This window comes from Bacillus sp. B2-WWTP-C-10-Post-4, assembly GCF_009183805.1.
GTDB classification, from domain to species: Bacteria; Bacillota; Bacilli; order Bacillales; family Bacillaceae_G; genus Bacillus_A; species Bacillus_A cereus.
The window spans coordinates 1-57671 of the sequence record NZ_WEII01000015.1; the positions used below are offsets into that span (position 1 = coordinate 1).

The window sequence follows — 57671 nt, forward strand, 5'->3', positions numbered from 1 at the left end:
TATCTATATTTTACCAAACAATTATGTAGATAACCAGTTTTTTCTAATAATATAGTGAATTGATAATTTTAATGGTAGTTATTAATACTTACAGGAAAATTCAGTATGCAATGGAAACTGAGAAATCAAGAATTATAAAAAACTTATAGTATCTTTTGTAAAAGTATATTTATAATTTGTATATTAACATGTTATAATTTAATTTCTAAAACTACCAAAAAAGGACTGCCAGTAATGGTGGTCTTTTTTAAATTGGTAAGATTGTACTAGGTTGAGCAAAAAAATGGAACCGAAAAAGTTATTTCTAATGAGGATAGCCTTCTTATGATGAAGTTTCATTCAGTGAATCTGCAAGCAAACATAAAAGAAGGAAAAAATTACGATTTTACTTTACGTGGATATAGAGTACCTATACTTTCATGGTTTCCAAATTTAGATGGTGCCGAACCACAAAATTAGCACTATTCTTTAATAAAAAATCCTACTCATTTTTTAATGAGTAGGATTTTTTATTAAAGAGCTATTTCGTATTAATTTGTGCCATCATTTAATATGCTATTTTTAAATGATTTCCAAATTTGATGACTAATTATCTAAATTTCTAAACTCTATACAGCACTATCAATTAAACAATTATTAAATATATCTTCTCTCTAAAACATCGTATTATCATTAGCTGCTTCACTTGGAATCTCTTGAATTACATCCCAGTGTTCGACAATCTTTCCATCCTTGATACGAAATATATCCACTATAGCAACTCCCTTATCTTGAGAATTAGTACGAGAGTGTACATGAAGAGCAACTGTATCCCCTTCAGCTACTACACGTTTAATCTCTGCAGAGGAATTAGGATTTTTAACAAAATCCTCCTTAAAGAAATCCATGAAGGCTTTTCGTCCATCAGCAACAAAAGGATTATGTTGCTTATAATCTTCGCTAACATATTTAGGGATAATATCGATATTATGTTTGTTAAAAACTTCATTATAGAAATCAACTACCATCTTTTTATTCTTTTCATTTTCTTTTACTTCTTTTGATACAGAAGCGACATTTTCACTCTTTATTGAGTTCCCTTTGTTATTACCGTTGGAAGCTTGATATACCAAAGTCGAAACTACTCCTAAAATAAATACAGAAATAATTGTTATGATTAAACTTTTCTCTAATTTCATATATACCTACCTCTTCTACTTAAATAAGTTTTCTTCTATAAAAAGTTTGAAGAAGGAGAAACCTTCCCCAAAATGTAATATCAGGGGTAATGTTAGGAATTTCATTTATCCTAACCTCCCCCTATACAAGGCATATTAGAAACGATTAATTCTAACTTAATACCTCATTAACAGTTGCACTGTCCACAATTTGAATAAACTTCTTAACCTTATCGTTCTCATCAAACTTATAAAGGTGACAAAAATCTGCTACAAATGACTTCCCTGTAGCTTTATATGTTCCACTATATTTTCCATAAACGATAACAGTATTGTTATTAAAAGCATAAATTTCATCTTTAGCGCTATAGTCATCCCATTCTGTGCCAAGACGTTCATGTACGTTTTTCACTACTGCATATGGAAACCCAGCAGCTTCTGTCCAAGATACATTTTCACTTAAATACGTTTTGAACGCATCCAATTTCCCTTCGCCAGTTAACACATACGTTTCATGTAATAGTTTTTGATATTTATTCATATCATTAACCCCAAGGCATTTCTTTTGTTACAACTTTTGCACTTAATTCTAATACACCTTTATTTGCATAGCCTGGATATGCTGCTTCAAGTTTTGCCACAAAATCTTTTGAAGTTCCACTTTCCTCAGAAGCTTGAACCGCCGTTCTTAGATAATCCATTGTCGCAGTAAGTGCTTGATTATTTAGGGATTTTTCGATTGATCCATGGCTAGGCACAATTATGTCAGCATGTAATGCTTGTAATACTTTCAAGTTCTCAATCCATGCCTCCATATCCGCTTTTGAGCTAGTATCCGCTAAGAATACATGTATTTCGTTAAATACATCGATACCACCAATTAATACTTTTAGTTCTTTATTAAATAGGCTAGTTCTGTAATGATCTAAGCCTACTAGTTCAAATGTTAACCCCTGAAAATCAATCGCTTTTTCTTTAAATACTTGAGGTAATACCACGTTACTTGGTGCATTTTCTCCAAGGACGTCTTTCCAAACTTTTAATTTCCCTAAGACAGAATGAACGATATGTTCAACAGTAGACTCTGTTGCATACGCTATAGCTTCTGGGTAAAAGGCTTTAATGCTCTCTAATCCAAAGTAGTAGTCTGGATCCCCATGAATAATAAAGATTTTATCTAGAGATAAGTTGTTTTTTTTCAAATACTCTACAATTTCTTTCGAATCAGACTGCGTAAATTTTGAGTTTATTAAAAATGCATGTCCTGCTTTCTCAACTAATGTTGCTGTGACCATAAAGCTTTTTTCGTCCGAACTAAACACCGTTAATTTCACATCTTTTTGATTTGTATCGATTGTTTTAAACATAGTATGTTATTCTCCTTTTGTTAAAGTTATTAACTAATCATCATATTTTTATCTTGTTCCGATAAAGTGAAACTTTAATCAGTGGGGGTTTTGTTCATCCCCCACTGATTATTAGTTGAACCAATCGGACTTTTACGGACAGTTGATCCCCCACCTAACTTCTTTGCTTCCACTGAATTTTGAGGTGGGGGTCTTACTGCCCGTTAAAGCGGGATAAAATCTCCCACTCCCATTTATCTGAAAGTGTAATAGTACTAGCGAATATTCCGGAGATGAATGTCAGATGGCCTAAGATAACATGTTTGCTACTATATCCTAAATTTTCTTAATATAAATTTTTAAAACGCGCTTCAATTTTATCCGGTGTCATTACGCCACCACCAATAGGAATAATTTGATTCTCCTTTTGTAAAAGTAATGAAGGATAGCTATTAACATCAAGCTGTCGAACTTTATTGAAATCATTTTGGACATCTATTATTGTTTCTTGAGCGTTTAAACGTTCCAATACTTGTTCAGGGTCCAAACCATGCTCGATTGCAATTTTGCGATATGTTTCAGGATCACTCAGACTTTGGCCCTCATAATAAAACGCTTTTTGCATAGCCGAAGTGAATTCTAATAAACGGTCTGGCGCTAATGAGCGTAAAGCTGAAAAGCCAATTGCAGCATCTTTCGAATTCATTTTAAAAGTCCCTTCCTCCACCAATTTTTGATAGGAAGGACCAAATTCAGCACCTGTAAGTTGATTAATTCTTTTATTTCCTTCTTCTATATATGAGAAGTTTTTCATTGGTAAATTATCTAAAAATAGCCCTCCACATAAAACCGTTAATGGTACTTCAGTGTGGTTTTTGTAAAATCCTTTAATACTTTCTGAAAAACCATAGCACCATCCACAATATGCATCTCATACGTAAATAAGATTATCTTGTTTCGTCTCCATTTAAATCTCCTACCTTTTTTTTATTATCCAGCTCAACTAAATTTTTGGTTTATATAGGTACATCTTTTTATACCTTGTTCTTTTTTAGATACCTTACTATATTTCCCCAAAACTAATATTTCCAAAGAAAGATCCACCAAGGTTTTTAACAAAAGATAACATTGCACCTTATTGCTCCGTAACAGAAAATACTAAAGCTTGGAATATGCATTGATTTGAATGTGTTAGTAACTTTCTACACCGGGTGGCAACGTATGGACCACCATCCTTAATTAAATATATAAATCATATTTTTAGCAGATATTAGTTGTAACTAAATTAATTACACATTTATGTAACTATTTTAGTTACAACTAATATAGAAGTCAATTCTTTTTTTCGAAAACATTAAATTTCTACATTAATCTACAACCAATCCCACTCTTTAAAAAAATATATCAACGATTATTCGATTATATCGATCGTAACTCCGAATATATCAACGTTTCGACACAACATATCGATTTACCGACAAATTTCGAGCGCGTTATCTCCTAAACTAACAACCAATCCCACATCACGTTCACCTACAAAGAAAAAAAGCACCAGGTCCCCCCGATGCTTTCCCCCACTCTAAAACAAATGACAAGCCACCTGATGCCCCTTCGCAATCTCAACCATCTTCGGTACTTCCTGTGCGCATTTTTCAGTGGCGAATTTGCAGCGCGTTCTGAATTTGCAGCCGGATGGTGAGTTGAGTGGGCTTGGTACTTCTCCTTGCAAAATGATCCGTTCTTTGCCTATGTTTGTTGGATCTGGTTCTGGCATGGATGAGAGTAGTGCTTGTGTGTATGGATGTGCCGGTTTTGTGTATAGGTCTTCACTGTCGGCAATTTCTACTATGTTTCCTAAGTACATGACTCCGATGCGGTCTGATATGTGTCTTACCATAGATAGGTCATGTGCGATGAATAAATATGTGACTCCTGTTTCTTCTTGGATGTCTTGCAGCATGTTTACGACTTGTGCTTGGACTGAGACATCGAGTGCTGAGATTGGTTCGTCACATAGGATAAAGTCTGGTTTTACAGATAATGCACGCGCGATGCTAATGCGCTGGCGCTGGCCTCCGCTAAATTCGTGCGGGTAGCGATATAAGTGTTCTTCTTTTAATCCTACCTTTTTCAGAAGGTCTAAAATGATTTCTTTTTGTTCTTCTTTTTCGTAAGAACCGTGAATGTTCATCGGTTCGCTAATAATTTGGAATACATTCATTGCCGGGTTTAATGATGCGTATGGATCTTGGAAAATGATTTGCATTCGTTTTCGATATTCTTTTAGTTCACTTTCCTGTAAACTTGCGATGTCTTTTCCGTCGAATAAAACGTTACCTGAAGTGACATCGTGTAAACGAATGATGCTTCTTCCTGTCGTTGATTTTCCGCAGCCCGATTCTCCTACTAGTCCGAATGTTTCACCCTTTTTAATTGTAAAGCTTAGGTCATCGACTGCTTTTAATTGCTCTGTTTTTCTGCCGAATAGTCCTTTTTTAATAGGAAAATACTTTTTTAAGTTCCGAACTTCAATTAAGTTTTCTTCATGCATGAAAATCACCTACCGCCCTATCGTTTAGCCAGCACATGGAACGTCTTTCGTTTCCGATTTCAAAATATGGTGGACGTTCTTTTTCACAAATGTCCATCGCATGCGGGCAACGCTCTGCGAATGGGCAACCTTGTGGCGGGTTTAATAAGTTTGGTGTTACACCTTGAATAGGAGCGAGTCTTTCTTTTACGCCGTTCGATATTTTTGGCAGAGAGTTTAATAGTCCTTTCGTATATGGATGATTCGGCGATTGGAAAATATCAAGTACAGGTCCTTCTTCCATAATAAGCCCGCCGTACATAACGATAACGCGCGTACAGTTTTGCGCGACGATTCCTAAGTCATGCGTAATAAGAAGTAACGCCATATTCGTTTCGTTTTTTAAGTTTTTCATTAAATCTAGTATTTGCGCCTGTATCGTTACATCAAGTGCAGTCGTCGGTTCGTCAGCAATAAGAAGGTCCGGATTACAAGACATCGCCATTGCGATCATAACCCGCTGCTTCATACCTCCGCTTAGTTCATGCGGATATTGTTGCACCCTTTCTTCTGGTGAAGAAAGACCGACTTGTTTTAACAAGTTGACCGCGATTTGCTCTGCTTCTTTCTTTTTCACTTTTTGATGACGTATAATTACTTCCATCATTTGTTTCCCAATTTTCACGACCGGATTTAGCGCTGACATTGGGTCTTGAGAGATAAGTGAAATTTGATTTCCTCTAATAGAACGCAATTCTTTTTCAGATTTAGAAAGTATGTTTTCATTATGAAAAAGGATTTCCCCTTCTTTCACTTTTCCTGGTGACGTAACGAGAGACATAACGGACTTCGCCATTACACTCTTTCCGCTTCCAGATTCCCCAACGATACCAACTACTTCTCCTTTATTTAAGCGAAATGTAACGCCGCGAACCGCTTCAACTTCGCCACTTTCTATGAAAAAAGAAGTCTTTAAATTTTTCACTTCTAGTAGTTTTTCAGACACGCTTCTCACTCCTTTCACGTAACACTTTAGTTTTCATTTCCAGCTCCTTTTGGCGCGAAAGCTTTCTTCAATGCTTCACCAATTACGTTAAAACTAAGTACCGTTAAAAGGATAAGGAATCCTGGGAAGAGTGTTAAATACCAAGCTTCACCAATATATCCTTGCGCATTGTTTAGCATGCTGCCCCAAGAAGAATCTGGTTCTCTAATACCTAAACCTAAAAAACTAAATGATGATTCCATTAAAATCGATGTCGCAATTGTTAATGTCGCAGCGATAATAATGGTTGATAAAATGTTAGGAATGATATGTCTTACAATAATCATAAGTGATTTTTGTCCTGATACTTTTGCGTATAAAACGTACTCACGCTCTTTTACAGATAACGTTTCTGCCCTTACAATACGGGCGGTGTCCATCCATGTTAGTAATCCGATAATAAGAACTAACGTCGTAATTCCTGGTTTTAAATACGCATTTAATAGTAGCATTAAAAAGAATGATGGAATTGACATAAGTACTTCAACAACCCTCATTAAGAAGTTGTCTAACTTTCCACCAAAATATCCGCTAATTGTTCCAACTGCGGTACCGATTGTAATAGAAACAACCATCGCAAGAAAACCGACCGCAAGTGAAACTCGTCCACCATATAACGCTCTCGTTAAGTAATCTCTTCCGTAATCATCCGTTCCGAAAGGATGACTCATACTTGGTTCTTGTAAGCGATCTGGAATCGACATTTTGCTAGGATCGTACGGCGATACGAATGCGAAAATTGATGCGACCGTTAAAATCGCAAGTATAATAACTCCCATTGCAACAAACTTATTTTTCGTAAAGCTATGTTTTATCGTTTGAAATCTCCTATTATTCATTCCAAATCACCCCCTCATTCGAATGCGCGGATCTACTACGCCATATAAAATATCAGCAATTAAGTTACCGAGAATTAACATGAATGATGATAGTAATGTAATTGCCATGATAATCGGATAATCAAATCTAAAAATAGCATTTACCCCAAGTGAACCAAGACCCGGCCATGAAAATACTGTTTCCGTAATAAATGCTCCGCCTACTAAACTTGGAATCGATAATCCGAAAATTGTAATGATCGGTATTAATACATTTCGAAGTACGTGATTAAATAACACCGTTTTCTTTGAAGCGCCGTACGCATATTGAATTTGTACATATTCTTCTTCTAATTGCTGAATCGTACTTGAACGAATATATCTCATATAAACAGATACGTTTTGGAACGCTAGCACCATGCAAGGTAAAATGCCGTGTTGCACAATATCCCAAACAGAATCTTTACCTACGGTGCGCATACCCATACTCGGAAGTAGGTCCAATTTTAAAGAGAATAAGTAGACTAATAGTAGTGCAAACCAGAAAACCGGCATAGAAATACCAACGTATGAAATAAAGTTTACAATGCGGTCAAAGAATGAATTCTTTTTCACACCTGTAAATAGTCCAAGTGGTATTGCGATTACGAATGAGACGAGTAAAGATGATCCCATTAAGCCGATTGTTGCGGGTAATCTTTCTGCGATAAGATCTAAAACAGGACGATGATTTTGAAGTGAATAACCAAAGTTCCCTGTTAAAATGTTTTTTAACCATAAAAAATACTGCACGTAAATTGGTTGATCTAGTCCTAAACTTTTACGAATACGCTCCACATCAATTGGACTCATATTTGGCGTTACAAAGTTTCGAACAGGATCCCCCGGCGCTAGCTTTATTAATAGAAAAGAAATAATAGAAATAACAAATAAAAGCGGAATTGCATTTAAAAGCCTCTTCGCAATTACTTTATACACAAACTTCCCCCCTCAAGCTAAAGAAGCTGATTTCCACCAGCTTCTTTATTGTTTCTTATTTCACTTCATAAATCTTAGATAGATCTTCAAACATTGTGACAGGAATTGCTTTCGCTTCTTTTAATCCATCAAACTTTTTATCTACTGCAATAACTGCTTTCGGATACGCAATTGGTAGATAAGGTACATCTTCTCTAGCTGTTTCTTGAATTTTATGGTATAGCTCTGCACGTTTTGTTTTATCTGTTTCAACTGCAGCTTCTTCCCATAACTTATCGAAATCAGCGTTTTTATATCGTGCATAGTTGTATTCAGCATTACTTAAGAATAGGCTTTTATATGAATCTGGCTCAGGTCCCATTATGTAACCACCAAATGTAATGTCATATTCTTTATTCTCTTTATCTAAGCCTTTTTCACTTGCCGCACTAGCATCTAATGCATTTAGTTCAACTTCTAAGCCAACTTCTTTTAATTTTTGTTGTGTATAAAGCGCTAAGCTTTCCATAATTTTATTATTCGTGACATACATCACACGTACTTTTTCTTTATCTTTCACACCAGCTTTTGCTAATAAATCTTTCGCTTCTTTTTTATCATACTTATAGCCTTTAATATCTTTCGCATAATACATAGCGTCTGGCGTTAAGATTGAATTTGCTGGTTCTGCAAATTCACCCGAAACGAATGCTGAGTTAATCATTTCTTTTTTATCTAACGCATGCGCAATTGCTTGGCGCACTTCTTTTTTCTTCATCAAATCTGTATTCATGTTATAAGATAAGTAGAATAATCTACCTTCAGGGAATGTCACCATTGAGAAGTTCCCAGTACTATCTAGTTTTTTAAAGTCTTGCGGCTCAATCATTTTCATGTTGATTTGACCATTTTGCAGTGAAACATTTGCTGTATTACGGTCTTTTACAACGCGGTATACGATAGAGTCTAATTTAGCTTTCCCACCTACATAATCATCAAATCGATCTAATGCAACATACTCATCTGATTTATACTCTTTAAACTTAAACGGCCCTGATCCTACAGGCTGTAAGTTTTTCTTACTCTTCGCTAAATCTGCTTCCCCTTCAAATACATGTTTCGGAATTGGGAAGAAATCATTCATTACACCTTCGAAAGATGCGCTTACTTGTGGTAAAACGAATTGAGTTGTTAACTCATCTACCTTTTTCACCTCAAGCGGCTTTCCTTTAAAAATAAAGTTTTCACGACTTGAGCTATTTTGCTTCTCATCCAAAATAGATTGGAATGTAAATGCTATATCGTCTGATGTAATTTTCTTACCATCATGCCATTTCAAATTATCTTTTAATTTCAATGTCCACGTTAATTGATCTACTGAAGGCGTAAAGCTCTCAGCAAGAACAAACTTTTTCTTACCGTCTTCCATATGATATAGCGGCGCATATAAAGCCTGCTGCACAGTTAATGACACACGATCATTCGCATAAAGCGGATTCATCGTATCTGGATTATCGCTAACACCAATCGTTAACGTTCCTCCATCTTTCGGAGTCCCTGATTTACTAGTGCCCGCTTGCTTCGAAGAATCTTTTTCCCCAGAACAAGCCGCTAATGCAATAAGTAGTATTAGAACAAATGGTAATGCAAATAATTTCCGTTTCATCTTTTGGCCCCCTCAAACTAGTTATACCCATAAGAAAACTCGGAATTAATCCCGAGTTTTCTTATAAGTTTTAAATTACCACTACCTGTATGTAAAGTCAAACTTTTTTGTAAATGTGGAAAGTTTGAAATCTACTAATACATTCTTGCCATAAAATATATTTATAAGGAGGATTAAAAAAGAAGACCACGAATAGGTTACCTCGTAAAAGGAGTTAAAAAACTAGCAGCTTACAGAAAACCCCTCTAAAATGATTGTTATATATACTCGGAACTGTAGAATGGGATTAAAGACAAAAAACACATTTAGGAGGTTATCATGACATTTGATGAATTGAAAAAAAACAAACCAACAACCCAATGGATTGAGAATGATGAGGATGGGGAATTTTTTACTGAAGAAAATATAAGTGCAACAAATACAGTTCTTGACACTTACATAAATAAATTAGAGCAATTGGGAAAAAATCCAACTGAAGTTGAAATAATGCATGTTGTTAAAGAGGTTGTTCTTAACATAAATGAATTAAATGACGAACATGACTATTTTATCGAAACAATGGAAAGAGAAGATCTCTATGAATTTATCGATACAGCAGCACGAATAGCTGGCTTAGAATCCGAGGAAGATATAACAGAAGAATGGCGAGAATGGTAAAAAGTTGCCCCTCTAATAATTAGAGGGGCAACTTTTTTCATATACCAATTGAATGAATGATTTGATGTCCGCACAGAATTCATACATTGCAACATAATATTAAAAGGATTCAATTATAAATACTAACACACCCACATCAACAAAAAAGACCACCAAAAGGCAGTCTCAAAACTCAATCTTATTCCCTACTCCTTGCTCCACCGCTTTCTCATACAAATACTTCGCAACGATAATATCCACTACCGCCAAACCAACTGATTTGAAAATAGTAATCTCTTCATTATTTTCGCGTCCAGCTTTTTCTTTGCTTATAATTTGACCAAGTTCAGCGTGAATGGCGTTTGCTTTGAATAGACCTTCTTTTATCGGAACTTGAAGGTCTCCTGTTTCGTCTAGTGCTGCTTCTTTTGATTCAACTACTACTTTGTTTGCTTTAGCTATGGCATGTGAGGGTAGTTCTTGCATGCTCGGTCTGAATGAGCCGACGGCGTTTACGTGGACGCCTTTTTGTAGTGTTTCTGAGAAGACTGGTGTGGATGCATTCGTAGTTGTGACGATGATGTCTGCTTCGCTTATTGCTTCATTCGCATTGGTGTGAACATATGCAGGTTTGTTGAATCTCTCTTGTATATACTCCGCAAATGCATACGCCTTTTCTTCTGTTCGATTGTATAAAATGACTTTTTCGATAGCTCTTACCGCAAATACAGCTTCAGCAATTCCTTTCGCTTGTTCACCCGTGCCGATAATGCATAAAGTTTTTGCGTTATGACGAGCTAAATATTTTGTCGCTACTCCTGATAAGGCGCCTGTTCGGATCATCGTTAAGTACGATCCTTCTAAAAGTGCGAGCGGTTCTCCCGTTTGAAAGTCTGATAGCATCACAATCCCGTTGATCGTTTTCTTTCCTATCTGTTTATTTTGCGGGACTACCGTTACTATTTTTACTCCAAGCGCCTCAAGCCCTTCCGCTACTGAAGGCATAATTAATGCCGTATTTTGCTCGTTCGCAAATGGTAATGAGCCCCTTATTGGTGTAATCGTTCTTTCTGCGGAAAATTCTTTTAAAGCAAGCGCCGCGTATTCAATAACTTCATTCATATTTACTAAGTTTCTTTGTTCGTTCGCGCTTATGACTAGCATATCTTTCCACCCCCTCCTCTTATCCTAACAAAAATCCTCGATTCAAATCATCTCTCGGGTCTACAACGAACTGATGAAATCCTGTAATAAAGGCATTCCCCGTTAATTTTGGAACGACAGCTTCATATGTATCTACTGCGGTTACCGACAATACTTCCCCCTCGAATTTCCCGTCAGTAATGCATTCATGGACGAAAATTTCTCCCTTTTGTAAAGCATCTTTTCCAAAAAGAGTTGCGATTCTTGCGGAAGTTCCTGTACCGCAAGGAGAACGATCTACTTGCCCATCAGCAAAGATTGTTACATTTCGTAAAGTTGCGTCTTCTTCTTTCGGTTCATCTGAGAAAATAACGCCGTATATCCCTTTTAATCCTTCTTCAAGTGGATGCTTCACTTCCATTTTGCTCTCGATGTAGTGCTTAATTTTACCGCCCCACGCTTGAATAGCAGATAAATCCTTGAAATCAACTTTCAAACCAAATTCTTTACAGTCTACTACCGCATAAAAAGCTCCGCCAAACGCGATATCTACTTGAAATTCATAGTCATCTATTTTAATAGGAACGTCTTTTTTGTATACAAATGAAGGAACATTTTCAAATGATACAGATTCTACTTCACTCCCGTTATATGTTGCATACGCAATGACTTCCCCAGCTGGGCTATCAATAATGAACTTTTGTTTTTCCCCCTTTACTTCAAACATGCCTGTTTCAATTCCAACTGTAATAACAGCGATAATACCGTGACCACACATCGTACTCCAGCCTTCATTGTGCATAAATAATACGCCAAAATCAGCGTGAGCACTTGCTGGCGGTGTAATGATACAACCGTACATTCCGTGATGCCCTCTCGGTTCATACATCAGAACTTCACGAAGATGGTCCAAATGTTTTATGCAGTACGCGCGTCTTTCCAGCTGCGTTTCCCCTTTTATTTCTGGCACTCCGCCCGTAATAATTCGAAGTGGTTCCCCAGCTACGTGTGCATCAATCGTTGTATATATTTTACTAACTTTCATTTCGATCTCTCCCCTATATGTTGATACTCTTTTCATTGCAAATATCATGCCAACGCATAGGGTATAAATTTGTATACATTGTTTAAAAAAGCATACATTACTGTCTATTTTTTTATACACTGTCCAGAGGCTATGTTATGGAGCCCCTTGATACAACCAGTCTTATTATTTTCACTGGAAAGTTACTTCCACCCCCAACATATACTGTTCAAAAGCAAAAAGGAAGTGATCCCATGTATTACGGAACAAAAGGCTGGTACGTAGCTGAACTAAAAAAATTAGGCGTACGCTATCATGAAGGACGAAAACTAGAAAGTTACCGCGGACACATCTTGCGCAATTTACTACTTGCACAACAAGAGAAATTAAAAGAACAGTAATATTATAATGTAACGATATCGGCGATTCTCGGAATATATCAGCGATTTTTTAAATTTATCAGCGATTCAACACAATATATCAGCGATTTTTTAAATTTATCGGCGATTCGACATGCAATATCGACTTACAGACAAATTTCGCTAATTCATCTACCTAAACCACCAACCAATTACACATCAATACAAACAAAAAAGGTCACCCAAACGGGTGACCTTTCTTTCTTATTCACAAACAAGAATCTGTCTAGTAAATGATCCTTTTCTTGTAATACAGCGATCTGTAATTTCGAATCCTGCTTCATGGATCATGTCGTCCATTGTTTCCATCGTGACAACGACTACTTTTTTCGCGATGCGGCGTGCACTTGAGAGAATTGATAGTTGATCTTCTGGTGTGGCGTGCGTAAATAGGTCGTACGGCATATCGATAATGGCAACGTCGTAGTTCTCAGTAATTTCCTCGATTGGACCTTTTGTTACTGTTCCTTCAAATCCGAAATGCGCGATATTTTTTCTCGTTCCAAGAACTACAAGTGGATTTATATCTCTACCAACGATGTTAATCCCCATAGAAAGTGCTTCTACTACTACTGTTCCAATACCGCAGCACGGGTCAATTGCTCGTACTCCCTCTGGATTTGGTACAGCGATATTTGCAACTGATCTCGCAACACGTGTGCTAAGAGATGTCGAATAACTATGCGGTTTTTTTATGTGATGATACCAAACGGGTTCGCTTTCTACATAGTGCCCGAAGTACCAGCGTCCTCCAAGAGGAACAATCCCGAATACACGCTCTGGATTACGAACATCCGCTTCTCCTTCAATATGCATGCCGAGGTCTCGTTCAATAAGACGTCTTTCTCCATATTCAATTTTATTCTCTCCAACGAGGTCATTGATTTTAACGAAGATAACTTTAAATGTCGCTCCCGCCAAATCAATTTGTTCCACTTGTTTTAAAATGCTTTCTAAGTCGTCCCCTTCATACATAACCTCAACGCGCTCTTTTATAAACGCACTTCTACTCGGGTCAATTTTGACATCACTTTTTAAAATATTAACGTGGGACTCCATTCCAAAGAACGAGCGCATTTCCAAGTAACATAAAGCACGCTCCTCCTCACGAAATGCATACGTATATATACAGGCAGGTGTTTTACTATGATTATTCAATCTATTATCATCCTCTATCGTTTAAAATTCTTCTGATTACAATTACTCAAATACTTTTCTTTTGTATATAAAATTAAATGATATCATATGCCGGAAATAAAGAGAAACGTTAATAAATAAAAGAGACTGCCAATGGCAATCTCTTATTATTTATTAACGGAAAGAAGACACGTTGTTACCCATTTCTTCATAGTAATCTAAAATACCTTGATAAATAGCTTCCGCTGCACTTTGTCTCTGCGCTGGTGTAGCTATTTTATCTGCATCACTTTTATTATCTACAAATGCTAATTCTGCTAATACAGCTGGCATTGTATTTTCTCTAATTACGTATAAATCGCCTTTTTTCACACCACGATCTTTTGTTCCCAGTGCATCTACAAGACGCTCTTGAATTTTTTCTGCTAGTAAACGACTTTCTGATACGTTAGGATTTGTTCCTCTTGCTGTCGCTGATTCATAGTAGAACGTTTCTGTACCTTGTCCATTTTTCTCTTCCGTGCCATTACCATGAATACTTACAAAAATATCCCCATTATTTTTTTGAGCAAATTCTACACGTTTCTTTAAAGAATCAGAAGCACTTGTTCCTGGACGTGTATCATCTGTACGAGTGAATAACACAGTAAATGGTGTCTTTTTCTCAAATATTTTCTGTAATCGTAGTGATACATCTAATACAGTTTCACTTTCTTTCTCATAATAACCTGGATTACCTGAATCCGCTCCCCCATGACCTGGATCAATGATAATCGCTTTGCCCTCTAAGAAGTTACCTTGCTTGACTGGATTTAATTGATTTTTATTAACCCATTGGAAACCAGCGCCCATACGGATACGAATCCAGCTGCCGTTCTCTTCAATAACAGTTACTTGTTGTGCGTTATGTGTTCCCATTACTTTTGAAGAAGAAGAAGCTTCTGCATAAGTAGTGAATCCTTCATTAATAACTTCTGTTTTCTCTACTAAAGGTGTCCATTTATCACCTTTACTTGTTGCAATTTTGATCCATCCATCTCGTTCTTCTTTAATTTCAACCATTTGTGGATTATGCTGATTTGCACTAATCCCAGAACTTAATGATGGTGCGTGATATGTAATGAATTTTCTATCTATGTACATTTTCTTTGTTTCTACTGGACGATCACTATTCTTGCTAAATTTATCTGTTTGCGCAGTAAGTTGAGCTGCTTGTTCACGCGTAATAGAATCATTCGGTTTCCAGCCATCCTCTGTACCTAAAGAAAGTTTTAATTCTACTAAAATATTAACTTCTTCTTTACCCCAATGATTCTCTAAATCAGCAAATTTTGTAGGAACTGGTCCTGTTACTTTGCTCTTCAGATTATATGCTCTTACAAGCATAGCTGCCATTTCAGCACGAGTTACTTTTCCTTCAGGATCAAATACTCCTGGTTCTCGCCCTTTAATAATATTCTCTTTTTCCATGGCTGCAATAAATGAAGCTGCCCAATTATTTTTTGCATCATTATAAGACGGCTTTGCATTTGGATCTACTTTAGCACCAATTGCTGTTGCGATAATCTTTGCTGCCTGAGCACGTGTTAAATTTCCGTATGGCATAAAGTTACCATCTGGCATACCGTTAATTACATTTCTCTCTACTAAATAATAAATTGCGTCTTTTGACCACGCACTATCTGAAACATCAGGAAATTTCTTCGTTTCTGCTAAACTACTAATTGGATGTGCTAGTAAATTTGCTGCTAATAAACCTGCGGCTATTGCTTTGTACTCCATGAAAAATAAATCTCCTCTCAAAACTTCATATTCATTCATTTTTTTAATCAAGCTAACTAAAAAATATTAACTATTAATTAATTCCTTTCATAGTGTATAACATTATATATCTATAGTAAATACGTTTCCGGCCGTATAACAAAAATCGTATATATATAACTTATAATGAATGTATATAAAAAACTTTAATCAGCCCGCCCCCATCTAACTTTTTTGCTTTCGCTGAATTTTGAGGTAGGAGTCTTACTGCCCGGCAAATAGCGGGATAAAAAAGCGATTAGGACATGTCTCCTAATCGCTTTGCCAAATAAAAAGCTGATTAAAAATAATATCTTTAATCAGCTCTCTATTATCTATGAAATTATTCTTCAATTAAATTAGACATTACATATGCATACACTAATGCTTCTGTATGCGCAATAGAACTTTCATGCGTACGTTCAAATGCGTGGGAAGAATCAATACCCGCTCCAATTAACGCATGTTTCACATCAAATCCCGCGCGAATCGCAGCTGATGCATCAGATCCGTAGTACGGATAAATATCTACTTTATATTCAATATGATTCGTTTTCGCAAGCTCTACTAAATGTTTGCGCAGTGCATAATGATACGGGCCGCTAGAGTCTTTTGCACAAATAGATACTGTATATTCATCAGATGCTTGTCCATCACCTAACGCTCCCATATCAACTGCTAAGTATTCAACAGTTTCTTCTGGAATGTTAGAGTTACCACCGTATCCAATCTCTTCATTATTAGAAATTAAGAAATGCGTCGTATATGGTAATGTTACGTTTTCGTCTTGTAATCTTTTAATTAATTTTAATAAAATTGCAACACTTACTTTGTCATCTAAATGACGTGATTTTATGTATCCACTCTCTGTAATTTGAACGCGCGGATCAAATGAAACGAAGTCTCCTACTTCAATTCCTAATTCGCGTACTTCATCAGCTGAAAATACGCGCTCATCAATACGAACTTCAATATTTTTCTCATCGCGTTTTGCTTCACCTGCATCTTTATATACATGTACAGATGTTTGATGCATTAAAATCGTTCCTGTATATGTCTTGCCACTTGATGTTTCAATTTCGCAATATTCCCCTTCTACAGAGTTCCAGCGAAATCCACCAATCATAGAAAGACTCAGGCGACCATCAGGCTTAATTTCTTTCACCATCGCACCTAACGTATCAACGTGTGCCGTTAATAAGCGGTGCTGCGCATCATTCTTCCCTTTTACCGTTAAAATAAGAGCTCCCTTATTATTACGTTTCGTTTCTACGTTCCACTCACTGACATAGTTTTCAATGAAATTAATAATTTTTGCTGTATTTCCAGATGGACTTGGAATAGAGACAAGCTCCTTAATCAGTTCCATCGTTTCTTTCGCATGATGTGCCATTGTCGTTTCCTCCTCATTTTCTCTACTATTCAGTATACAAAATTCGCCAGAAAACCTCTACTTATATGGCCTAATTTTCTAAATTGTAGTAAAATTCTTTTTAGTATACAAAAGGAGCCTTGAAATATGAATATATCAAAAAAATATATACACATTGCACTCATTTGGTTTTTAGCATCATTATTTTGTTTACAAATCTCTTATGCCGTTCATACTACTACTTCTATTACAATCGGCTGGATATTAACAGCTATCTTCTTCATTATTAGCTTCATTGCAACAAGAAAGCATAGCGTTACTCATTAACGCTATGCTTTTCCTATAAAACTATTCTTCTGAAACGTCTAATAAATAAATCCCTTTTTCAAATCCACCGCGCTCTATCTCTTTTTGCTTACGAAGGCGTTCTACATCTTCAATCGATGCACCTTCTGCACGTGCTAATGAGATGATAACTTCTAGCGCATCCGCAAGAGAATCTAGCGCATGTTCGCGTTCTTTCATAGAAGCAAATTCACGAATTTCTTCCGTTCCAATTTTCGCTAAAGCTTGTATGTATGCTTGCCCTGTTAATTTTTGTGCTGTATATGTTTTTCCAGACATTAAAATCTTCTCTGGAACACGATCTCTTACTAACTTGTTATATGCTGACATCATTCATCCTCCTATATTTAATAACATCCGAGCTCTGCTTTATAGAAAAACCATTTTTTCTTCACGCACGCACTTAACATATCAATTCCTGATCCATGTGCTCTTACATGCGGAAAGAAATAGTGCTCTAAGTCTTCTTCCTTACCATATAGAGTTTGATACTCATCTGGAATCGCTTCTTTTTTCACATCTTTTTCTTTCGTCACCTCGTCAGAAAATGCAACACTTGGATGTCCCTCAAAAAATAACGCAGTCCGAACTGCCAAAGATGGTGTACTATGCAAAACAGAATATGTAAGCAAAATAATAGTAATAACACCGATCATTTTCTTCATGTATTACTCCTTAAAAAAAGTGCTAACACAATTATACTAAAATGTGTTAGCACTTTCTCCCCTTTATCCCGAATTAACGAGCTAATAATCAGTGAGGAATGGACAAAATCCTCACTTCACTTTATTCCCCTTTAAATGCTGGTAAACGTTTCTCTAAAAACGCAGCAATTCCTTCTTTATGATCCGCTGTTTGTCTCATTGCATATTGACCACGCTTCTCTAATTGCAATGTTTGCTCTAAATTAGAGCGATTTACTTCACATAAAATTTGCTTCGTTTGAATCATTGCTTTAATCGGTTTTTGTGACCATTCATTAATTTTTTGTTTCACAGCCGTTTGGAAATCTTCGCCGATTACTTCATCAATTAAGCCGATATCAAGCGCTTCTGTCGCCGATAATTTCTTGCCTTCCCAAATAATTTGCTTCGTCATATTTTCACCGACGCGCTTTTGAAGGAAGAAATGACCGCCTCCATCTGGAATTAAAGCGATTCCAATAAAGTTCATCGCAATAACAGATGATATATCCGCCATTACATAATCAGCTGTTAACGCAATACTTAACCCAAGACCTGCAGTTGGTCCATGAATTGCACTAATAACAAGCTTTGGCATCGTATATAACGTCACGACAACTTCAGAAATAGTATTCATAATGCCATCAAACTTACTTTCATCATTACTTGAAAGCATCGATTTAATATCCCCACCCGCAGAAAAACCACGGCCGTTCCCGCATAACACAACGATATGCGCAGAACTTTCCGCTACTTCTTTCAACTTTTGTAATAACTCTTTTAATGTCGGCTCATCTAACGCATTTAACACCTCTGGGCGATTGACCATAACCGTTGCAACGTGGCCTTCATATTTCACAACGACAGATTCTGTTTTACTTGTTATTTCCATTATATATACCCCTCTTTTCTCCATAAAGATTATACTTATATAATTATAGAAAACCACTGAAAAATCCTTCTTTTTTCTCAATTTTCTGTCTAATAATCTCGCAATTTGTACATTTACCGTATAAAACATACAATTCCGTTGAAAAATATAGAAATTAAAGTCGGTTTATCCATGCTTTTCATCTATTTACCATTACAATGAAATGGTGTATTCTTAAGTTTGATAAAAAACAAATATTGAAATTCATTCGCCTTACTATGTAAAAAAGGCTTTATACCCATCTTTTGGGTGTTGTAATAAAGGAATGAAGAACTGGAGGAACATATGGTTAATAAGTTGAAACAAACGGATAACTACTTCCCACATTTCCTATTGCTATTCATTGTGTTTCAACCAATTTTAGATTTATTAACATCTTTTTCAATCTATATACTACACATGAGCGCAACAGTTGGAGTTGTAGTCCGTTTCGCCTTTATGCTTCTTGCATTAGGGTACCTACTTCTTCATCACAAACAACAAGATGCGAAAAAGTACATCCTCTATTTATGCTTACTCGGGATCGCACTCGCAATCGGTCTTGTAAATAATATGATGGTTAAATCTCCAGTTTCATTTGGAGAAGAAGTTAAATTCATCTTAAAGAGCGTATATCCAATTGTGCTACTGTTTGGATATATTATCGCCTTTAAAGAGCTAAAAAATAAAGAGTATGTATTCCATAAAATCATTACATATTTCTTATATGCAACTTTAATTTTAAGCATTACAATGATCGTTGCAATGCAAACTGGAACGGATTTCCCAAGCTATCCTCACTCAAAAATCGGTTCAAGAGGTTGGTTCTTCGCTGGAAATGATTTAAGTTCTCTTTTCGCCATTATGTTCCCAATCATTGTCTTATATTCGATTCATAAAACAACTTCTTTCTCGAAAATATATTACTGGATTCCAACAATACTTGCGATGTATGCAAGTATTATGGTCGGAACGAAAGTCGGATATGGCGCAATTGTTATTACATTAGGCGTAGCACTTTTCTTCTCATTCATTGAATATATGATAAATCGTAAAAAAGAAGGAAAAGGATTCACACATATTGTAAATACCGTTGTTGTCGCAGTTATACTAGGAGGTTTAATTGCTCTTACACCGCATACTCCTATCGCAAAAAATATGGGCATTCACATGCAAATATACGAATACAAAAAATCAGTACAAGAAGAGAAAGATCGAAAAGAAGGAAAAGTAATTAAAGCAGATCCAGAAGATGCAAAAAAACATGCAAAAGGTGAACTTACAGATTCTGAAGTAAAAAGTTTAATTTACAGTGATCGCGACAAATTTTTAAAAACATACAAACAATACTATAAAGACGCACCGCTTTCACAAAAACTATTCGGAATGGGTTACGCTGGTAACTACACAGATAAAATTAAATTAATTGAAATGGACTTCCATGACCTATTTTTCGCATTTGGAATTGTCGGTTTCCTTATTTACTTAATACCTCTTCTATACTTTGGTATTAAATTATTCATCCGCATGATCACAAACTTTAAGAAAATCATGAAAGTAAAGTATATGTTATTAGCGAGCACACTCGTTCTATCACTTGGCATCGGCTTTATGTCTGGCCACGTATTAACAGCGCCAGCCGTTAGTATTTTCTTCGTTGTTATACTCGCTTATATCATTGTTGATTTTGAAATTGAATAAAAAGAAGGTGCTACGAAATATTAGTAGCACCTTCTTTTTTATTTAATTAATGTTTTACGTATTCTAAGCTTTCTTTTGCAATATACGCTTCTGTTACAGTAGGATTATCTGAAATAACTTTAACCCACGCTTTTCCATTTATTATCTCTTCACCAGTAACTGTGACAACTACATTTGTATTTAAACGATACAGTCGCTCATTTGATATACTAGGATTCTTTTTCACTTCCACGTTATTCATCACACGTGCAAGTTTGTACTTGTTGTATTCTTTTTTACCTAAATAAGAATCAAAACGGTTCATATGCCCCGCTACTTTTTTACCCCAGTTCGCATCAGATGCATATTTCGCATTTAAACCAGCAGCTTTATCACCTGTATATGTTGCTGTATAACGCCAATGTCCTGGATTTAAATATCCTTCATTCATGTATAATTTTGCTGCATGTTCAATACAATCTTCTTTTGAATTGAATGCTTCTCCGTTACCATACGGACTATCGTCTGTTGCTTTTAAACCAAATAAATTATTTTTGTCTTTTGCAAGAGCGCTTGTTCCATAATAACTTTCATGAATTGCTAATGAATATAAGAATAATGCATTTACATTATACTTGCTTTCTACTTCTTTAAATTTCTTTCCTAAACCAATTAATGGAGAGTCTGGTTTAATCGATTTCACATAACTATCTAGTTGTTCAGCTGTATAATCTGTTTTCGAACGTAATGATAAATAATTGAAATATTGATAGAAAGTTTCGTCTCCAAATGTCTTTCCATCTACACTATACATTTGCTGTCCTTGCTTCATGAAAGAAGGTGCCACACCATATCTAAATTCTGTATATCCAAGTGAACTTGTATTATATGTATAATATTTATGGTATAAATATCCATCTGATTTCACATAATAAGACGACTGTTTCATTTCATTTGTAGGAATTAAAGTGATTTCATTCTTCTTCACATAACCTGTCAAACCAGAAAGTTGAACTTTCACACGATCTTCGCCAACTTCTAACACTTTCAATTCTGTTCCATACTGAATATACGTATATACTGTTGACAAATTCTCATCATAAATATTAATGATGTTTTGCCCAGTTATTCTTTTCGCACTTGCAAAACCATCTTTAATCCATAAAAATTCGTTCTCGTATTTTACCGCATTCATACCTTTATTTTGAGCAGCCGTAACCGCTTCTTTATACGTATTATAGCGCTCTACTTCTTGCTCTGTTCCGTTTTCTCTTACATTTGTCACAACATATTTCTTAGTTTCTACAGGATTGCTATTTCCGTTTTTTTCAATCGTCTGAAGCATGCGATCCAACATAGCTGAAGCCATCCCTCTTGTAGCTGATAAATGTGGTCTAAATGTATTATCTTCTGGATACCCTTTAATAATTTGAGTAGCCACCATAACTTGTACATGCTCTTTATAGTTAATACTATCTTTATCAGTAAAGGTAAGCGGACTTACAGCTACTTTAATATTTTTATAGTCTAACGCTCGCTTTACCATTATCGACATTTCTTCACGTGTAATCACATCATTTGGTGAGAATGTCTCGTTCGTACGACCATTAATAATTTTTGCTCCATATGCTCTACTTACACCATCATATAAACCGTAAGTCTTCGGCACATCCTCGAAATTCGAATCAGCTTTCGGTAAATTTAAAGCCCTTGCTATGAATGTAGCAAACTCTGCTCTTGTTACTAATTTATCAGGCGCATATACATTGTCTCCATACCCCATTAAAACTCCTTTAGTAATAAGTGAGCGCATATTCGTCTCAAACATATGTCCTGTAATATCATCATTTGCCGCATAACTTGAAATAGGAGTTAAAAGTAATGATCCCGTTAATGCCACTGCTGTTATACCTTTTGAAAAAGTCTTCAAGGTTATCCTCCTCGTAATCTACGAATTTATTATCACAAATTTGATTATATAATAATCACAATCATTTTAGCATAATAAATAGGAATTAAAATAAAACGTTTTTTAATTAGAATTTTCATTAAATTCAAAACAAAATAAAAGGCACTTTACTTTTTTAATAAAGTGCCTTTTTCCATATGATTAATGAGTTTCTTTGTTGCCTGTTTGCCTTGCAACCGAAGCTCATCTATTGTCAATTGTAACTCTTGCTGCACAGTTCCTTGTTGCATTAATTGCTTTTTCGCAATTTCATATAAATACTCAGCACTCCATTCGCCATCCACACTCCCTATAACTGGCTGATTCACTTGACTTAAAAACGAATCAATTTTCGGATCGTATGAAATCCCGACCATTGGAGTTTTGGCTACGGCAGAAAAAACAAGTGCATGAAGACGCATACCAATTAGTAATGAACATTGTGATAAAATGAATATTTTCTCGTCGATATCCATTTTATACGGAAGCATATACGTCTCTTCTCCCATTAAGTCTACTACTTCACGCGAAGCTTTTTGATCAAATGGCTCATGCATTGGAACAAATAGAATTTGGTATCCTTCTTGCTTTAATTTTTTTAATGCCGCAGCTAATTTTTTTATATAATCTTCTTTTGCATTCCAATAACGCACACTAACCGCAATTACTTTTCCATGTATCGAATGCTTTTGCAACCAATCCGATTGTTTTGTCCGTTTCCATGTTAAAACAGGGTCTGGAACAATTTCAATATCGTTTTTTATGCCAAGTTCTTTTAAATATAAAAACGAATCCTCATCTCGAACTGATACATAGGAAGCTTTTGACAAGTTCCATTTTACTAATAGACGATTATATCCTTTTGTAATTGGACCTATTCCTTGTGAATAAATATAATACGGCTTTTTTAATAATCGAGCGAGTCCCATAATACCCGTATAATATAGAATACTCTTCGTACTTGTCTGATCTTGAAGAAGGCTCCCGCCACCGCTAATGACTCCATCACTGTTTTTGATTGCATGATAAACAGCTTTTATATCCCAGCGATCTACCGATTCTACACCATACATTTTCTTTGTATATTTAGAATCATTTGATAGTACTACTAGTTCTATATCCGGGTTCTCTTTACTTAACGATTCAATAATTGATTGTAGAATCGCCTCGTCTCCAACATTATAAAAACCATAATATCCTGATAAGACTAAACGCACCCTAAATCTCCTCCAAAACTAGGTAACCGTTTATTTCATCTAACATAAACTGGTACCCATTCCTTACCTAAACACTTGATACCCTACATAGTTTCCTCTTTATCAGTTCATATGAATTATAATAAAAAATTAAATTTCTATATTTATCTTTTCAAAAATGGTATTTTGTTTATTGATATCCATTTTAATTTCAAAGCACATACACCATACAAAATGGTTGTAATACTTAATGCTATACCACTGAATAATAACGTCATAATTCTTGAAGTTGTAACATCTATCACATTACATAATTCATACAATCCTAGTCCCAAAATACATGCTATTGCTAGCACACCGAAAAAGCTTTTTAAATGAATAGAATAGGCAATATAGCTTCGAATATACAAATGATTTACAATACAAATCAATACGTAAGTAATTAGTGTACTATACGCCGCTCCATCTATGCCAAACTTCTGCACGAACATCATGTTTAACATGACTTTCACACAACTCGCACCAATAACAATCCATGCAGCTTGTGCAGAACGGTTAATGCCCTGTAAAACACCTATTGATAATACCATAACCGCAGTAAAATACGAACTGCCAATCATAACTGTTAACATACTACTGCCTTTTACGTCTGTGAACAATCCGACATTTAACGGTACTGTTAATGCCATCAACCATATTGTTAACGGTGCTGTCAAAACATGCGCTAGTCGATTTGTATTTTGAATTGTTATTTTCGCCAAATTTATATCTCTTTTGGCCAATGCGGAAGTTAAGAGTGGTATTAACGGAAATACAATTGCACTTGCAAAAATAACAATTATTTGCGTGAATGCAAAACCGCGACTGTATATTCCAAATTGTTCTTGAATTTCTGTTGATGATCCTTGTAATACATGCGGTATTGTAAGCGAGTCTACTAAATTTAAAAGTGGCATTGATAAAGCTCCGATAGCGATTGGGATCGATACCCGCAATATCTTTTTGCCGTTTTCTCTTAAATCTCGGAGCGAATAGGAATTGCTTTTATTGTAGTATGGACTTCTATTATATTTTATACGCAAATATATAAGCGAACTAATGACTCCAAGAAAAGAGCCAACCATCGCACCACTAGTAATAACAGTATTACTCTTATCCCATGATACTAGTATGTAAGCAATTATTAACATAAAAAACACACGTACAAATTGCTCAATGACCTGTGATACCCCTGTTGGTTTCATATCACCGAAACCTTGAAAATACCCTCTATACACCGCCATGTATGGCGCAATGAGTAATGCTAATGAAGTAATAAGCAACGGCATTCTAGTTTCTTGTCCACCGAGCATATTCGCAATTTCAATAGAAAATAATACAATGACTAAACAGCCGAAAACGCCAAATGCTATCCCAATAATTGACGCTGATTTAAATAATTTCGCAATTTCCTTTTGCTTATTTTTTTCGTTCAACTCTGCAATTAGTTTCGAAATTGCAAGTGGAACTCCGGCTACCGATAATGTAAGAGCAATCATATATACAGGAAAAACAAGGCGAAAAATACCGAGCACTTCATCTCCTGCAATATTTTGTAATGGAATTTGAAAAAAACTACCAAGCAATTTTGACAAAAAAGTTGTAATGGTTAAAATTGCTGCTCCTTTTACAAATGTTTTATTCATATTTTTTCTCTTTTCTTTTATACATATACTCTCAAACATATTGTTTTAAGCGATAGGGATTCATTTTATCCCATTGGTTATCATAACAAATTTATTATAGGTTGAATACTTGGTTTTTTTTTCAAAATAGAAAAGCGAACCCATTTAAGGCTGTCTCTTCACAATATTTTTCTAATTCCTTCCATTATATATGTACACACTATAAGCGTTTCTGTTACGCCAAAAGAGCCCTTCCTCTCTGTCACTGCGATACATATTACTAAAAACATTATAAAAACATCCCACAACTCTACATTATAATTTATGTAAAATTGTGAGATATTCTAATTACTATCTAAACACTTAAGATTTTCAATTGCTCTTTCTGTTCATCGCTTGCCATTACTGCGATTGTTTTTTCAATACTCGGATGTACTTGCTCAAGCTTTACACTTGCTCCTACTTTATTTGATTGCTCAACAAAATTTAATAATGTCATAGCTCCTGATACATCCATATAACGCACATCTTTCATACGTAAAACAACCGGTGACTTCACATCTTGTAAAGTAGAGAAAATACGATCTACTGATAGGAAAGAGAGCGGCCCTTGAATTGTGTACGTTTCTTCTTTTTCTTTTACGATAGAAGTTTCACGTTCTTTACATTTCACCATATATATGATGAACGAAAGAATAATACCGAAGGCAACAGCAATCATTAAATCGAACTTCACCGTTACAATCATCGTTACGAACATAACAACGACATCACCTTTAGGAGCGACATGCATCTTTTTCATGCTTCCCCAATCGAACATTCCAATACCAGTTAAAATTAAAATACCTGATAATACAGCAAGTGGAATATATTGTACGACCGAACCAAGACCCATAATAAAAATAAATAAGATAACACTATGCATACATGCCGAAAGTGCCGTTTTACCGCCACTTCTTATATTCACGATAGACCTTACAGTCGCACCTGCACCTGCTAATCCGCCAAACAATCCGCTCATCATATTACCGATACCTTGTCCAACGAGCTCTTTATTACTTTTATGACGTGTACCTGTCACATTATCCATTACGACCGATGTTAACAACGAGTCAATCGATCCTAATAAAGCAATACTAAGCGCTGGTAAAATAAGTGCTGCTATTCCTGTTCCACTTAAAGATGGAATATGAAGCGTAGGCATCGCTTCTGGAATGGTTCCAATCTTTTCAATTACTTTATTTAGTGAAAGATTTCCGATAATCGGTAACTTTACTGTAAGTCCTTCGAGTAGAGAAGAAAATAAAGGAAGCAAAGCTGTCACACCGACTAGTGCTACTAAACTAGACGGAATCGCCTTAATCCATTTGCCAGAAACAATCATTACAATAATCGTTAACACAACAAGTAAAAAACTATTTTGTACGTGTTTTATTTCGCCTAAAATAATGATTAATGCAATACCATTCATAAATCCTGAAACGACAGGATACGGAATATATCGAACGTAAGAACCGAGCTTACATACACCGAATAAAATTTGAAATAATCCTGCCATCATAAAGGCAATAAAACTTGCCTCTAACCCGTGCGTCGCAATAACTCCTGTTGCAATAACGGTAATCGGTCCAGTTGGCCCTGTTACTTGCCCAGGTGTCCCGCCAAATAACGCTGCGAATAAACCTGCAAAAATCGCACCATACAATCCAACAAGCGCTCCCTCAGACGTTCCTGTCGCGGCAATACCAAATGCAATCGCAAGTGGTAACGCAACAATCGCAACAGTAAATCCTGCTAAACATTCCTTTGCTATTTTTTGAAACATAAAAAAACCACCTTTGTATAAAGTCCATGTTCCATTGTACACCTAAAAAGATACATTCGTTAGCTCACTTTTTACATTCTCGTGACGTAAACGTATTCAACGAAAAGTTTTCCCCTTATCTTTGGAAACAATTGCAACTATGCTATAATGAACAAATTAAATCTTTTACTATATACTTGGAGGCACTATGCTAACTTTTGAAGAAAAATTATCGATTATTGAATCTTTCCCAGAACTAGAAAGAAAGAACGTATCATTAAAACGTGTAAACTTCCACTTTGAAGAAAGTCGTTTAGATAAAAAGAACGTTGTATTTCATTTACACCCAAATGGAAATGGATTTGTATATGCAAGCGGTATTAAAGGTTATAAAACAGATGATAAAGGCATGGTTAACATCCGTGAGTTTTCAGCAGAGGAGTTACGTTCAGTAATTGAGAAATCAATTGACCTTCTATCACAAGAAGAGGTAGTAGCACCTGTAGAACCTGCGAAAGAAGAAGAATGGCAGAACGAAGATGGTCATATTCTTACTCTTATTTCAGAGGATGACATGTGGAACGTGTACGCTGGTGTAAACTTAGACGGTACATTCAACTCTTATCCAGAAGCTGCGGAATACCTTGATGAAGAAGGCTTTTCACGCAAATAAAAATAGAAACCTATTTCATTCAACGACTTTTATAGTAATCAAAGAAGACACTTAAGGTGTCTTTTTTTGTTATATAAACTCCTTTCTCACACTATCTCTACTAATTTTCATAAAATGATTCAGAGGAGGTTTATATGAATACAACTGCTAAATTAATAAATTGGAAAGAACATGGCGATATGATTATTCTAGAATGTGAATTAAATGGAAAACGCTTCGAGATATCAACATATAAACAAAGAATATATAATGCACACCTTTTATCAGCTGACGTTTATATTCGTTTAGACTCATCTGATAATATAATTGGAATAAATATTTATAAAAAGTAAGAAAAGCCCCCTATTCCGTAGGCGGGCTTTATCTTTATTACACAACATCAGAGTATACTCTCTTTTTTTCATACAGTTTATGTAATTATACATATTCATCAAAAAATACACTAAATGAATATTACATGTAGTAAAATATAACTTGTGGGCACGTTCTATAAAGCAGATTCTTTTAAAAGGCGTAACATATCAATTATTATAGGGGATGTGGCGTCACTTCAATATTGATCTCAAATCTCTTGTCTTTTGTGAACTAACAATCTAGTGTATATAGACGATTCTGCTTTATAGTATGTGTTTACACTCATAACAAAGGGGTAATGGTAATACGGATAGATTCGTATGAAATGAAATGGTTCAAGTCGGAGAGAGGCACCTTAAGGTGTCTTTTCTTTTTGGACATTACATCCATTTTGTTTTTCCACCTTATTTCAAATGCACTAATTAACCTTCACCAAGAAGAAACGAGAATTAACAAAGATATTGTTTCTTCTGTTTAATACAGAAAAATGAAGGATACCCCATAGATATGGGGTATCCTTCATTTTTTATTTTTTCGCACCTTTCAATGACTCCCTCAGCACAAACTTCTGCAACTTCCCGCTCGCATTACGAGGAAGTTCATCTACAAATAAATAATGACGCGGACGTTTATAATCTGCTAGTTCATCACTTTCTTTGCAATACGTTTCTAAATCAGCTTCTGTTATTGTTTCATCTTTCTTCACAATAACCGCCACAACACGCTCTCCCCATAATTCATCTGGCTCACCAAGTACGGCCACATCTAATATACCTGGATGACTATGAAGGAAATCTTCAATTTCACGAGGATAAATATTTACGCCACCGCTAATTACCATATCATCAACGCGATCAGCAACGAATAAATAACCGTCTTTATCAAAATAGCCTAGATCACCCGAATGATACCATCCTTTATACATCGATTTTTTATTCGCTTCTTCACGATTATGATAGCCAGCCATCATAGTTGGGCCGCGCAAAATAATTTCTCCCACTTCATAAGGAGGTAATACATCCTCTGGTTCTGCCGGTGCATCCTCGTTCGGTTTCACAATACGAACTTCATGGCTAAAGCATGGCGTGCCTGCTGAACCAGCTTTCGTAATTTGATCCTCCTCTACGAGAAACGCAACAACTGGCCCCATTTCTGTCATTCCGTATATTTGAACAAGATCAATATAAAGACGTTCTTTACATTCTTTTACTAACGCCGGTGCCATTGCTGCTCCGCCGTATATACCAATCTTCATCGAAGTTAAATCATACTGAGCTAAATCTTTTTGCAACAACATATTCCACATTGTCGGCGCTGCAAAGAACGTCGTAATCTTTTCTTCTTGAATCGTATGTAATACTGTTTCTGTATCAAAATGATGCAAAATAACATTCTTTCCGCCAACTTGAATGCGTGGTATGATTCCAGCGTTTAATTCACCACAGTGATATAAAGGCGCAACGACAAGCCCTACACTATCTCTATTATATTTAAGGAAATACGTACAAATCATACTATGCTCAGTCATTTCGCGATGACGATGTAATACGCCTTTCGGATGACCTGTCGTACCGCTCGTATAAAGCATTGAACAATAATCCATTTCATCAATTTCGATATTTACTTTCTCAGAAGATGCTGCATTCACTTTTTCATGGTAGGAACTTGCATAGGAAGGTTTATCGTTTTCTATAGACCAAAAAGATGTATTTGGAAAATCTCTTTCAATTATAGCAACAGTTGACTCAACTGCTTTTTCAAAGACAACGACTTTCGAGGATGCGTCCTGAAGAATATAAGATACTTCTTTCGCCTTTAAGCGGAAATTAATCGGGTTAAAGATCGCTCCGATTTTCGCACAGGCTAAGTAAACGTTTACAAATTCACGGCAATTATATAAGTAAACAGATACCGTATCTCCCTTTCTTACTCCGTCTTCTAATAGAGCGTGCGCTGTTTTATTTATTTGTTCATCCCACTGTTTATACGTCCAGCGAATATTCTTTTCAGGTTCCACTAACGCCTCTTTATTCGGATACTTACCAACTGATAAATCAAAAATTCTCCCTATCGTCATGTACATGCCAACAATTTCCCCCTTTTCTCTTTCATAAATCTATCATTTCGTCCATAAGTAGACATTGTCCTTTAATGATTTGACTAATTTTTCTGATTATTATCGACATAGTTTTACATACGGTACCGCTAGACGGTAAATGAAATTATATCGGCGATTTTCCAGATATATCGACCGTAACTTGAAATATATCAGCGATTTTCAAAATATATCAGCGCAACTCGAATTATATCAGCGATTTTTCGAATATATCGACTTACCGACAAAAACTGACAAGATATAATCGGACCGCCCGTTACTGCAGGATAAAAAGAGGTTGTTCCAACTCGGAACAACCTCTTTCTTCTTATGCAAATAGCTCTTCTAAAATTTTCAGTTTATCTTCTGTATATTTCACAAAGCCATCGTTATATGATTTTGGATCTTTCGGATTTGCGAAGTGCGTAATTGCTCCCGTCTTCGGATGAACAAATTTACTTGATGCACCACAACCAAGTCCGATAATTGATTGTACTTCTTCCATAATGACAATGTTGTAAATACTTTCTTGCGTCGGCATTGCATAACCAACGTTCTCTAAGTTACCTAAAATATTCTTTTGACGATATAGGTAATATGGTACGTAATTATGCTTTTGCGTCCACTCTTCTGCTTCGTGCATCATCGCTGTAATTTCTTCGCGACCTGCTACTTTATATTTACGTTTGTTTTGCGTCATTTCAGAAGCACGTTTAAATGATAACGTATGAACTGTTAATGATTCTGGCATTAACTTTTCTGTTTCATCTAACGTATGCTTGAAGATATCTAACCCTTCACCAGGAAGACCAATAATTAAGTCCATATTAATATTGTTCATTCCCATTTCACGAGCTAAATGGTATTTCTCAATTGTTTCTTCTACAGTATGATGACGTCCAATTGCTTTTAGTGTCTCTTGATGGTATGACTGTGGATTAATACTAATACGGTCAATGTTCCATTTATTTAACACTTCTAGCTTTGCTGGCGTAATTGTATCTGGGCGACCTGCCTCAACTGTTACTTCACGCACATTTTTCACATCTGGGAACGCTTCATACATTTCTTCATACAGCATATCCATCTCTTCTGCTGTAATACTTGTAGGTGTACCTCCGCCGTAATAAATCGTCGTAACTTTTACACCTTTTTCTTTTAAAAACTTACCAATTTCACGAACTTCATAATGTAAACCACCTAAGAACGAATCAACAGACCCTTGGCGTCCATTAATCGCATAAGCCGGGAATGTACAATATGCACATTTCGTTGGGCAGAACGGAATACCGATATAAATACTTACTTCTTCTTTCAAACGGTATAAATCTGGAACAACTGCTAATTGGCAATCAACAATGCGCTGAAGAAGTTCAATTTTCTCTTCATGAATTAAATAACTTTCACGAAGCTCTTGATGCGCTTCTTCTTTTGACATACCATTTTGAAGCATTTTATGAAGAAGTTTCGTCGGACGTACTCCCGTTAAAATACCCCAGCTTTGTTCAATACCAGTTAACTGCTGAAGAACAGAAAGATATACATAAGAAACAACGTGTTTCACTTGCTTCATACGCTCTTTTTCATCTGTGAAAGCAGATAAATCTTTCGAGAATGTTTCTTCATACACATTTCCTGTGCTAACATCCGTTAATTGAGCGGATGCTTTCACATTATCCTCAATGTGTATATCAACGATAAGATTTGCTTCCTCTTGTTCAAATCCAATCGTACTATCTTCAAAAAATAAGCCGCCAATATTTTGTAGCGGACGTAAAAAACGATCATCTTGTAACGTTTTAATTGAAATTAACAACATTATCACCTTTTCATTTGCAAACTCTCTTTAGTTTACTTGAAGGGCGTTTACAGGTCAATACAGAAGGTTTTACCTGTTTCTCTTACATTTTTTCAAATAATTCTTTTTATGAATATCGCTCCTGTATATAGACATCATCATTTTCTCTTGTTAAAATTTATTAGTACTAAAATCGATACATAGTGAAAATACAATATAAAAAGGAGGAATGTTAACACTAGATTCCATAATCTAATGTGTTAAAAAAAATATGAAAAAGAAATTTTATAGTGTTTTAACTCTCTCTCTTGCATTACAAACTGTTCTTGCACCTACTTATTCATTTGCAGAGAGTGCTGAAAAATCCGCTGAAGTATATACGGAAGATCAAGTTTTTAAAAGTATTAAAGAGCATGTTAATGAGCATAGTACTCATGAAGAAGATATCGAGGTTACTGGTCAATTCCTACTATACACTTCAAAAAAACATTCATTATATACCGCGAATGATTTAAAAAACAAATCGAATATCGAGATTACAGAACAAGTCGTAACGGCGACAAAGAAAAAAGGAAATGCTTATTACATAACGACGCCAACTGGCGCTGGATGGATAGATAACAATGATAATAGCTTAGAAGTTCAAGAGATTCATAAACTATCTAATCAAAAATTAATCGTAAAAGAAGAAGCTTCCATACATGCCCTTCCGTTCCAATCATTTAAAGAAGAAGGGAAACTACAGCCACAAGTCATAACTCCTACTGAACAAGCTGGAAATTGGTTTAAAGTCCAAATAAATGAAACAACAAAATGGATTTATGCACCTTCTGCTACATTTGAAGGTACAAAAGCTTCATTATTAAAAAACAGTCGTACTGCTAAAAATAGTTTATTGAGATCGCCAGAAGCTCTACAAACAAACAATATTTATGGCGTTACATTTAAAGAAATGATTGTCCCAAAAGGAAATGACGATATTCGCCCTGGCTACCCGATGGTACCTAAATATATTACGATTCACGAAACAGCTAATACAGCGAAGGGTGCCAATGCTCTAAATCATGCAAAATTCTTAGATAATCAAGCACGCGGAACAGCTGATCGCGCCGCATCTTGGCATTTCACAGTAGATGATAAAGAAATTTATCAACATCTTCCAGTAAATGAAGTTGGATGGCATGCTGGAAATAAAACTGGAAACTATGAATCTATCGGAATTGAAATTGCCGTTAATCAAGATGGAAACTATGAAAAAGCGGTAGAAAATGCCCGTAAATTGGCAGCTTATTTAATGAACGACTTAAATATTTCTCTAGATAAGGTCCAAAAACACCAATTTTGGTCAGGAAAAAACTGCCCTGCGTTTATGATTCAACGCGGACAATGGGATGCTTTCTTAAAAGGAACTGAAACATACTATAAGGAAAATCAAAAAAATCCCATAACTGATGACATTACAGGTGGATGGTATGAACAAGACATTCGTCAATTAGCAGCTAGAGGCATTATGCAAGGAGAAGGGAACGGCAAGTACTTCCCAGAACGTCTTGTAACGCGTGCTGAATTTGCTACACTAATTACTCGTGCTTTACAATTACCAAGTGGAAATGCTAATTTCACAGACTTAGAACAAGTACACCCATCGTTAAGAGACGGTATTAATCGTGCAGCAAGCGCAGGTATAATCCGCGGACGTGGTGATAATACATTTGATCCAAATACTACAATTACACGCGAAGAAGCTGTTATTATGATCGATCGTTCTCTAAAACACGCTGGTATTTTTGCAAAACAAGTTGAACTACCATTCGTAGACCAAAACTTAATTTACGCTAAAGAAGAAGTACAAAGAGTGTATGGATATGGAATTGTAAAAGGTAATGAATTTAATCAATTCGTACCAAAAGGACCATCACAACGTGCACACGCAGCTGCATTTATAAACAGAATGCTTAGCGTAATTGAAGCTTAACATATTTATCATTCCATATAGATATTTTCATTTTATCTGTATTCACTTAAAAGGCATCAGAGATTATATATCTCTGATGCCTTTTATACATCTTTTAGCTATTTTTAGCCATGAATCTTAAACGTATGCCTAATAGCAGAAGCATAAAACCGATGAATGGAACGTAATTCGTATTGTGTCCTGTAGCTGGAAGTTGTTGATTATTAGAAGAACCTTGTCCTTTTTCTGGTAAATTAGGTTTTTCTACTCCCTCACCTGGTTTTTCTGTTCCTTCACCCGGCTTCTCTGTTCCTTCATCTGGCTTTTCTGTTCCTTCACCTGGCTTCTCTGTTCCTTCACCTGGCTTCTCTGTTCCTTCACCTGGCTTCTCTGTTCCTTCACCTGGCTTCTCTGTTCCTTCACCCGGCTTTTCTGTTCCTTCACCTGGTTTTTCCGGACCTTTTTCTGTATCTTTTTTATTTGTAATTTGAAGCTTTACAACTTCAATTTTTTCATTAGAAATCGTAAATTTTATTTCCTTATCGGATAAAGTATATCCTTCTGGCGCTTGGATTTCTTTTAAAGTGTAATCTCCTGGTTCTAACTTCTTAGAAGTCGCTTTACCGCTCTTGTTTGTTGTTAATGTGTCGATTTTTGTTCCGTCTTTCCAAATTTCAAACACTGCGCCTGCTAATATTTTATTTGTATTATTAGCGTCTACCTTTGTAATTTCTAATTGACCTGTAATTTCTTCTTTCACTTTTTCATTCATAACTTCTTGTTTTACTACTTCATTTGCTACAACATTTACTTCTACTGTTACTTCTAACGCTTTATAACCTTCCGGCGCTTTCGTTTCCTCTAACGTGTACTTTCCTGGCACTAAGTTTTCGAATTTCACAACACCGTCTTTATTCGTTGTTTTCGCTTCTCCAACTACTTGACCAGCTTCGTTCTTTAATTTAAATTCTGCACCTGCTAGAACTTTTCCACTCTCCGAATCCTTTTTGATTACTTGTAAGCTTCCTAGTTCTTTTGCGTTTTCTACTTGTACTTCTACTACTTTGTTTGCTTCCACAACGACTTCAATTTCTTCTTTTAACAACTTATATCCTTGTGGTGCTTTCGTTTCTTTTAATGTGTACTTTCCTGGCTCTAATTTCTGTGAAACTACTTTACCAGTTTTATCTGTTCGTAACGTATCTACTTTTTTACCATCTTTATACACTTCGAATTCTGCATCTGATAATACTTTCGTTTTATCTTCCGCATCTACTTTTACAATTTCGAATTGACCAAGGCTCTTACTGTTCGTTACTTTTACATCAACAACTTTTTCACCGTCAACTGTTACATGAATTATTTGTTTTGTTAACTCATAACCTTCTGGTGCTTTTGTTTCTTCTAACGTATATTCACCTGGCACAAGTCCGTCTACTTTAACCGTTCCAGACTTATCTGTTGTAATTCCTTCTTTTACAACATTTCCTTTCGCATCTTTCAATGTAAATTGTGCGCCTGCTAAGCGTTTCGTTTGATCTTTATCATCCATTTTAATAATTTGTAGAGAACCTAAGATTTTTTCGTTTTCTGCCTCTACTTTTACTACTTCTTTCTCGTTTTGAATTGTTACTTTCCATTCTTTATTTGAAAGCTTGTAGCCCGCTGGTGCTTTCGTTTCTTTCACTGTGTATTCACCTAGCGGTAATTTCGGTGACATCACTTTTCCACTCTCATCTGTTTTTAGTTCTGCTACCTTTTTACCATCTTTATACACTTCGAATTCTGCACCTGATAACAATTTCATTTTATCATTCGCATCTACTTTCACGATTTCGAATTGACCCATTACTTTTTCATTCATGACTTCTTGTTTTACTACTTCGTTCGCTACAACGTTCACTTCTACTGTCACTTCTAGCGCTTTATAACCTTCCGGCGCTTTCGTTTCCTCTAACGTGTACTTTCCTGGCACTAAGTTTTCGAATTTCACAACACCGTCTTTATTCGTTGTTTTCGCTTCTCCAACTACTTGACCAGCTTCGTTCTTTAATTTAAATTCTGCACCTGCTAGAACTTTTCCACTCTCTGCATCCTTTTTGATTACTTGTAAGCTTCCTAGTTCTTTCGCATTTTCTACTTGTACTTCTACTACTTTGTCTGCTTCCACAACGACTTCAATTTCTTCTTTTAACAATTTATATCCTTGTGGTGCTTTCGTTTCTTTTAATATGTATGTTCCTGGTTCTAATTTCTGAGAAACTACTTTACCAGTTTTATCTGTTCGTAACGTATCTACTTTTTTACCATCTTTATACACTTCGAATTCTGCATCTGATAATACTTTCGTTTTATCTTCCGCATCTACTTTCACGATTTCAAATTGACCCGTTACTTTTTCGGAGATCTTTTTATTCACCACATCTACAGTCACTATTTTATTAGCCTCTACATCAACAGAAACTGAACTAGATGATAATTCATATCCTTTCGGTGCTTCTACTTCTTTTAATATATAGCTTCCAACTGGAAGTTGTTTCGATAAGGCTTCACCTTTATCATCTGTAACAATCGTTTCCACAACTTTCCCATCTTTATCGATAACATCAAATTTTGCACCTGGTAGAAGTTGACCAGATTCACTATCTTTTTTCAATAATTTAAATTGGCCATTCTCTACTTTTTTCGTATTCTTCATAACAAGTTCAATTACGTTTGTATTATCAATTGTTACTTTGACTGGTGTATCAACTTTTATATATCCTTCTGGTGCATTTATTTCTTTTACAAAATAGTCACCAAGTGGTAAATCTTTAACTTCCGCAATACCCTTTTCGTTTGTTGTAACAGTAGCCACAACGTTATTATCTTTGTCTATAACATCAAATTTTGCGTCTTTTAAAACAATATTTTCATCTTTTTCATCAACTTTTTTAATTTGTAAATGTCCTTTTTCAACTGCTGGTTTATTCCACTTTGGCCAGTTAAATTTAAAGTTATGAACCTCAAAACCATCTCTTTGGTGTAATCCTCCAACATAGGCTTGTCCATTAATAGAACCACCTTTTGTTTCTACAACTGCATTAGGTGCAAACACACTACCTACTACACCATAACCTTTAGTTGTTATCTTTGTAGCATTAGGAAATACCCAAATTACCTTACTAGCTAACTCAGTAAAAGATGAATTAGGATCGTATGCTTGAGATGTATTAATTAAATCCGTCGCCATCCCAGTATTTCTTGTATCATACAAAATTGCACCGCCACCAAAACTCACTTCTTCTGCATCTGAATAAATAACAATAAAGTCTTTATTCTCTACATTCGGAAGAAAAACGTCTTTTACATCAAATGTTTTCTTTCCAGTTTGGCCTGAAGAGACATAAATATTAGGGTTATTTAAATCTTCACCGATGCCAAAGCTCATATTAGGTTTTGGCTTATCAGTCTGTAGTTTACTTGCATCCCCGATTACACCATCAACGTCTTTTCTAAATTCTTTAAACTTAGCATCAATCTCCGCTTGCTCTTTATAAGAGATACGGTCATATGATGTTTTCATTGCGCCATCTGGGTCACCGTCTTTTGTCATCGCCACTGTTCCATCTTGAATAATTACTTGTCCTGCTCCCGCTTTCGTAAATTGACCGCCTAGTAATAATGATGGATATCCTTCATCTACCCAAGTTGCTCCAGCTAAGTTATTTGCTCCAGTTGCAGCCGCTACGACTGTATAACTTGATGCGTTCATATTTTTCTGAACAGCCATCGCACCTTCAATATCCGCACTCGTTGCACTATGATCTCCAAAAATGATGGCATTGTAATAAGATACATCACCTAAACCTTTTAATTCTGTTGTAGCTGCCTCTGCTTTAAATGGTAAGTGGATTAAAAAATTCATACATATTAGTAATACAACTATTAAACTACTACTTAACTTTTTAATTTTTTGATTAAATGATTTCCTCAAGAAATTCATTCCCCCTTTTAAACTTCCTAAAACCACAAAAAGAAGTACATATCATATGTACCAAACCTTACTCACATTAACTTAAAATAATCCATTTAAATAAAACAAAGAAACACTACAACTACTTAATAAGATTGCTACAATTCATTTTTGAAATAATACTTGAACTAAACTGTCATGCGGAAATACTTTTACGTATGGGAGCCCAATAAAATTAATCTGAAGAATATTTCATGTGGTGTAACTATTTTGGCAACATCATTCACTTTACATTAGTTTTCTAAAGGATTCAAGTGAATTGTATAGATTTCATACACAATTCATATTTTAAAACGCTTTCACTGTTTTTAATAAGATAAACAAAAAAACGTAGCCAAAAAGCTACGTTTTTCTGTCATCGTTTCGGTGTATTTTTATGATTCTTCAAAAACGGAAGCGGGAATTGCTTACGGAAATGCTCTTTAATCATATACTCTACACCGTTTTCGCTATTTGAACGTGTAATCCAATCTGCTGCTTGCTTTAATTCTACAGGCGAGTTCCCCATTGCTACCCCAAGTCCCACGTTTTCAATAATCTCTAAATCTTCCATACTATCTCCAATCGCAACCATTTCATTTAGCGAAATATTTAAATGCTCTCCAAGCAATTGTAATCCACGTAACTTTGATACATTTTGCGGTAAAATTTCTATTCGTTTTGAATCACATTCAACATACTCTACATCTTGAAATGCTTTTCTTAATGTGTTCAGTCCTCTTTCTTTTTCACCTTTACTTTGGAAAAGAACATCAATTTTTGGCGCTGCTACCGGATGGTCACGAAGCGCGTCACCTAACGAATCTACAAATTGAACTGGATAAAATAACGGATCTGCGCTTGATAATACAGTGCGCGCAATTAAGTTTGGTGTATTTCTCTCACGATTTCCTATTGAAAACCGTTCATGAGAAATACGTACGTTACAATCAAAGTGCTCTAACACTTGCACAATGTTAAAAGTCTTCTCTTCAGATAATCTTCTTTGAACGTACGGCTTATCTAACGTTGCTGAAACGAAAGCACCACCATGTGTCACTAATATAGAATCTAATTTTAACGCCTTTGCTACTTTATGAGCGGATTGAAAATTACGACTCGTAAATAACGTAACGTATACATCTTTTCTTTTCACAAATTCAATTGTTTCTCTTAATCCTTTTGCAATTTTTCCATTGTTGTATAGTAGTGTCCCATCTATATTAAGAGCTAGTAAGCGATAAATCATGTCGCACTCCCCCTCTTCGCTGTTGTACTCTATCCATAATTTATGAAATAAACCCGATAAATAGAACGAGTTAGAATTACTACTGAAAATTTGGTTTACTATATACATATACACTTAGTAAAGGAGATAGTACAATGCAGGCACCTCCTTCCTTTTATGAAGGCGATACGTTAGAAGTCGCAAAAAAATTACTCGGGCAAAAACTTGTTCATATTGTAGACGGAATAAAGCGAAGCGGAATCATTGTAGAAGTAGAAGCATATAAAGGCCCAGATGATAAGGCCGCACATAGTTACGGAGGCAGACGAACAGATCGCACAGAAGTTATGTTTGGTGCACCAGGGCATGCTTACGTATATTTAATTTACGGTATGTATCATTGCTTTAACGTTATTACAGCGCCAGTGGGCACCCCGCAAGGTGTTCTCATTCGAGCTCTTGAGCCGGTAGATGGAATAGAAGAAATAAAACTAGCGCGCTACAATAAGACAGAAATTACAAAAGCGCAGTACAAAAATTTAACGAACGGTCCTGGCAAACTATGCCGTGCACTTGGCATCACTTTAAAAGAACGCGGTGTATCGTTACAAAGTGATACGTTACATATTGAATTAGTTCCAAAAGAAGAACACATATCATTACAATATAAAATAACAGCAGGACCTCGTATTAATATCGACTATGCAGAAGAAGCTGTACATTATCCGTGGCGTTTTTATTATGAGGGACATCCGTTTGTTTCAAAGAAATAAACGATATCGACTTACCGACAAATAAAAGAAGACTGTTCCAAAGTGGAACAGTCTTCTCCTTTTACTCCGCACCTTCCGCAGTTGCAATATTATCCTCTAAGTTTTCTCTTGATAATTCAGCCGCCATAAAATCTGCTGTTTCTGGAAGTGCTAAATGCATATGAGCTTTTTGACAAATTTGGATCGTGCAGTTTTCTACAACATAGTCGAAAACATGTCCGCCTCCGCTTCTTTCATCATCAATGTAATGTAAGTGGAATCCAGCTACCCCAATACCTTGTGCGTAATCTGGTGTCCAAAATCCAGCAAGCGTACCTTCTGTATTTTCAAACGAAAAGATTGGTTGCGATTTCGTCACTTCAACGAGTGGTGTATACGGTTTTTCTTGTCTTGGAACAGTTCTCGTTCTTACTTCACGGAACGTACCGTCCATTCGAATAGCGTAAAATAAGTTTTTACTTGGCATTAATTCATGTAATAACGCTTCAACTTCTTCACGATTCATCGAACGCTCTACCGTATAACTCATTTCTTTTTCAAAAAACGTTACAGTTGCAAATGGCGTTGTTTCTTCTGGCTCTACTTTTTCCGCTGAACCGTCTGAACGTAAATGATAAAATCCATTATCAAATGCAATCATTTCACCGTCTAATTGATCAAATGTGCCGATGCCGAAATCACCATGTTTTTTCAAATCTTCAAAGCTAATTACACCATCATATATACCATCTAATAGCGCAAGCATTGTAGATGTTTGATATACTTCATTACTCGTTTTCGTTTTTTTTGCATCAATATCAATTAATTGCGCAACAGTCATCTCAAATCTGCCTCCATTAGTTTAATTGGTTTGGTAATAATTTTTCGCTTAATTTAATGTTGTCACGATAGTCAATTGGAATATCAATAATGACAGGGCCGTCTGCTGCTAGTGCTTCTTTCAATACCCCTTCTAATTCATCAGGCGTGTTAACACGAAGACCTAACGCCCCGAAACTTTCCGCATATTTAACAAGATCAACATCACCAAACTCTGTAGCTGATGTTCTGCCGTATTTCATCATTTGTTGGAATGCAACCATATCATATGTGCCGTCTCTCCAAACAAGATGGACGATTGGAGAATTTAAACGTACCGCCGTTTCTAACTCCATCGCTGAGAATAAGAAACCACCGTCACCTGATACGGAAACTACTTTTTTACCTGGTTCTACTAAAGTAGCAGCAATTGCCCAAGGAAGTGCAACACCTAACGTCTGCATACCGTTACTAAATAATAATCTACGTGGTTCATAAGAACGGAAACATCTCGCCATCCAAATAGAATGGGAACCGATGTCACATGTAACAGTTGTATCGTCACTAATTAAAGAACGAAGTGTACGAATCACTTGAAGTGGATGCGTAACACCCTCCGAAGCACGGTTCGGAACTTCTGCTTGTTCTGATAATTTCGCGCGTAATCGTTCTAATACCGCTTCTGATTTCGTACTTAATACAAGTTTCGGTAATTTCTCCGCGATGCTATTTACCGTTAAGGCAATATCACCAATTAATTCACGCTCTGGTTGGTAATCATGGTCGATATCTGCTTGATGGTCGTCAAGATGAATAATCGTTCTGTCGCCAAGTTTATTCCAGAATTTTGGATCATACTCGATTGGATCATAACCGATAGAAATAACAAGGTCTGCTTCTTCTAGTAAAATATCACCTGGTTGGTTACGGAATAATCCAACGCGGCCGAAGAAATGATCTTCTAACTCACGTGAAATCGCACCAGCTGCTTGATATGTTTCAACAACAGGAAGTTCTGTATCCGCAATTAATTTACGAACAGCTTTCGTCACTTCATTTGTGCTCGCTCTCATACCAAGTAGAATAACTGGTAATTTCGCTGATTTTATTTTTTCTACTACATATGTAATATCATGTGTGGGAGCGATTCCAAGCTGTGGCTTAGAAAGCGCACCGATAGACTCTACAGTTGTTTCCGCAGTCATAACGTCTTGCGGAAGACTTACTAAAGTAGCTCCCGGATTTGTGGAAGTCGCACTTCGAAATGCATTACTAAGTGCTTCTGGCACATTATCAGGATGCTCTACTTCTACGCTATATTTTGTGATTGGTTCGAATAGTGCAGCATTATCCATAGATTGATGCGTACGTTTTAATCGATCCGTACGCGGTACTGCACCAGCTAAAGCAACAACGGGATCACTCTCCGCATTCGCAGTAACAAGACCTGTCGCTAAATTTGATGTCCCTGGTCCTGAAGTTACAAGACATACGCCCGGTTTCCCTGTTAATCTACCAATAGCAGCTGCCATAAATGCTGCATTTTGTTCATGACGACAAACGATTAACTCTGGTCCTCTTTCTTGCAATACATCAAATACAGAGTCAATCTTTGCTCCTGGAATACCGAAAACATGTGTAACACCTTGTTTAATTAAACAATCAACAACAAGATCTGCTCCTTTTGTTTTTGTCTTCACGTCGTTTGCTTTTACACCTGTACTCAAAACTAATCATCCCTTTATTTCATAATGTGTGTAATAAAGATTTTAATTTCACCTAGTTAATTAAGCTGGTGAAGTATCATTTATCATTATATTACAAATGCATTATTTTTCCAACAATATGAATTCGACATTATTTTGACAAGATTTAAAGAATACGCTTACAACCTTTTGTTTATCTTAAAATAACATTTTTATATCTCTTCTAAAAATGTACAAAAATACTTCCACCTATTCACATTATTAACAAATTTATAGTACCTTGCAAAGAATAATAGTAAGTGATATATTTGTAAATAATGGAATACCCATCATTTGGAATTTTATTCACAATTAGTATATCTCCTTTCAAAAAGTAGATATAGATTGAGTGTGCTGTTTAGAAAAAAGATAGGATTTTCAGCCATAATTCATCATTTTATAAAGGAAAGTGATTGTTATGAACAAAAATGAATTTTTAGAGCAACTTAGTTCTTCCCTACGGAATATGCCTAATTTAGAAAAAGAGGATATTATCTCGGAGTACGAAACTCATTTTATTAGTGGTAAACAAGATGGAATATCTGAAGAGGAAATTTCTAAAAAGCTAGGAAACCCTAAAACTATCGCTAAAGAACTTAATATTTCATATGTAATAAGTAACGCTGACAATAGGCGCAGCCTAAAAAATATTATGACAGCACTGTTTTCTGTTATGAGCTTAAGTATTTTAAACTTTATATGTATCATTATCGCCTTTTTCGTACTACTCTTTTTATTACCGATTCTTCTAGCACTTATCATTGCCACGCCAGTATTAATTATTTCGCCTATTTTATTAATAGGATTAGGATTCTTTAAAGGGTTTCACCAAATCAGTTATTCCGATGTTTACAATGTATTCATAGCTTTTTGCATCGGCTTACTAATATCAGTCATATGTTATCAAATAATAAAACATCTATACGTAGCTTTAGTTAAGTATTTGAAATGGAATGTAGCTATTTTGCAACGACACTAATGCAAAAGGAGATTAAGATGAAAAATTATATTTTATACCCATTCATGTTACTTACAATGTTATTTCTATCAGCTTGTTCAAACAGTGTACAGCCTAAGGAAAAAAATGATGTACAATCTATTAAAGATGTTGCTATTAAAGTTCCAGAAAATATATTTAGTTCCTCAAAGAAAAATGAAACTATTAGTGAAGACGAAATGAAACAAAATATAAAAAATTATATAGATTATAGTTGGGAGTTAGCTGAAAATATAATTCCTCTCGCTTCAACAAATTCTGATAAGAATTTCACTGAATCTGACCGAGAAAAATTACAAAAACTAATAGAGTTAGCGAAGCAAAATGATGCAAACTTCCATAATTTTATTAGTAACAATACAATCCCTGATGATTACAAAAAGCCTTCAAAAGAAATATATGAATTTATTTCATCGTCTACAGCACTTTCAGTAGAACTAGATCAAGAGTTAGACAAACTCGCCCAAGATGGTAACTTATTCAAGGCGAATTTTTCTTTTACGAAACGCCTTGAGAAAATAAATGGGAGGAAACAAAAAGAGATTGAAAAGTTTTTGAACGAAAAAAATATTAAAACTTCAATTAACAGCAATAAAAAAAATTAACCGATGTGTTACATATCCCTTTCAAAATAATCAATAAGAAATGGCTATTTTGAAAGGGAGTTTTTGTGATATAACTATTAAATTCCCTAAACAAAAAAGACGCTCCCCTAGGAGCGTCTTCCACTATTACGCTTGTTGTTGCGCGCTATATAATTCTTCAAGTGGCTTCATGATAATTTTGTTAACGTCACCGATTACAACGTTTAGGCGTTGCTCAGTTTCCATTAATTTTGTAATTTTAGCATCTTGTTGAATGCGAGCTACAACTTCTTGTGCTTGTTGGTTGTCTTCTTCAGTGATTTCTTGGCCTTGCATCATTTTTTGTTGTAGGCTAAGTTGCATTGTACGGAACTCATCGAATAAGTTCTTTGAAGCTGTGTCAGCTTGAACTGCTGCGTAGCTCTCTTTTAAAGTTTTGAAGTCATCGTTTTCAGCGATTGCTTTTTGTAATTCATATGCAACATCATGAATGTTCTTTGTCATTTTATTTTTCCTCCTTTAGAAGGCTAGCGCTTTTCATACGCACTGCCTTTTCAGTGCATTTACATACGCACCTCTTCTTACCATATCAAACTATGCAAGAGATGTGAAGAAATTTCACTTTTATTTCTATGTACTCACCTTATTATCTAAGAAACAATAGTAACAATCCTTGTACGAGCCCGATCATTCCGCCTAATAACGCTCCTAAATACGTAATCATTTTTAATTCGTTTTTCGTAATAGACAGAACTAAGTCTTCTAATCTTTCTGTTGAGAATGTAGACACTTCTTGCTGGACAATTTCCGCAAGGTGTAGATTGTTTAGTATACTCTCTACGTTTTCTGTTCCCCACTTTAAGCCTTTCGTTACTGCACTTGGAACCACTTTTTCAATAATTGTTTCTCGAACTGGTTCACATACTTGCTGAACAGATTGATTTAAAAACTTACTCACTGTTTCCTCTACTTTAACTGCTGACAGCACGGAGCTTACAATCATTTCTTTCTCTACAAATGCTTCTAATTCTTTTACATCTCTTCCTTTTAACTTTTCCCACTCTTTTTGCAGTACGTCAGTTAAAAGCTGCGTTGTAGCATCTTGCCCTAAAAACTTAATAACTTCTGGCTGCACACGATCCACTACACTTACATTTCCTAAAAACATTCCGACTAAGTTAAGTAGCGTTCCACGAGAAGCAAAGAAATCATCAATCATTTTTGAAAGACGCGCTTTCCCTTCTTCACTTTCAAAAAAGCTAATTCCTCGCTCTAAAATAAACGCCGAGGCATTCGGAATCGCATTCTCTATCTTTTCATGTACAGAATGAGGTAAAGCCTGTTCCCATGTATATGTATAATACTCTGCTAAAAATGCATAAATTTTTTCTGTAATCACATGTTCGATTTTTCGAGTCGCTTCTTCTTCTACATGTGCTACATTCCATTTTTCTAACATATATCGCAGTGATTGTTCATTCGTAATTACTTTATCCACTTCCACTTGCGCCCAGTGAATTAAACCTTTTTGAAACTCTTCATTTGTTAGCTTTTTTCCGATTCCTTCTGGTGTTAACAAATGTTCTACAACCATATTTCCTAATTGAACAGCAAGTTCATCACGCCGCTTCGGAATTAACCCTGGTGTAAATGGAACTTGAAACTTTCCGATATAAATAGGACGATGAGGACGAAATAACATTTTTATCGCTAAATGATTCGTATATCCTCCAATAATTGCTCCGAGTCCTGTCGTCGTTAACATATTTAACCATATATTCATTACAATCAACCTTTCACTTCTCCAAAACTATAGCATATCATCATACGGACAAAAGTATAATGGTATAAAAACGTATTTGCAATATATAGCTTCGCCTATTATGCAAATAGTAGTAAAGGAGTGATTTCGTTGGTTCTCGGCCTTTTAACTTCTAAACTTCATTATGAGCAAACGTATTACACCGAAATCGCTAAACGCGCTCGGCTTTATCATAATGTCGTTGCCCAGTTTACGCCATTTTGTATTGATCCTAAAACAGACCTTGTTTCTGGTCTTATTTACGATACAGATACAGGAAAATGGAAAAAGCAAACATTCCCTATTCCTTCTTATATATATGATCGTTATTCTTTTCAAGAGGAAACAGACTTTGAAAAAGTAAAATCAATTATTCACTCTTTGCACAATCGTCCTTCCACTACCTTTTTAAATAACACACTTATTAATTCAAGTGAACTACATGATTTATTTCTCACTAATAAAAAACTGTCTCCTTATATACCAAAATTTGAAATTGCGACGATACAAAACATTTTCAAACTGTTGTTAAAAACTAAAGATATTATTATACGCCCCACTAATATACATTCTAAAGATAACTTATATCGAGTCGCTTACAAAAATAAAACGTTTCAGATCGATACAGTAAATGAAAAATACCATACTTCTATTCCAATCAAACGCACAGACGAATTTATATCTTGGTGTAAATCTAACATACGTTCATCACGTTACATAGCGCACATTATGCTACAACCACCAAATCAATTAACATATCCACTGCACATTCGAACCATTTTGCAAAAAAACAAAGAACAAACTTGGAATGTTATCGGTCAATTTATACAAAAAAGCTCATTTCCTAATCAGCTTTTACCCTCAACAACGGACGATGATTCATTGCATTCATTTTCAAAAATTAAATACGTACTATCTAGTACAGGTGTGCAACTATTGCACGACGCTTTACACGACATTATAAATGAAGTATTCCAAACACTAGATCAGTCTTATTCTTCGTTATTTGAACTAGAACTTTCCACAATTATGGATCAAAAAGGTGCAATCTGGCTTATGTATGTCAACACGATCCCTCCTTACGAACAATACATTCGTCATAGTGATTCATTAGCTGAAAAGATATTTCACGGACCACTTAAATTCAGTCGCTTTACACCATAATGAAAGGAGGTAAACCTATTTTGAAAGAACATATATATACATTAAATATTTCAGATGAACATCCAAATAGCATTACTTTACCTTACGTTTTTTCTATTACACCACCTATTACATCCCTCTCCTTCGGCATACGTCATATAGCAAGTGAAGAAGTAAAAATTCATTATTCCTTTACTCGCGAAATTATTATCGGAAAGCATATTGCCGAAAAACTTTTACTGCCTCAATCAACTACTATTCATGCATTCACACAAAACCAAACAATTATTTTCGGACCATTAATCGGCATTTTTACAACTGGCTTTAACGATGATTCTTCTAATCCTTTAGGAAATCGTTCAATTGCTCTCAGTGAGTTGTTAACACCACCATTCTCATTACGACCGTTCGTATTCGTCTTTGGCGTTCAACATATAAACTGGGAAGAAGAAACAATTGAAGGATATTTCTTTCGAGAGAAACAATGGATAAAGAAAAAGGTTCCTTTACCAAACGTCATTTACGATCGACTACCGAATCGACAAGCGGAAAATTACAAACCAATTGTCAGAGCAAAAAGAAAGTTAGAACAAGACTACTCCATTCCATGGTTTAACCCAGGTTTTTTCAACAAATGGGAAGTTCATCAACTTCTTATGAAAGACGAATCAATTAGACCCTTATTACCAAACACAGAAGCATTTCAGCATTTCGAACAAGTAGAACGGTTTCTTGGCACATATAAATCAGTGTACATGAAACCAATACACGGGAGCTTTGGTAGAAATATTCATCAAATATTTTATTCTCAAACAGAAAATTGCTACTACTGTCGTTATCGCGAAAATGAAGAAAACAAACTGAGAAAGTATCAATCATTAGAAACTCTTCTAAACCACGTATTAAAAGGGCATGATTTAAAAAAGTTTATCGTACAGCAAGGTATTTCGTTACTTCGCTTTGATGGTCAACCTGTTGATTTCCGCATTCATACAAATAAAAATCATTTCGGTAATTGGATAGTTAGTGCAATCGTCGCCAAAATCGCCGGCAAAGGCAGTTTAACAACGCATGTAAATAGCGGCGGTAATACAAAATTGCTACAAGAGCTTTTTCCAGATTCAACGAAGCAAGTTCAAATTGAAAATAAATTAAAACAAACAGCTCTGCAAATAAGTTATGCACTCGACGAGCAAGTAACTGGAAACATCGGTGAGATTGGTTTCGATATCGGTTTAGACACAAAGGAAAATCCGTGGTTATTTGAAGCCAACTCTAAACCTGGGCGAACTGTATTCCAAGATGCCAAATTAAAAGAACAAAGTGAACTGACACGCCAATTATTTTACGAATATGCCGTCTACTTAACTGAACATTCTTTACGTGATACAAAGGAAAAAATGTCTCAAATAAAATCAGGGGCTTCATCAAACACCGAACATATCCCTTCTCCTATGATTCACTCACAAATGCAAAAACAAAAACTTCCACCTAGATAATAAGGTGGAAGTTTTCTATTTACACAAGTTTTACTACAACCTCAGTTTCCACATTACATACTCCGCAATAAAAAATATGATTGCAATATTCATTTGAATTATTATGCGTTAAACCATCTACTGCACTTAATAATTCTTGATCCATATAGGCACTATAATCGTCTATATAATCTACAGACTTCCCATAATCTTGGAGTATACTTTGGCAATTTTGACAAGAATATGTTTGTGATTCTAATGCGTTGCAAAGCGGGCAAATCCCCATCATGATTCCTCCATACTTTATCGTTTAAAGCCTCTCTTTTTTAGAGTGAAGAGAGCAACCTATCCAGACATAGGAGTGCCCACTCCATACCTACTTAAAAATAGAACTATAAAGTTGCTACCGATTTCATTTTTATTTCAATAAATCCTATATAAGAAGCTAATAATTAGCTTACAAGTAGCAGGCTACAATGAGAAAATTATATTTAATATCCTCCTTAGTTTGGCCTGTTTTCTTAAAAATACAACGATTACTCTTATTTCATAATTTACGAAATCAATAAGTTTTTTGACAAAATTTACAAATTATTATTTTGTATATCTTTCTAGGTAACATCCATACTATGAGTACAAACTTAATTACCGATGGATTAGCGCCAATCGGGGCGATAATCTGGTTCAACTCCAGCTAGTCCAACCAAAAAAACTTTTATAACTCTAAGGAGGATATATTCCTATGGCAAACCAAAATTCTTCAAATCAATTAGTAGTACCAGGTGCAACAGCTGCAATCGATCAAATGAAGTACGAAATCGCTCAAGAATTTGGTGTACAATTAGGAGCAGATTCTACGGCTCGCGCTAACGGTTCAGTTGGTGGAGAAATCACAAAACGTCTAGTTGCAATGGCTGAGCAAAGCCTTGGCGGATTCCACAAATAAATATATATGGCAAAAAGGTCTCAAGGCATATGCCTTGAGACCTTCCTTAATTTATTGCAACATTTGTAAAAACTTCTTCGTACGTTCTTCTTTTGGATTTGTAAATACTTCTTCTGGTGTACCTTGTTCGACAACGACACCACCATCCATGAAAATAACACGGTTCGCAATTTGATGTGCAAAACGCATTTCGTGCGTTACAATAACCATCGTCATGCCTTCTTTAGCAAGTTCTTTCATTACTTTCAGAACTTCTTGAACGAGTTCAGGATCAAGCGCTGACGTCGGCTCATCAAATAGTAACACTTCCGGCTCCATCGCAAGCGCGCGCGCAATTCCAACGCGCTGTTGCTGTCCGCCTGATAATTGGAACGGATATAAATCCACTTTATCTGCTAAACCAACTTTTTCAAGGAAATAGTGTGCTTTTTTCTTTGCTTCTTCTTTCCCCATCTTTTTCACTGTAACGAGCCCTTCCATTACATTTTGAAGTGCTGTTAAATGCGGGAATAAATTATGGTGCTGGAATACCATACCTGTTTGCGTACGAAGATTAACAATATCTTTCTTCGTTACTTTTTGAGAGAAGTTAAGCTCTTTATTACCGATACGAATATTACCAGCGTTTGGCGTTTCTAATACATTGAGACAACGTAAGAATGTCGTTTTACCAGATCCAGACGGACCAATAATAACAACAACTTCGCCCTTCTCAACTGTTAAATCTATATGCTTTAGTACGGTATTATCTCCGAAACTTTTTTGTAAGTGCTGAATTGAAATCATAAAAACAAAAACTCCTTTTGTAAAAGGATTATTTTAATGTGTAGCGTTCTGAACGCTTTTCTAACATCTGTTGTACGATTGATAATAAGAAACAAATAACCCAATAAATAAGACCTGCTTCAAAATAAACAATTAAAAACTCGTAGTTCATCGCCGCAATTTCCTGCGCTTTTCGGAACATTTCTGTTACTAAAATTAACGATGCTAACGAAGTATCTTTCACTAAGCTAATAAATGTATTCGAAAGCGGCGGGATTGATACGCGCGTTGCTTGTGGTAAAATAACACGTTTTAATGCTTGTGGATATGTCATCCCAATTGTATAAGCTGCTTCCCACTGCCCTTTCGGAATGGAAAGGATAGAAGCACGAATAATTTCAGATGCATATGCACCGACATTTAATGAAAATCCAACAACTGCTGCTGTATATGGCTCAACTTCAATATTAAGAGTTGGAAGACCATAGAAAATAATAAATAATTGTACAAGAAGTGGCGTTCCGCGAATGATAGATACATAGATACGAGCAATCCATTGTAAAATACGACTACCAGAAATACGTGCGAGCGCTGTTAACGTTGCCAGTATAATCCCGATAATAAATGTAATAAGCGTTAATGGAATTGTTGTAAAAACAGCTTCCTTCAGCATAGGCATGAAGGAAGTCTGCATAATATCTATCCAAGTAGACAATCGATCTGAAACCAATGCACTACTTAGATACATTTTCACCGAACCATTTTTTCGTTATTTTGTCATACGTACCGTCTTTTTTCATATCTTCTAACGCTTTATCTACTTCTTGTACAAGCTTATCGCTACCTTTACGGAATAAGAATCCACTTTCTGAAGCTTCTTTTTCAGTATCTACAATTTTAATTTTTGCATCTTTTTTCGTTTCTAAATAATTTAATACTGATAACTTATCATTAATTGTAAAATCAACGCGTCCTGAAGCTAATAATTCTGCCGCTTGGCTAAATCCTTCTACACCAATAATTTCCGCACCGTTTTTCTTAGCAATATCTGCATAGTTACTCGTTAAAGATTGTGCTCCTTTTAAACCTTTTACATCAGCAAATGTAGCAGGCTTATCTTTATCTTTTGCAATAACTAATGCCGCTGAAGATGAAACGTACGGTTTAGAGAAATCATATTTCTTTTGACGGTCTTCACGAATACCAACTTCGTTTGCAACCATATCGAAACGTTTTGCATCTAAACCAGCAAGTAAGCTATCCCATTGTGTTTCTTTAAATACAGGTTTTACACCTAAACGTTTTGCAACTTCTTCTGATAGTTCAACGTCAAATCCAGTTAATTTATTGCTTGAATCATGGAATGTGAACGGTGCGTATGTACCTTCTGTTCCAATTACAAGTTCACCGCTTTGTTTTATCTTTTGTAACGCGTCTTGACTAGCTGTATCTTTTTTCTCTTCTTTACCGCAGCCGGCTACAATCCCGATCGCTAATGTAGTTACTGCAAGCACTGAAAATAATTTCTTCATGATAGTAATCCTCCAAGTATTCTGATAGGAATTTAAAAACTATATTGATTGTATGCAATCTTGAACAATTTTTCAATGAAAATGTTCTTATTTAGTTTATCCTTTTTCTTCATAATCAAACAAAAGGGAAAAATAACGCTACATACAAAAAATAAGTAACATTTTTTAATATAGCATTAATTGTAGGAAAGGTAAAATAATACTTCTTATTATGTACCTTTATCGCCGACATTTTGCCAACAAAAAAGAACTTGCAATAATCGCAAGTTCTTCCCCGCATTAAGCGCTCTGGTTTCCTTCCATTTGCGTTTTATACATATCGTAATAACGCCCGCGCTTTTTCATGAGTTCATCATGAGACCCTTTTTCTAAAATCGTCCCTCTATCAAGCACAATAATTTGATCTGCGCTTTTAATTGTTGAAAGGCGGTGAGCGATAATAAATGTCGTTCTTCCTTTTTTCACAACTTCTAGCGCTTGTTGAATCATCGCCTCTGTTTCTGTATCGATACTAGATGTCGCTTCATCTAAAATTAAAATGGCTGGGTCAAAAGCGAGCGCCCTAGCAAACGATATAAGCTGACGTTCTCCGGTTGAAAGAGTACTTCCTTTCTCCGTAATTTCTTCATTTATATTGTTCGCAAATCTTTCAGCACCAACATCACGCAATGCTTTTACGATGCGCTCTTTTGAAATTTTTTCATTTTCTAAACTTACATTAGATGCTACTGTTCCGCTAAATAAAAACGGATCTTGCAGTACAATTCCCATATGTTCACGAGTTGCTTGTTTCGGCATCTCTTTTACATCATGACCATCAATCGTAAGCTTTCCTTTTTCAAACTCGTAAAACTGAAAGAGTACGTTCATAATAGAACTTTTTCCTGATCCAGTATGACCGACAAGTGCCACGGTCTCCCCTTGTTTCGCTTCAAAAGAAATATTTTTTAACACTTCATCTTTCCCATTATAAGAAAACGATACATTATCAAACTTCACATTTCCTTGTAAGCGAGGCATACGCTCTTCTTCTACTGCTTCTCCTTTTTCCTCTAACAATTCAAAAACACGCTCTGATGCAACACGCGATTGTTCTAAGTTAGCAAGCTGATTCACCATATTTGTAATCGGTGAGAACAATCGTGTTAAATAATCAACGAACGCATACAGTATCCCTAGAGAAATGACGCCTGTAGCACTTAATGAAGCGCCACCGAAATACCAAATCACACCTGTGAAAGCGATATTTCTTAATACGGATACTAAATTATGAGAAGTTGCTGCATTTAAATTCAAAATTTTATTTTGATACTTAAAATAATCGCCATTTAATTCTTCAAACTCTTTTTTCGTTTCACGCTCTTGACGGAACGCTTGAATAATTGGCATCCCTTGAATGGATTCATTTACTGTTCCGTTAATATCAGATAAACGAGAGCGCATTTTATGATTGTATACAGACGCGTATTTTCTATAAAGAATCGCCCAAACAATTAAAATTGGGATAATTAATAAACATAATGAAGCGAGCTTCACATCTAATAAAAATAGCGCAGCAAATATCCCAATAATATAGATGATACTAGAAACGAATGTTGCCAACACCGTTACATATAAATCACGAATGGCCTCTGTATCATTCGTCACACGCGAAACAATTTTCCCCGCCGGTAAATGATCAAAGTACCGAATTGGCAACGTTTGAATATGAGAAAAAACATCTTCCCTCATAATTTGAATAATTTTGTTCGCTGCCTTTTGCAAGAAGAACTGCTTTCCGTATGCAAATAATGATACGACTACTAATAAAGCAAAATAGCCACCACCAAGTAATAATAGACGGTTTATTTCTGGCTTATAAAATGCAAATACTTCTTCCTTTGTTAATGCTTTCGCTTTATAAACTTGCACCGCCTTACCATTTTGAACGGTAATCATATCCCCTTTTACAGTACGTGATCCTTCTACATTTACTTTATTCGGTACAAAATAATATTGAAAACCGACTTGCATCACGCGTACTTCTTTTCCTTTTTTCTCGCCTTGTTCAAAGCGATCACTTCGCTTATAAAAAGCCCCATTATACGAAACAGCATCTTCACTCTGTTCTGTTTCATGCCAAGGTTTCTCTATCCCGACGATATGATCGTCAATCATCGTTTTAGCGACGAAAGGACCAGCAAGCTCTGCGATGACGAAAATAAATAACATTAACATCGCAGCAAAAATCGTCCCTTTCACTTTCATCGCGTATTGAAACAATCGTTTTGAAACGCTCATATTTTCACCCCACTATCCGCACTTTCACTTTCACCTTGTTGTCTTTCAAACTGTTCGGCATACCAGCCTCCCTTTTGGATAAGCTGAGCATGCGTACCTTCTTCTATAACTGCGCCTTCATCCATAACGAGAATCCAATCCGCATGTTGCACTGCTGATAAACGATGCGTCGTAATAATCGTCGTCTTTCCGCTTCTTTCCGTTCTTATATTTTCAATGATCGCTGCTTCCGTACGAGCATCTACAGCTGATAAAGAATCGTCCAAAATTAAAATTTCTGGATTTTGAATAACAGCTCTTGCAATCGAGATCCTTTGTTTTTGCCCTCCTGATAAAGAAACACCTTTCTCTCCAACGAGCGTTTCTAACCCTTCTGGTAAAAACTCTAAATCCTTTTTAAACGCAGCAATTTCAATTGCTTTCTCTAGTTCTTCTTCAGTCGCTTCCCTATTTCCGAATAAAATATTTTCTCGCGCTGTTTTTGAGAACAAAATATGCTCCTGCGGTACATAACCAATCCAGCCGAGTACATTTTCATTCGTCATTTTATCTAATGTCACATCAGAAACTGCAATATCTCCATCTCCAAGTGGATATTGACGAAGAAGCTGACGTACAAGCGTCGTTTTCCCGCTTCCTGTTTTTCCGACAACCCCAAGCGTCTCCCCTTGTTTTAAGGTAAACGAAACCTTTTTTAAATTTGTTTCAGTTGATGAAGGATATGAAAAGGTAACGTCATCAAACTGAATATAATCCGGCTCTTGCACAAGCTTTGGATGTTTTGGATCCTTTACATCTGGTTCATACGCTAACGTTTCATTCACACGGTCAAGCGAAGCATTTCCTCTTTGCATAACATTAATTAATTCACCAATTGCAAACATCGGCCAAATCATCATCCCTAAATACACGTTAAATGAAACAAGTTCACCAAGTGTTACCTTTGATTGAAATACAAGATATGCCCCGTACACTAAACCGATTAAATAACTAAGGCCAACAAGCATTTTCACAGTTGGTTGAAATAATGCGTCAATTCTCGCTACTTTCATATTTTTTTCGTAGACGTCATCTCCTAAGTGATGAAATCTTTCCTCGTCTGCATTCTCTTGTACGTATGCACGAATAACACGCACACCAGCGATTGATTCAAGCACTTTATCGTTCATATCACCAAACGCATCTTGCGCAACGGTAAATCTTTCATGCAATTTCTTTCCATATATATTCATCGCATACGCCATAATTGGAAGCGGAATAAGCGCTGCAAATGTAAGCTCCCAACTAATTGTAAATCCCATCATAAAAACGATCGTAAGCATGTATAAACTAGAATCCACAAGCGTTAATATACCAAAACCAGCTGTCATAGCGATTGCTTTTAAATCATTCGTTGCCCTCGCCATTAAGTCGCCAGTACGATTTTTTTGATAAAAAGTCGGCGTCATCTTAAGTAAATGCCCCATAAATTTAGAGCGCATCGTTTTCTCAAGTACAAATGCACCTCCAAACAATTGATGTTGCCATACGAAAGTAAGACCATACCCAACGATTGTAACCCCTATTAAAATAAGAATAGATTGCATAATTGCTTCGTTCGATAACGTTCCTGTTTTTATATTATCTATCGTAACCCCTAACACTTTCGGGGGAATAACTTCAACTATATTCACAATTAAAAGAGCTCCAATAGCAATACTATATCTCTTCCAGTGCTCCCTAAAAAACCATTTTAACTTTAGTAATACTGATAACAATGTAACCTCTCCCTTCTCGTTCTCGTTTACCTCTCATTTCTTTATCCACTATCCAGACCCATCACATTTACATTTCGTAACCCATACAATCTCATCACATTTTTCCACCTTCCAAAGTTTTTTATCGGAACTAAACAAGGGAAAATAAACAAAAAAAAGCATACCGCCGCTTGACGATATGCACAGGAATGCATAAAAAGCGTACGTTACGATATACGCAACGTACGCTTTTTATAAGACAAAGATGCCCTATATATCCGTACGGGTTGCGTAATGATATGAATGTTTTCTGCCATTTAACAGAGCTAAGCCCATTACATTTACGATTACAATCATTACGCACACCCCCTTCATTTATTTTCCATTTATAATCTTACAACTTTATTGAGTATTCTGTCAATTATTTTTTCACACTTCAAATAAAAATATATGATACACCATTTTGAAATAAGGGAATGTTCTGTAAGAAAGGGCATACAAAATAAAAAAAGAATAAGAAATCGTTTTCACAAACATTTCATTTGAAAAATGTTATCAAACCCCCTACAATCACCTTATACTCACTCTTACAAGTTGCTATTTTAGGAGGACTAATCATGACAACTAGCAATACGTACAAATTTTATTTAAACGGAGAATGGAGAGAAAGCTCTTCAGGAGAAACAATCGAAATTCCATCTCCATACTTACACGAAGTAATTGGACAAGTACAAGCAATTACTCGCGGAGAAGTGGATGAAGCAATTGCATCTGCAAAAGAAGCTCAAAAATCATGGGCTGAAGCTTCCCTACAAGATCGCGCAAAATACTTATATAAATGGGCTGATGAGCTCGTAAATATGCAGGATGAAATTGCCGATATCATTATGAAAGAAGTCGGTAAAGGATATAAAGATGCGAAGAAAGAAGTTGTTCGTACAGCTGACTTCATTCGTTACACGATCGAAGAAGCTTTACATATGCACGGAGAAAGCATGATGGGCGATAGCTTCCCGGGCGGTACAAAATCGAAACTTGCGATTATCCAACGCGCACCACTTGGTGTTGTATTAGCAATCGCACCATTTAACTACCCAGTAAACTTATCTGCTGCAAAACTTGCACCAGCATTAATTATGGGTAACGCTGTTATTTTCAAACCAGCAACTCAAGGTGCAATTAGTGGTATTAAAATGGTTGAAGCACTTCACAAAGCTGGCCTTCCAAAAGGTCTTGTAAACGTAGCTACAGGACGCGGTTCTGTAATTGGTGACTACTTAGTAGAGCACGAAGGCATCAATATGGTATCGTTCACAGGTGGTACAAACACAGGTAAACATTTAGCGAAAAAAGCTTCAATGATTCCACTTGTATTAGAACTTGGTGGTAAAGATCCTGGTATCGTTCGTGAAGATGCTGACTTACAAGATGCTGCAAACCATATCGTAAGCGGTGCATTCTCTTACTCTGGTCAACGTTGTACAGCTATTAAACGTGTACTTGTACACGAAAACGTAGCGGACGAGCTTGTTAGCTTATTAAAAGCGCAAGTAGCTGAACTATCAGTTGGATCTCCAGAACAAGACAGCACAATCGTTCCATTAATTGACGACAAGTCTGCTGACTTCGTTCAAGGTTTAGTTGACGACGCTGTAGAAAAAGGTGCTACAATCGTTATCGGTAACAAACGTGAGCGTAACTTAATTTACCCAACATT

Annotated in this window: 49 protein-coding genes and 1 pseudogene (1 of these 50 running past the window's edge); 15 read left to right on the forward strand and 35 right to left on the reverse strand. The window is 35.8% G+C overall.

The window, feature by feature from the left end; all coding sequences use genetic code 11:
• Positions 1-324 precede the first annotated feature (324 nt).
• On the forward strand, positions 325-459 hold the full coding sequence (locus tag GBN78_RS30860; RefSeq protein WP_000975275.1) for a hypothetical protein: 135 nt from the start codon (positions 325-327) through the stop codon (positions 457-459).
• A gap of 194 nt (positions 460-653) precedes the next feature.
• Here GBN78_RS30860 and GBN78_RS09390 read toward each other — a convergent pair whose 3' ends face one another.
• From GBN78_RS09390 to GBN78_RS09430, 9 genes and pseudogenes are all read right to left on the reverse strand, one after another.
• Positions 654-1178, reverse strand: coding sequence for a nuclear transport factor 2 family protein (locus GBN78_RS09390; protein ID WP_000764207.1), 525 nt, complete (start codon positions 1176-1178; stop codon positions 654-656).
• 151 nt (positions 1179-1329) lie between these two features.
• Positions 1330-1698 carry a nuclear transport factor 2 family protein gene (locus GBN78_RS09395; protein WP_070183570.1) on the reverse strand — a complete coding sequence of 123 codons (369 nt, stop codon included), beginning with the start codon at positions 1696-1698 and terminating at the stop codon, positions 1330-1332.
• A 4-nt stretch (positions 1699-1702) separates the two neighbouring features.
• A complete protein-coding gene (locus GBN78_RS09400; protein WP_000477267.1) occupies positions 1703-2524 on the reverse strand; it encodes an MBL fold metallo-hydrolase in 822 nt (273 codons plus the stop codon).
• 325 nt (positions 2525-2849) lie between these two features.
• Positions 2850-3470: pseudogene (locus GBN78_RS09405) on the reverse strand (DsbA family protein).
• A 612-nt stretch (positions 3471-4082) separates the two neighbouring features.
• Positions 4083-5054 carry an ABC transporter ATP-binding protein gene (locus GBN78_RS09410; protein ID WP_070183568.1) on the reverse strand — a complete coding sequence of 324 codons (972 nt, stop codon included), beginning with the start codon at positions 5052-5054 and terminating at the stop codon, positions 4083-4085.
• On the reverse strand, positions 5047-6039 hold the full coding sequence (locus tag GBN78_RS09415) for an ABC transporter ATP-binding protein (RefSeq protein ID WP_070183567.1): 993 nt from the start codon (positions 6037-6039) through the stop codon (positions 5047-5049). Before GBN78_RS09415 ends, GBN78_RS09410 begins: the two co-directional genes overlap by 8 nt.
• A 26-nt stretch (positions 6040-6065) precedes the next feature.
• A complete protein-coding gene (locus GBN78_RS09420) occupies positions 6066-6917 on the reverse strand; it encodes an ABC transporter permease (protein WP_152127309.1) in 852 nt (283 codons plus the stop codon).
• Positions 6918-6923: 6 nt separating this feature from the next.
• Positions 6924-7874: an ABC transporter permease gene (locus GBN78_RS09425; RefSeq protein ID WP_000278770.1), complete on the reverse strand. Its 951-nt coding sequence runs from the start codon at positions 7872-7874 to the stop codon at positions 6924-6926.
• A gap of 55 nt (positions 7875-7929) precedes the next feature.
• Positions 7930-9519 carry an ABC transporter substrate-binding protein gene (locus GBN78_RS09430; RefSeq protein ID WP_070183566.1) on the reverse strand — a complete coding sequence of 530 codons (1590 nt, stop codon included), beginning with the start codon at positions 9517-9519 and terminating at the stop codon, positions 7930-7932.
• A 318-nt stretch (positions 9520-9837) separates the two neighbouring features.
• Between GBN78_RS09430 and GBN78_RS09435 the strand changes: the two genes are divergently transcribed.
• A complete protein-coding gene (locus tag GBN78_RS09435; protein WP_048567828.1) occupies positions 9838-10176 on the forward strand; it encodes a hypothetical protein in 339 nt (112 codons plus the stop codon).
• A gap of 165 nt (positions 10177-10341) precedes the next feature.
• Here the strand turns inward: GBN78_RS09435 and GBN78_RS09440 are convergent, their stop codons facing one another.
• Complete coding sequence (locus GBN78_RS09440; RefSeq protein WP_044584179.1) at positions 10342-11319, reverse strand: ornithine cyclodeaminase family protein; 978 nt, start codon at positions 11317-11319, stop codon at positions 10342-10344.
• Positions 11320-11338: 19 nt separating this feature from the next.
• Complete coding sequence (locus GBN78_RS09445; RefSeq protein ID WP_152127311.1) at positions 11339-12343, reverse strand: proline racemase family protein; 1005 nt, start codon at positions 12341-12343, stop codon at positions 11339-11341.
• 137 nt (positions 12344-12480) lie between these two features.
• On the opposite strand from GBN78_RS09445, the gene GBN78_RS09450 reads away from it, so the two are divergent.
• Positions 12481-12723, forward strand: a complete 243-nt coding sequence (locus GBN78_RS09450) for a YflJ family protein (RefSeq protein ID WP_000433499.1) — start codon at positions 12481-12483, stop codon at positions 12721-12723.
• 222 nt (positions 12724-12945) lie between these two features.
• Here the strand turns inward: GBN78_RS09450 and GBN78_RS09455 are convergent, their stop codons facing one another.
• The 3 genes from GBN78_RS09455 to GBN78_RS09465 all read right to left on the reverse strand — a co-directional run bounded on the left by GBN78_RS09455 (position 12946) and on the right by GBN78_RS09465 (position 17071).
• Positions 12946-13899: a TRM11 family SAM-dependent methyltransferase gene (locus GBN78_RS09455; RefSeq protein ID WP_001059316.1), complete on the reverse strand. Its 954-nt coding sequence runs from the start codon at positions 13897-13899 to the stop codon at positions 12946-12948.
• Positions 13900-14052: 153 nt separating this feature from the next.
• The gene (locus GBN78_RS09460) at positions 14053-15660 is read right to left on the reverse strand and encodes an N-acetylmuramoyl-L-alanine amidase (protein WP_070183564.1); all 1608 of its coding nucleotides are present in this window, start codon (positions 15658-15660) and stop codon (positions 14053-14055) included.
• 361 nt (positions 15661-16021) lie between these two features.
• Complete coding sequence (locus GBN78_RS09465; RefSeq protein ID WP_000930028.1) at positions 16022-17071, reverse strand: M42 family metallopeptidase; 1050 nt, start codon at positions 17069-17071, stop codon at positions 16022-16024.
• A gap of 126 nt (positions 17072-17197) precedes the next feature.
• Here GBN78_RS09465 and GBN78_RS09470 point away from each other — a divergent pair, with 126 nt between their 5' ends.
• Positions 17198-17377, forward strand: coding sequence for a hypothetical protein (locus GBN78_RS09470; protein ID WP_001027086.1), 180 nt, complete (start codon positions 17198-17200; stop codon positions 17375-17377).
• Positions 17378-17398: 21 nt separating this feature from the next.
• Here GBN78_RS09470 and GBN78_RS09475 read toward each other — a convergent pair whose 3' ends face one another.
• The 3 genes from GBN78_RS09475 to GBN78_RS09485 all read right to left on the reverse strand — a co-directional run bounded on the left by GBN78_RS09475 (position 17399) and on the right by GBN78_RS09485 (position 18994).
• Positions 17399-17725 (reverse strand): nucleoside triphosphate pyrophosphohydrolase, encoded by a 327-nt coding sequence (locus GBN78_RS09475; RefSeq protein ID WP_001277349.1) that lies wholly within the window; start codon positions 17723-17725, stop codon positions 17399-17401.
• 17 nt (positions 17726-17742) lie between these two features.
• Positions 17743-18060, reverse strand: coding sequence for a hypothetical protein (locus GBN78_RS09480; protein WP_000738201.1), 318 nt, complete (start codon positions 18058-18060; stop codon positions 17743-17745).
• Positions 18061-18181: 121 nt separating this feature from the next.
• The gene (locus tag GBN78_RS09485; RefSeq protein WP_001999174.1) at positions 18182-18994 is read right to left on the reverse strand and encodes an enoyl-CoA hydratase; all 813 of its coding nucleotides are present in this window, start codon (positions 18992-18994) and stop codon (positions 18182-18184) included.
• A gap of 300 nt (positions 18995-19294) precedes the next feature.
• On the opposite strand from GBN78_RS09485, the gene GBN78_RS09490 reads away from it, so the two are divergent.
• Complete coding sequence (locus tag GBN78_RS09490) at positions 19295-20689, forward strand: O-antigen ligase family protein (RefSeq protein WP_000247535.1); 1395 nt, start codon at positions 19295-19297, stop codon at positions 20687-20689.
• 46 nt (positions 20690-20735) lie between these two features.
• Here GBN78_RS09490 and GBN78_RS09495 read toward each other — a convergent pair whose 3' ends face one another.
• From GBN78_RS09495 to GBN78_RS09510, 4 genes are all read right to left on the reverse strand, one after another.
• Positions 20736-22598: an S-layer homology domain-containing protein gene (locus GBN78_RS09495; RefSeq protein ID WP_048536183.1), complete on the reverse strand. Its 1863-nt coding sequence runs from the start codon at positions 22596-22598 to the stop codon at positions 20736-20738.
• A gap of 146 nt (positions 22599-22744) precedes the next feature.
• Complete coding sequence (gene csaB / locus GBN78_RS09500; protein ID WP_001241602.1) at positions 22745-23833, reverse strand: polysaccharide pyruvyl transferase CsaB; 1089 nt, start codon at positions 23831-23833, stop codon at positions 22745-22747.
• Between the two features lie 143 nt (positions 23834-23976).
• Positions 23977-25497 carry a putative polysaccharide biosynthesis protein gene (locus tag GBN78_RS09505; RefSeq protein ID WP_001043998.1) on the reverse strand — a complete coding sequence of 507 codons (1521 nt, stop codon included), beginning with the start codon at positions 25495-25497 and terminating at the stop codon, positions 23977-23979.
• A 334-nt stretch (positions 25498-25831) separates the two neighbouring features.
• On the reverse strand, positions 25832-27301 hold the full coding sequence (locus GBN78_RS09510) for a SulP family inorganic anion transporter (protein WP_070183563.1): 1470 nt from the start codon (positions 27299-27301) through the stop codon (positions 25832-25834).
• Between the two features lie 187 nt (positions 27302-27488).
• Between GBN78_RS09510 and GBN78_RS09515 the strand changes: the two genes are divergently transcribed.
• Together GBN78_RS09515 and GBN78_RS09520 are read left to right on the forward strand one after the other, a co-directional pair.
• Positions 27489-27953, forward strand: coding sequence for a hypothetical protein (locus GBN78_RS09515; protein WP_000954998.1), 465 nt, complete (start codon positions 27489-27491; stop codon positions 27951-27953).
• A 134-nt stretch (positions 27954-28087) separates the two neighbouring features.
• Complete coding sequence (locus tag GBN78_RS09520; RefSeq protein ID WP_001098258.1) at positions 28088-28285, forward strand: hypothetical protein; 198 nt, start codon at positions 28088-28090, stop codon at positions 28283-28285.
• Between the two features lie 548 nt (positions 28286-28833).
• On the opposite strand, the gene GBN78_RS09525 is transcribed toward GBN78_RS09520, so the two are convergent.
• Both GBN78_RS09525 and GBN78_RS09530 read right to left on the reverse strand, forming a co-directional pair.
• On the reverse strand, positions 28834-30390 hold the full coding sequence (locus GBN78_RS09525; protein ID WP_000281980.1) for a fatty acid--CoA ligase: 1557 nt from the start codon (positions 30388-30390) through the stop codon (positions 28834-28836).
• A 340-nt stretch (positions 30391-30730) separates the two neighbouring features.
• Complete coding sequence (locus GBN78_RS09530; protein WP_002164625.1) at positions 30731-32221, reverse strand: coproporphyrinogen III oxidase; 1491 nt, start codon at positions 32219-32221, stop codon at positions 30731-30733.
• Between the two features lie 250 nt (positions 32222-32471).
• On the opposite strand from GBN78_RS09530, the gene GBN78_RS09535 reads away from it, so the two are divergent.
• Positions 32472-34175 carry an S-layer homology domain-containing protein gene (locus tag GBN78_RS09535; protein WP_000726529.1) on the forward strand — a complete coding sequence of 568 codons (1704 nt, stop codon included), beginning with the start codon at positions 32472-32474 and terminating at the stop codon, positions 34173-34175.
• Positions 34176-34269: 94 nt separating this feature from the next.
• Here GBN78_RS09535 and GBN78_RS09540 read toward each other — a convergent pair whose 3' ends face one another.
• Together GBN78_RS09540 and GBN78_RS09545 are read right to left on the reverse strand one after the other, a co-directional pair.
• Positions 34270-38130, reverse strand: coding sequence for a SpaA isopeptide-forming pilin-related protein (locus tag GBN78_RS09540; protein WP_152127313.1), 3861 nt, complete (start codon positions 38128-38130; stop codon positions 34270-34272).
• A gap of 394 nt (positions 38131-38524) precedes the next feature.
• Complete coding sequence (locus GBN78_RS09545; RefSeq protein ID WP_000640418.1) at positions 38525-39397, reverse strand: Cof-type HAD-IIB family hydrolase; 873 nt, start codon at positions 39395-39397, stop codon at positions 38525-38527.
• A gap of 134 nt (positions 39398-39531) precedes the next feature.
• Between GBN78_RS09545 and GBN78_RS09550 the strand changes: the two genes are divergently transcribed.
• Positions 39532-40149, forward strand: coding sequence for a DNA-3-methyladenine glycosylase (locus tag GBN78_RS09550; RefSeq protein WP_001148796.1), 618 nt, complete (start codon positions 39532-39534; stop codon positions 40147-40149).
• 61 nt (positions 40150-40210) lie between these two features.
• Here GBN78_RS09550 and alsD read toward each other — a convergent pair whose 3' ends face one another.
• Positions 40211-40969, reverse strand: a complete 759-nt coding sequence (gene alsD / locus GBN78_RS09555; RefSeq protein WP_000215027.1) for an alpha-acetolactate decarboxylase — start codon at positions 40967-40969, stop codon at positions 40211-40213.
• A gap of 16 nt (positions 40970-40985) precedes the next feature.
• Positions 40986-42674, reverse strand: coding sequence for an acetolactate synthase AlsS (gene alsS, locus GBN78_RS09560; protein ID WP_000103523.1), 1689 nt, complete (start codon positions 42672-42674; stop codon positions 40986-40988).
• Between the two features lie 436 nt (positions 42675-43110).
• Here alsS and GBN78_RS09565 point away from each other — a divergent pair, with 436 nt between their 5' ends.
• Together GBN78_RS09565 and GBN78_RS09570 are read left to right on the forward strand one after the other, a co-directional pair.
• Entirely contained in the window at positions 43111-43671 is a 561-nt protein-coding gene (locus GBN78_RS09565; protein WP_030023509.1) for an HAAS signaling domain-containing protein, read from the forward strand.
• Between the two features lie 17 nt (positions 43672-43688).
• The gene (locus GBN78_RS09570) at positions 43689-44294 is read left to right on the forward strand and encodes an NDxxF motif lipoprotein (protein ID WP_003311776.1); all 606 of its coding nucleotides are present in this window, start codon (positions 43689-43691) and stop codon (positions 44292-44294) included.
• 126 nt (positions 44295-44420) lie between these two features.
• Here the strand turns inward: GBN78_RS09570 and GBN78_RS09575 are convergent, their stop codons facing one another.
• Together GBN78_RS09575 and GBN78_RS09580 are read right to left on the reverse strand one after the other, a co-directional pair.
• Positions 44421-44777 (reverse strand): YlbF/YmcA family competence regulator, encoded by a 357-nt coding sequence (locus GBN78_RS09575; protein ID WP_000164610.1) that lies wholly within the window; start codon positions 44775-44777, stop codon positions 44421-44423.
• Positions 44778-44919: 142 nt separating this feature from the next.
• Positions 44920-46056 (reverse strand): DUF445 domain-containing protein, encoded by a 1137-nt coding sequence (locus GBN78_RS09580; protein WP_141743273.1) that lies wholly within the window; start codon positions 46054-46056, stop codon positions 44920-44922.
• Between the two features lie 129 nt (positions 46057-46185).
• Between GBN78_RS09580 and GBN78_RS09585 the strand changes: the two genes are divergently transcribed.
• Positions 46186-47238 (forward strand): YheC/YheD family endospore coat-associated protein, encoded by a 1053-nt coding sequence (locus GBN78_RS09585; RefSeq protein WP_000242812.1) that lies wholly within the window; start codon positions 46186-46188, stop codon positions 47236-47238.
• Between the two features lie 20 nt (positions 47239-47258).
• Positions 47259-48716 (forward strand): YheC/YheD family endospore coat-associated protein, encoded by a 1458-nt coding sequence (locus GBN78_RS09590; protein WP_070183560.1) that lies wholly within the window; start codon positions 47259-47261, stop codon positions 48714-48716.
• A gap of 19 nt (positions 48717-48735) precedes the next feature.
• Here GBN78_RS09590 and GBN78_RS09595 read toward each other — a convergent pair whose 3' ends face one another.
• On the reverse strand, positions 48736-48981 hold the full coding sequence (locus tag GBN78_RS09595; RefSeq protein ID WP_000510474.1) for a hypothetical protein: 246 nt from the start codon (positions 48979-48981) through the stop codon (positions 48736-48738).
• A 456-nt stretch (positions 48982-49437) separates the two neighbouring features.
• Here GBN78_RS09595 and sasP point away from each other — a divergent pair, with 456 nt between their 5' ends.
• Entirely contained in the window at positions 49438-49641 is a 204-nt protein-coding gene (gene sasP / locus GBN78_RS09600) for a small acid-soluble spore protein, SasP family (protein WP_000013338.1), read from the forward strand.
• Between the two features lie 51 nt (positions 49642-49692).
• On the opposite strand, the gene GBN78_RS09605 is transcribed toward sasP, so the two are convergent.
• The 5 genes from GBN78_RS09605 to GBN78_RS09630 form a co-directional block, all read right to left on the reverse strand.
• Positions 49693-50427 (reverse strand): amino acid ABC transporter ATP-binding protein, encoded by a 735-nt coding sequence (locus GBN78_RS09605; protein ID WP_000623608.1) that lies wholly within the window; start codon positions 50425-50427, stop codon positions 49693-49695.
• A 28-nt stretch (positions 50428-50455) separates the two neighbouring features.
• Complete coding sequence (locus tag GBN78_RS09610; protein WP_000281499.1) at positions 50456-51154, reverse strand: amino acid ABC transporter permease; 699 nt, start codon at positions 51152-51154, stop codon at positions 50456-50458.
• Positions 51141-51938 (reverse strand): amino acid ABC transporter substrate-binding protein, encoded by a 798-nt coding sequence (locus GBN78_RS09615; RefSeq protein WP_003311772.1) that lies wholly within the window; start codon positions 51936-51938, stop codon positions 51141-51143. Before GBN78_RS09615 ends, GBN78_RS09610 begins: the two co-directional genes overlap by 14 nt.
• Before the next feature lie 279 nt (positions 51939-52217).
• Entirely contained in the window at positions 52218-54218 is a 2001-nt protein-coding gene (locus GBN78_RS09625) for an ABC transporter ATP-binding protein (RefSeq protein ID WP_070183559.1), read from the reverse strand.
• Positions 54215-55975, reverse strand: coding sequence for an ABC transporter ATP-binding protein (locus GBN78_RS09630; RefSeq protein WP_000953785.1), 1761 nt, complete (start codon positions 55973-55975; stop codon positions 54215-54217). Before GBN78_RS09630 ends, GBN78_RS09625 begins: the two co-directional genes overlap by 4 nt.
• Before the next feature lie 596 nt (positions 55976-56571).
• Here GBN78_RS09630 and gapN point away from each other — a divergent pair.
• Positions 56572-57671: the 5' portion of an NADP-dependent glyceraldehyde-3-phosphate dehydrogenase gene (gapN, locus tag GBN78_RS09645; protein WP_000213634.1), read on the forward strand. 340 nt of this gene lie beyond the right edge of the window; only the first 1100 of its 1440 coding nucleotides appear in the window; its start codon is at positions 56572-56574; its stop codon lies off the right edge, out of view.

Excerpts from the sequence above, each read along its gene's own strand:
- GBN78_RS30860 (WP_000975275.1), top strand. The coding sequence starts at position 325 with ATGATGAAGTTTCATTCAGTGAATCTGCAAGCAAACATAAAAGAAGGA.
- GBN78_RS09390 (WP_000764207.1), bottom strand. The coding sequence starts at position 1,178 with ATGAAATTAGAGAAAAGTTTAATCATAACAATTATTTCTGTATTTATT.
- GBN78_RS09395 (WP_070183570.1), bottom strand. The coding sequence starts at position 1,698 with ATGAATAAATATCAAAAACTATTACATGAAACGTATGTGTTAACTGGC.
- GBN78_RS09400 (WP_000477267.1), bottom strand. The coding sequence starts at position 2,524 with ATGTTTAAAACAATCGATACAAATCAAAAAGATGTGAAATTAACGGTG.
- GBN78_RS09410 (WP_070183568.1), bottom strand. The coding sequence starts at position 5,054 with ATGCATGAAGAAAACTTAATTGAAGTTCGGAACTTAAAAAAGTATTTT.
- GBN78_RS09420 (WP_152127309.1), bottom strand. The coding sequence starts at position 6,917 with ATGAATAATAGGAGATTTCAAACGATAAAACATAGCTTTACGAAAAAT.
- GBN78_RS09430 (WP_070183566.1), bottom strand. The coding sequence starts at position 9,519 with ATGAAACGGAAATTATTTGCATTACCATTTGTTCTAATACTACTTATT.
- GBN78_RS09435 (WP_048567828.1), top strand. The coding sequence starts at position 9,838 with ATGACATTTGATGAATTGAAAAAAAACAAACCAACAACCCAATGGATT.
- GBN78_RS09440 (WP_044584179.1), bottom strand. The coding sequence starts at position 11,319 with ATGCTAGTCATAAGCGCGAACGAACAAAGAAACTTAGTAAATATGAAT.
- GBN78_RS09445 (WP_152127311.1), bottom strand. The coding sequence starts at position 12,343 with ATGAAAGTTAGTAAAATATATACAACGATTGATGCACACGTAGCTGGG.
- GBN78_RS09450 (WP_000433499.1), top strand. The coding sequence starts at position 12,481 with ATGGAGCCCCTTGATACAACCAGTCTTATTATTTTCACTGGAAAGTTA.
- GBN78_RS09460 (WP_070183564.1), bottom strand. The coding sequence starts at position 15,660 with ATGGAGTACAAAGCAATAGCCGCAGGTTTATTAGCAGCAAATTTACTA.
- GBN78_RS09465 (WP_000930028.1), bottom strand. The coding sequence starts at position 17,071 with ATGGCACATCATGCGAAAGAAACGATGGAACTGATTAAGGAGCTTGTC.
- GBN78_RS09470 (WP_001027086.1), top strand. The coding sequence starts at position 17,198 with ATGAATATATCAAAAAAATATATACACATTGCACTCATTTGGTTTTTA.
- GBN78_RS09475 (WP_001277349.1), bottom strand. The coding sequence starts at position 17,725 with ATGTCAGCATATAACAAGTTAGTAAGAGATCGTGTTCCAGAGAAGATT.
- GBN78_RS09480 (WP_000738201.1), bottom strand. The coding sequence starts at position 18,060 with ATGAAGAAAATGATCGGTGTTATTACTATTATTTTGCTTACATATTCT.
- GBN78_RS09485 (WP_001999174.1), bottom strand. The coding sequence starts at position 18,994 with ATGGAGAAAAGAGGGGTATATATAATGGAAATAACAAGTAAAACAGAA.
- GBN78_RS09490 (WP_000247535.1), top strand. The coding sequence starts at position 19,295 with ATGGTTAATAAGTTGAAACAAACGGATAACTACTTCCCACATTTCCTA.
- GBN78_RS09505 (WP_001043998.1), bottom strand. The coding sequence starts at position 25,497 with ATGAATAAAACATTTGTAAAAGGAGCAGCAATTTTAACCATTACAACT.
- GBN78_RS09510 (WP_070183563.1), bottom strand. The coding sequence starts at position 27,301 with ATGTTTCAAAAAATAGCAAAGGAATGTTTAGCAGGATTTACTGTTGCG.
- GBN78_RS09515 (WP_000954998.1), top strand. The coding sequence starts at position 27,489 with ATGCTAACTTTTGAAGAAAAATTATCGATTATTGAATCTTTCCCAGAA.
- GBN78_RS09520 (WP_001098258.1), top strand. The coding sequence starts at position 28,088 with ATGAATACAACTGCTAAATTAATAAATTGGAAAGAACATGGCGATATG.
- GBN78_RS09525 (WP_000281980.1), bottom strand. The coding sequence starts at position 30,390 with ATGTACATGACGATAGGGAGAATTTTTGATTTATCAGTTGGTAAGTAT.
- GBN78_RS09530 (WP_002164625.1), bottom strand. The coding sequence starts at position 32,221 with ATGTTGTTAATTTCAATTAAAACGTTACAAGATGATCGTTTTTTACGT.
- GBN78_RS09535 (WP_000726529.1), top strand. The coding sequence starts at position 32,472 with ATGAAAAAGAAATTTTATAGTGTTTTAACTCTCTCTCTTGCATTACAA.
- GBN78_RS09545 (WP_000640418.1), bottom strand. The coding sequence starts at position 39,397 with ATGATTTATCGCTTACTAGCTCTTAATATAGATGGGACACTACTATAC.
- GBN78_RS09550 (WP_001148796.1), top strand. The coding sequence starts at position 39,532 with ATGCAGGCACCTCCTTCCTTTTATGAAGGCGATACGTTAGAAGTCGCA.
- alsD (WP_000215027.1), bottom strand. The coding sequence starts at position 40,969 with ATGACTGTTGCGCAATTAATTGATATTGATGCAAAAAAAACGAAAACG.
- GBN78_RS09565 (WP_030023509.1), top strand. The coding sequence starts at position 43,111 with ATGAACAAAAATGAATTTTTAGAGCAACTTAGTTCTTCCCTACGGAAT.
- GBN78_RS09570 (WP_003311776.1), top strand. The coding sequence starts at position 43,689 with ATGAAAAATTATATTTTATACCCATTCATGTTACTTACAATGTTATTT.
- GBN78_RS09575 (WP_000164610.1), bottom strand. The coding sequence starts at position 44,777 with ATGACAAAGAACATTCATGATGTTGCATATGAATTACAAAAAGCAATC.
- GBN78_RS09580 (WP_141743273.1), bottom strand. The coding sequence starts at position 46,056 with ATGAATATATGGTTAAATATGTTAACGACGACAGGACTCGGAGCAATT.
- GBN78_RS09595 (WP_000510474.1), bottom strand. The coding sequence starts at position 48,981 with ATGGGGATTTGCCCGCTTTGCAACGCATTAGAATCACAAACATATTCT.
- sasP (WP_000013338.1), top strand. The coding sequence starts at position 49,438 with ATGGCAAACCAAAATTCTTCAAATCAATTAGTAGTACCAGGTGCAACA.
- GBN78_RS09605 (WP_000623608.1), bottom strand. The coding sequence starts at position 50,427 with ATGATTTCAATTCAGCACTTACAAAAAAGTTTCGGAGATAATACCGTA.
- GBN78_RS09610 (WP_000281499.1), bottom strand. The coding sequence starts at position 51,154 with ATGTATCTAAGTAGTGCATTGGTTTCAGATCGATTGTCTACTTGGATA.
- GBN78_RS09615 (WP_003311772.1), bottom strand. The coding sequence starts at position 51,938 with ATGAAGAAATTATTTTCAGTGCTTGCAGTAACTACATTAGCGATCGGG.
- GBN78_RS09625 (WP_070183559.1), bottom strand. The coding sequence starts at position 54,218 with ATGAGCGTTTCAAAACGATTGTTTCAATACGCGATGAAAGTGAAAGGG.